56 protein-coding genes, 1 tRNA gene and 1 riboswitch (2 of these 58 only partly in view) are annotated in these 54,876 nt (G+C 71.9%); of the genes, 38 read left to right on the top strand and 19 right to left on the bottom strand.

Annotated features, from left to right (window positions below; translation table 11 throughout):
* Positions 1–137: the final stretch of a sulfite exporter TauE/SafE family protein gene (locus ACPZVR_RS11405; protein WP_436699702.1), read on the top strand. 703 nt of this gene lie to the left of the window's left edge; 137 of the gene's 840 nt are visible here — the last part of the coding sequence; the start codon falls outside the window, past its left edge; its stop codon occupies positions 135–137.
* 47 nt (positions 138–184) lie between these two features.
* Here ACPZVR_RS11405 and ACPZVR_RS11400 read toward each other — a convergent pair whose 3' ends face one another.
* Positions 185–580 carry a DUF4267 domain-containing protein gene (locus ACPZVR_RS11400; protein WP_436699701.1) on the bottom strand — a complete coding sequence of 132 codons (396 nt, stop codon included), beginning with the start codon at positions 578–580 and terminating at the stop codon, positions 185–187.
* Between the two features lie 91 nt (positions 581–671).
* Here ACPZVR_RS11400 and ACPZVR_RS11395 point away from each other — a divergent pair, with 91 nt between their 5' ends.
* Positions 672–1,166, top strand: a complete 495-nt coding sequence (locus ACPZVR_RS11395; protein WP_436699700.1) for a DUF4190 domain-containing protein — start codon at positions 672–674, stop codon at positions 1,164–1,166.
* A 32-nt stretch (positions 1,167–1,198) separates the two neighbouring features.
* Here ACPZVR_RS11395 and ACPZVR_RS11390 read toward each other — a convergent pair whose 3' ends face one another.
* Positions 1,199–2,161 (bottom strand): alpha/beta hydrolase, encoded by a 963-nt coding sequence (locus tag ACPZVR_RS11390; RefSeq protein WP_436699699.1) that lies wholly within the window; start codon positions 2,159–2,161, stop codon positions 1,199–1,201.
* Between the two features lie 44 nt (positions 2,162–2,205).
* Here ACPZVR_RS11390 and ACPZVR_RS11385 point away from each other — a divergent pair, with 44 nt between their 5' ends.
* The 4 genes from ACPZVR_RS11385 to ACPZVR_RS11370 all read left to right on the top strand — a co-directional run bounded on the left by ACPZVR_RS11385 (position 2,206) and on the right by ACPZVR_RS11370 (position 5,994).
* Positions 2,206–2,919, top strand: a complete 714-nt coding sequence (locus ACPZVR_RS11385; protein WP_436699698.1) for a PP2C family protein-serine/threonine phosphatase — start codon at positions 2,206–2,208, stop codon at positions 2,917–2,919.
* Between the two features lie 79 nt (positions 2,920–2,998).
* On the top strand, positions 2,999–4,144 hold the full coding sequence (locus ACPZVR_RS11380) for an LLM class flavin-dependent oxidoreductase (RefSeq protein WP_436699697.1): 1,146 nt from the start codon (positions 2,999–3,001) through the stop codon (positions 4,142–4,144).
* Complete coding sequence (locus ACPZVR_RS11375; protein ID WP_308089809.1) at positions 4,141–4,788, top strand: FMN reductase; 648 nt, start codon at positions 4,141–4,143, stop codon at positions 4,786–4,788. Before ACPZVR_RS11380 ends, ACPZVR_RS11375 begins: the two co-directional genes overlap by 4 nt.
* 54 nt (positions 4,789–4,842) lie before the next feature.
* On the top strand, positions 4,843–5,994 hold the full coding sequence (locus ACPZVR_RS11370) for an acyl-CoA dehydrogenase family protein (protein ID WP_436699696.1): 1,152 nt from the start codon (positions 4,843–4,845) through the stop codon (positions 5,992–5,994).
* 107 nt (positions 5,995–6,101) lie between these two features.
* Here ACPZVR_RS11370 and ACPZVR_RS11365 read toward each other — a convergent pair whose 3' ends face one another.
* Positions 6,102–6,629, bottom strand: coding sequence for a YbhB/YbcL family Raf kinase inhibitor-like protein (locus tag ACPZVR_RS11365; protein WP_436699695.1), 528 nt, complete (start codon positions 6,627–6,629; stop codon positions 6,102–6,104).
* Between the two features lie 74 nt (positions 6,630–6,703).
* Here ACPZVR_RS11365 and cobA point away from each other — a divergent pair, with 74 nt between their 5' ends.
* The 4 genes from cobA (at position 6,704) to ACPZVR_RS11345 (ending at position 10,460) form a co-directional block, all read left to right on the top strand.
* Complete coding sequence (cobA, locus tag ACPZVR_RS11360) at positions 6,704–7,927, top strand: uroporphyrinogen-III C-methyltransferase (RefSeq protein WP_436699928.1); 1,224 nt, start codon at positions 6,704–6,706, stop codon at positions 7,925–7,927.
* A gap of 10 nt (positions 7,928–7,937) precedes the next feature.
* Positions 7,938–8,753 carry a TrmH family RNA methyltransferase gene (locus tag ACPZVR_RS11355; RefSeq protein ID WP_436699694.1) on the top strand — a complete coding sequence of 272 codons (816 nt, stop codon included), beginning with the start codon at positions 7,938–7,940 and terminating at the stop codon, positions 8,751–8,753.
* A gap of 100 nt (positions 8,754–8,853) precedes the next feature.
* A complete protein-coding gene (locus ACPZVR_RS11350) occupies positions 8,854–9,969 on the top strand; it encodes an NAD(P)H-dependent amine dehydrogenase family protein (protein WP_436699693.1) in 1,116 nt (371 codons plus the stop codon).
* Entirely contained in the window at positions 9,969–10,460 is a 492-nt protein-coding gene (locus ACPZVR_RS11345) for a carboxymuconolactone decarboxylase family protein (RefSeq protein WP_436699692.1), read from the top strand. The genes ACPZVR_RS11350 and ACPZVR_RS11345 overlap by 1 nt, the downstream gene beginning before the upstream one ends.
* 57 nt (positions 10,461–10,517) lie before the next feature.
* On the opposite strand, the gene ACPZVR_RS11340 is transcribed toward ACPZVR_RS11345, so the two are convergent.
* Both ACPZVR_RS11340 and def read right to left on the bottom strand, forming a co-directional pair.
* The gene (locus ACPZVR_RS11340) at positions 10,518–11,438 is read right to left on the bottom strand and encodes an alpha/beta hydrolase (RefSeq protein ID WP_436699691.1); all 921 of its coding nucleotides are present in this window, start codon (positions 11,436–11,438) and stop codon (positions 10,518–10,520) included.
* 41 nt (positions 11,439–11,479) lie between these two features.
* Positions 11,480–12,073 carry a peptide deformylase gene (def, locus tag ACPZVR_RS11335; RefSeq protein WP_436699690.1) on the bottom strand — a complete coding sequence of 198 codons (594 nt, stop codon included), beginning with the start codon at positions 12,071–12,073 and terminating at the stop codon, positions 11,480–11,482.
* Positions 12,074–12,193: 120 nt separating this feature from the next.
* Here def and ACPZVR_RS11330 point away from each other — a divergent pair, with 120 nt between their 5' ends.
* Entirely contained in the window at positions 12,194–13,564 is a 1,371-nt protein-coding gene (locus ACPZVR_RS11330) for an acyl-CoA dehydrogenase family protein (RefSeq protein ID WP_436699689.1), read from the top strand.
* Positions 13,564–14,781, top strand: coding sequence for an acyl-CoA dehydrogenase family protein (locus ACPZVR_RS11325; RefSeq protein WP_436699688.1), 1,218 nt, complete (start codon positions 13,564–13,566; stop codon positions 14,779–14,781). The genes ACPZVR_RS11330 and ACPZVR_RS11325 overlap by 1 nt, the downstream gene beginning before the upstream one ends.
* Before the next feature lie 156 nt (positions 14,782–14,937).
* Here the strand turns inward: ACPZVR_RS11325 and ACPZVR_RS11320 are convergent, their stop codons facing one another.
* Entirely contained in the window at positions 14,938–15,963 is a 1,026-nt protein-coding gene (locus ACPZVR_RS11320) for a galactokinase (protein ID WP_436699687.1), read from the bottom strand.
* Positions 15,964–16,026: 63 nt separating this feature from the next.
* On the opposite strand from ACPZVR_RS11320, the gene ACPZVR_RS11315 reads away from it, so the two are divergent.
* On the top strand, positions 16,027–16,584 hold the full coding sequence (locus tag ACPZVR_RS11315; protein ID WP_436699686.1) for a nucleosidase: 558 nt from the start codon (positions 16,027–16,029) through the stop codon (positions 16,582–16,584).
* Positions 16,585–16,587: 3 nt separating this feature from the next.
* On the opposite strand, the gene ACPZVR_RS11310 is transcribed toward ACPZVR_RS11315, so the two are convergent.
* The 3 genes from ACPZVR_RS11310 to ACPZVR_RS11300 form a co-directional block, all read right to left on the bottom strand.
* Positions 16,588–17,181, bottom strand: coding sequence for a LysR substrate-binding domain-containing protein (locus tag ACPZVR_RS11310; RefSeq protein ID WP_436699685.1), 594 nt, complete (start codon positions 17,179–17,181; stop codon positions 16,588–16,590).
* A gap of 62 nt (positions 17,182–17,243) precedes the next feature.
* A complete protein-coding gene (locus tag ACPZVR_RS11305; RefSeq protein WP_436699684.1) occupies positions 17,244–17,519 on the bottom strand; it encodes a Fe-S cluster assembly protein HesB in 276 nt (91 codons plus the stop codon).
* A 22-nt stretch (positions 17,520–17,541) separates the two neighbouring features.
* The gene (locus ACPZVR_RS11300) at positions 17,542–17,979 is read right to left on the bottom strand and encodes a hypothetical protein (RefSeq protein ID WP_436699683.1); all 438 of its coding nucleotides are present in this window, start codon (positions 17,977–17,979) and stop codon (positions 17,542–17,544) included.
* A 119-nt stretch (positions 17,980–18,098) separates the two neighbouring features.
* On the opposite strand from ACPZVR_RS11300, the gene ACPZVR_RS11295 reads away from it, so the two are divergent.
* From ACPZVR_RS11295 to ACPZVR_RS11260, 8 genes are all read left to right on the top strand, one after another.
* A tRNA-Leu gene (locus tag ACPZVR_RS11295) sits at positions 18,099–18,184 on the top strand.
* 214 nt (positions 18,185–18,398) lie between these two features.
* On the top strand, positions 18,399–19,448 hold the full coding sequence (locus ACPZVR_RS11290) for a hypothetical protein (RefSeq protein ID WP_436699682.1): 1,050 nt from the start codon (positions 18,399–18,401) through the stop codon (positions 19,446–19,448).
* Between the two features lie 291 nt (positions 19,449–19,739).
* Entirely contained in the window at positions 19,740–21,431 is a 1,692-nt protein-coding gene (locus tag ACPZVR_RS11285; protein ID WP_436699681.1) for an ABC transporter substrate-binding protein, read from the top strand.
* Complete coding sequence (locus ACPZVR_RS11280; protein ID WP_436699680.1) at positions 21,418–22,347, top strand: ABC transporter permease; 930 nt, start codon at positions 21,418–21,420, stop codon at positions 22,345–22,347. Before ACPZVR_RS11285 ends, ACPZVR_RS11280 begins: the two co-directional genes overlap by 14 nt.
* A complete protein-coding gene (locus tag ACPZVR_RS11275) occupies positions 22,344–23,330 on the top strand; it encodes an ABC transporter permease (protein ID WP_436699679.1) in 987 nt (328 codons plus the stop codon). The genes ACPZVR_RS11280 and ACPZVR_RS11275 overlap by 4 nt, the downstream gene beginning before the upstream one ends.
* The gene (locus tag ACPZVR_RS11270) at positions 23,323–24,357 is read left to right on the top strand and encodes an ABC transporter ATP-binding protein (protein WP_436699678.1); all 1,035 of its coding nucleotides are present in this window, start codon (positions 23,323–23,325) and stop codon (positions 24,355–24,357) included. Before ACPZVR_RS11275 ends, ACPZVR_RS11270 begins: the two co-directional genes overlap by 8 nt.
* The gene (locus ACPZVR_RS11265) at positions 24,354–25,142 is read left to right on the top strand and encodes an ATP-binding cassette domain-containing protein (RefSeq protein WP_436699677.1); all 789 of its coding nucleotides are present in this window, start codon (positions 24,354–24,356) and stop codon (positions 25,140–25,142) included. The genes ACPZVR_RS11270 and ACPZVR_RS11265 overlap by 4 nt, the downstream gene beginning before the upstream one ends.
* 77 nt (positions 25,143–25,219) lie before the next feature.
* Positions 25,220–26,071: an alpha/beta fold hydrolase gene (locus ACPZVR_RS11260; protein ID WP_436699676.1), complete on the top strand. Its 852-nt coding sequence runs from the start codon at positions 25,220–25,222 to the stop codon at positions 26,069–26,071.
* Here the strand turns inward: ACPZVR_RS11260 and ACPZVR_RS11255 are convergent.
* The gene (locus ACPZVR_RS11255; protein ID WP_436699675.1) at positions 26,058–27,020 is read right to left on the bottom strand and encodes a LysR family transcriptional regulator; all 963 of its coding nucleotides are present in this window, start codon (positions 27,018–27,020) and stop codon (positions 26,058–26,060) included. The two genes, ACPZVR_RS11260 and ACPZVR_RS11255, sit on opposite strands and share 14 nt — an antisense overlap.
* A 105-nt stretch (positions 27,021–27,125) precedes the next feature.
* Between ACPZVR_RS11255 and ACPZVR_RS11250 the strand changes: the two genes are divergently transcribed.
* Complete coding sequence (locus ACPZVR_RS11250; protein ID WP_436699674.1) at positions 27,126–27,677, top strand: aminoacyl-tRNA deacylase; 552 nt, start codon at positions 27,126–27,128, stop codon at positions 27,675–27,677.
* 6 nt (positions 27,678–27,683) lie between these two features.
* On the opposite strand, the gene ACPZVR_RS11245 is transcribed toward ACPZVR_RS11250, so the two are convergent.
* The gene (locus tag ACPZVR_RS11245; RefSeq protein ID WP_436699673.1) at positions 27,684–28,379 is read right to left on the bottom strand and encodes a hypothetical protein; all 696 of its coding nucleotides are present in this window, start codon (positions 28,377–28,379) and stop codon (positions 27,684–27,686) included.
* 43 nt (positions 28,380–28,422) lie between these two features.
* Here ACPZVR_RS11245 and ACPZVR_RS11240 point away from each other — a divergent pair, with 43 nt between their 5' ends.
* Positions 28,423–29,748 (top strand): M20/M25/M40 family metallo-hydrolase, encoded by a 1,326-nt coding sequence (locus tag ACPZVR_RS11240; RefSeq protein WP_436699672.1) that lies wholly within the window; start codon positions 28,423–28,425, stop codon positions 29,746–29,748.
* 73 nt (positions 29,749–29,821) lie between these two features.
* Here ACPZVR_RS11240 and ACPZVR_RS11235 read toward each other — a convergent pair whose 3' ends face one another.
* Together ACPZVR_RS11235 and ACPZVR_RS11230 are read right to left on the bottom strand one after the other, a co-directional pair.
* Positions 29,822–30,055 carry a DUF5703 family protein gene (locus tag ACPZVR_RS11235; RefSeq protein ID WP_436699671.1) on the bottom strand — a complete coding sequence of 78 codons (234 nt, stop codon included), beginning with the start codon at positions 30,053–30,055 and terminating at the stop codon, positions 29,822–29,824.
* Positions 30,052–31,005, bottom strand: coding sequence for an aldo/keto reductase (locus ACPZVR_RS11230; RefSeq protein ID WP_436699670.1), 954 nt, complete (start codon positions 31,003–31,005; stop codon positions 30,052–30,054). The genes ACPZVR_RS11235 and ACPZVR_RS11230 overlap by 4 nt, the downstream gene beginning before the upstream one ends.
* A gap of 127 nt (positions 31,006–31,132) precedes the next feature.
* Between ACPZVR_RS11230 and ACPZVR_RS11225 the strand changes: the two genes are divergently transcribed.
* A complete protein-coding gene (locus ACPZVR_RS11225; RefSeq protein ID WP_436699669.1) occupies positions 31,133–31,975 on the top strand; it encodes an undecaprenyl-diphosphate phosphatase in 843 nt (280 codons plus the stop codon).
* Between the two features lie 115 nt (positions 31,976–32,090).
* Here ACPZVR_RS11225 and corA read toward each other — a convergent pair whose 3' ends face one another.
* Together corA and ACPZVR_RS11215 are read right to left on the bottom strand one after the other, a co-directional pair.
* On the bottom strand, positions 32,091–33,071 hold the full coding sequence (gene corA / locus ACPZVR_RS11220; protein ID WP_436699668.1) for a magnesium/cobalt transporter CorA: 981 nt from the start codon (positions 33,069–33,071) through the stop codon (positions 32,091–32,093).
* A 28-nt stretch (positions 33,072–33,099) separates the two neighbouring features.
* Entirely contained in the window at positions 33,100–34,323 is a 1,224-nt protein-coding gene (locus ACPZVR_RS11215; protein ID WP_436699667.1) for a glycoside hydrolase family 16 protein, read from the bottom strand.
* Positions 34,324–34,426: 103 nt separating this feature from the next.
* Between ACPZVR_RS11215 and ACPZVR_RS11210 the strand changes: the two genes are divergently transcribed.
* Genes ACPZVR_RS11210 through mshC form a run of 4 tightly spaced genes read left to right on the top strand, consistent with a single transcriptional unit; the run spans position 34,427 to position 37,708 of the window.
* Complete coding sequence (locus ACPZVR_RS11210) at positions 34,427–35,140, top strand: MSMEG_4193 family putative phosphomutase (RefSeq protein ID WP_436699666.1); 714 nt, start codon at positions 34,427–34,429, stop codon at positions 35,138–35,140.
* Between the two features lie 24 nt (positions 35,141–35,164).
* Complete coding sequence (locus tag ACPZVR_RS11205) at positions 35,165–35,719, top strand: DUF3090 domain-containing protein (protein ID WP_436699665.1); 555 nt, start codon at positions 35,165–35,167, stop codon at positions 35,717–35,719.
* Positions 35,720–35,736: 17 nt separating this feature from the next.
* Complete coding sequence (locus ACPZVR_RS11200) at positions 35,737–36,450, top strand: SCO1664 family protein (RefSeq protein ID WP_436699664.1); 714 nt, start codon at positions 35,737–35,739, stop codon at positions 36,448–36,450.
* A 22-nt stretch (positions 36,451–36,472) separates the two neighbouring features.
* Positions 36,473–37,708, top strand: a complete 1,236-nt coding sequence (mshC, locus tag ACPZVR_RS11195) for a cysteine--1-D-myo-inosityl 2-amino-2-deoxy-alpha-D-glucopyranoside ligase (RefSeq protein ID WP_436699663.1) — start codon at positions 36,473–36,475, stop codon at positions 37,706–37,708.
* Between the two features lie 106 nt (positions 37,709–37,814).
* On the opposite strand, the gene ACPZVR_RS11190 is transcribed toward mshC, so the two are convergent.
* On the bottom strand, positions 37,815–38,660 hold the full coding sequence (locus ACPZVR_RS11190) for a PAC2 family protein (RefSeq protein ID WP_436699662.1): 846 nt from the start codon (positions 38,658–38,660) through the stop codon (positions 37,815–37,817).
* 42 nt (positions 38,661–38,702) lie between these two features.
* Positions 38,703–38,786, top strand: a riboswitch (S-adenosyl-L-homocysteine riboswitch).
* 17 nt (positions 38,787–38,803) lie between these two features.
* Here ACPZVR_RS11190 and metH point away from each other — a divergent pair.
* Entirely contained in the window at positions 38,804–42,577 is a 3,774-nt protein-coding gene (metH, locus tag ACPZVR_RS11185) for a methionine synthase (protein WP_436699661.1), read from the top strand.
* A gap of 30 nt (positions 42,578–42,607) precedes the next feature.
* Here metH and ACPZVR_RS11180 read toward each other — a convergent pair whose 3' ends face one another.
* Complete coding sequence (locus tag ACPZVR_RS11180) at positions 42,608–43,279, bottom strand: LysE family translocator (RefSeq protein WP_436699660.1); 672 nt, start codon at positions 43,277–43,279, stop codon at positions 42,608–42,610.
* Between the two features lie 82 nt (positions 43,280–43,361).
* Between ACPZVR_RS11180 and ACPZVR_RS11175 the strand changes: the two genes are divergently transcribed.
* On the top strand, positions 43,362–44,816 hold the full coding sequence (locus ACPZVR_RS11175) for an aminotransferase-like domain-containing protein (protein ID WP_436699659.1): 1,455 nt from the start codon (positions 43,362–43,364) through the stop codon (positions 44,814–44,816).
* 9 nt (positions 44,817–44,825) lie between these two features.
* Positions 44,826–45,473, top strand: coding sequence for an HAD family hydrolase (locus tag ACPZVR_RS11170; RefSeq protein WP_436699658.1), 648 nt, complete (start codon positions 44,826–44,828; stop codon positions 45,471–45,473).
* On the opposite strand, the gene ACPZVR_RS11165 is transcribed toward ACPZVR_RS11170, so the two are convergent.
* Complete coding sequence (locus ACPZVR_RS11165; RefSeq protein ID WP_436699657.1) at positions 45,442–46,377, bottom strand: RecB family exonuclease; 936 nt, start codon at positions 46,375–46,377, stop codon at positions 45,442–45,444. The two genes, ACPZVR_RS11170 and ACPZVR_RS11165, sit on opposite strands and share 32 nt — an antisense overlap.
* Positions 46,378–46,462: 85 nt before the next feature.
* Here ACPZVR_RS11165 and ACPZVR_RS11160 point away from each other — a divergent pair, with 85 nt between their 5' ends.
* From ACPZVR_RS11160 to arc, 3 genes are all read left to right on the top strand, one after another.
* A complete protein-coding gene (locus tag ACPZVR_RS11160) occupies positions 46,463–47,593 on the top strand; it encodes a site-2 protease family protein (protein WP_436699656.1) in 1,131 nt (376 codons plus the stop codon).
* 27 nt (positions 47,594–47,620) lie between these two features.
* Positions 47,621–48,577, top strand: coding sequence for a tRNA (adenine-N1)-methyltransferase (locus tag ACPZVR_RS11155; RefSeq protein ID WP_436699655.1), 957 nt, complete (start codon positions 47,621–47,623; stop codon positions 48,575–48,577).
* Positions 48,578–48,705: 128 nt separating this feature from the next.
* Positions 48,706–50,469, top strand: a complete 1,764-nt coding sequence (gene arc, locus ACPZVR_RS11150) for a proteasome ATPase (protein WP_436699654.1) — start codon at positions 48,706–48,708, stop codon at positions 50,467–50,469.
* Positions 50,470–50,659: 190 nt separating this feature from the next.
* Here arc and ACPZVR_RS11145 read toward each other — a convergent pair whose 3' ends face one another.
* Positions 50,660–51,427: a DUF1206 domain-containing protein gene (locus ACPZVR_RS11145; protein WP_436699653.1), complete on the bottom strand. Its 768-nt coding sequence runs from the start codon at positions 51,425–51,427 to the stop codon at positions 50,660–50,662.
* 65 nt (positions 51,428–51,492) lie between these two features.
* Here ACPZVR_RS11145 and dop point away from each other — a divergent pair, with 65 nt between their 5' ends.
* The 4 genes in view from dop to prcA are tightly spaced (at most 17 nt apart) and all read left to right on the top strand, a layout consistent with a single transcriptional unit that may run on beyond the window.
* Complete coding sequence (dop, locus tag ACPZVR_RS11140) at positions 51,493–53,001, top strand: depupylase/deamidase Dop (RefSeq protein ID WP_436699652.1); 1,509 nt, start codon at positions 51,493–51,495, stop codon at positions 52,999–53,001.
* Between the two features lie 17 nt (positions 53,002–53,018).
* Positions 53,019–53,216 (top strand): ubiquitin-like protein Pup, encoded by a 198-nt coding sequence (locus ACPZVR_RS11135; protein ID WP_436699651.1) that lies wholly within the window; start codon positions 53,019–53,021, stop codon positions 53,214–53,216.
* 6 nt (positions 53,217–53,222) lie between these two features.
* Positions 53,223–54,086 carry a proteasome subunit beta gene (gene prcB, locus ACPZVR_RS11130; RefSeq protein ID WP_436699650.1) on the top strand — a complete coding sequence of 288 codons (864 nt, stop codon included), beginning with the start codon at positions 53,223–53,225 and terminating at the stop codon, positions 54,084–54,086.
* Positions 54,083–54,876: the 5' portion of a proteasome subunit alpha gene (prcA, locus tag ACPZVR_RS11125; protein ID WP_436699649.1), read on the top strand. Its footprint extends 19 nt past the window's final position; the window shows 794 of its 813 coding nt (coding positions 1–794); the start codon lies at positions 54,083–54,085; the stop codon falls past the right edge of the window. Before prcB ends, prcA begins: the two co-directional genes overlap by 4 nt.

Genomic DNA, 54,876 nt, shown 5'->3' with positions numbered 1-54,876 from the left:
TCGTGCTGCTCATCGCGCTCGGCGCGGTGTGCGGCGGCCTGCTCGGCGCGGCGGTCGGGCGCCGGTTGCCGCCGGTCGTCCTGCGTGCCGTGATCGTCGCGGTCGGCCTGGTCGCCGTCGTGACCCTGGTCGCCTGACCCTGGTCGCGTGAGCCTGGTCCGGCCGGGGACGCCGATGCTCCGGCTCAGGCGCCCTGCCTGCTCTGCCGCCGGCCGCGGACCAGCGCCAGCAGCCCGGAGCCGACCGCGCCCGCCGCGGCGCCGATGAGCATGCCGCTGGCGAGCTTCGTGACATTGCGCTGACCGAGCTCGATCACGCCGTTCGCCAGGTCGGCGCCGTCGACGGCGATGCCGACGACGGTCAGATTGCGCCGCAACGCACCGCGGGACACCAGCGTCACCGCGCCGAGCGCGATCTCGCGGGCGCCGAACATCCGGCCGAGGTAGTCGAGCTGGGGATTGCTGGCCGGGTCGAGGCCGAGCACGCGGGCGGTGGTCGACGGCGCGACCAGGGCGCCGGTGCCGATGGCGATACGCCCGAGGGAGAGGCCCGTGACGGGATCGATGTGGATGGCAACCATGCGCAGACCTTAGCCTCGATCCACGGATCGAGGCTCAGCCACGGATCGAGGCTTCGTGCTCGGCCCGGTGACCGCGTGGGATCCTTCTGCCATGACGACTCCGCCCTCCGGCAACGATCCGTACCAGCCGTACGGCCAGCCGTCCGATCCGTCCCCCTACGGCGGTCAGCCCCAGGGCCAGCCGCCGTACGGCCAGCCGTCCGATCCGTCCCCCTACGGCGGCCAACCCCAGGGACAGCCGTACGGCGCGCCCTACGGCCAGCCGACGCCGCCCTTCGGCTACGCCCCGCCGCCGGCGACCAACGGGCTCGCGATCGCCTCCCTCGTCGTCAGCCTGGTCTCGCTCGTCGTGTGCGCCGGCTTCACCGGCTTCGTCGGCGCGATCCTGGGACACGTCTCCAAGAGCCAGATCAGTCGGAGCAACGAGCAGGGCGCCGGCCTGGCGCTCGCCGGCATCATCGTCGGCTGGCTCGGCTTCGCGCTGTTCATCGCCCTGGTCGTCGGGTTCATCGCGCTCGGCGTCTGGGCCGAGAACTCGATCGACGACTGCTACACCCGCTCCGACGGCGTCTACCGCTGCGACTGACCTGCTCGCGTCCGGCGCTCGAGCCTGGATGCTCAGGCGCGGCGGACGTAGGTCGTCAGCCACCGGTCGATCTCGTCGTACGCGCGGGCCCGCGGCTCGGCCCGCGACAGCACCACGTCGTGCACCGCTCCGGGTACGGCGACGTACGTGACGTGCCGGCCGACCGCGACCGACCAACGCCGGATCTGCTCGACGTCCAAGACGATGTCGGTCGAGAAGACCTCCTCGTCCATGCCGGTGGGGTGGCCGGAGCGGTCGGAGGAGAGCACGAGCACCGGCGCCGGCACGTCGAGCCCGCGCTGCAGCCGGGCATGTCCCTGGCGCACCGCACGCAGCCAGCCCAGGCGCACCGGGAAGGAGTCGACCGGCTTCCAGGTGAGGTCGAAGTCCCACTCGCCCTGGTGGTCGCGGTGCAGGCTGCGCCCGTAGTAGCCACTCACGTCGCGGGGGAAGACCTGCAGCGGCCGGCGACGGCCGGCCTGGTCGAGCAGCCGGTTCGCGACGGGGGAGCGCATCCACGCCTTGCCCTGCAGGTCGAGCCACGGTGAGTTGAGCAGCAGCCCGGCGAGCTCCGGTGGCCGTCGGTCGTCGGCCCACAGCGCCACCACCAGACCGCCGGTGGAATGGCCGGACAGCACGACCCGCCGGTGACCGTCGCGGACGGTGATCCGCTCCCAGGCGGCGTCCAGCTCGGCGAAGTAGTCGGCGAGGTCCGCGACATAGGTCGCCGACTGGTGTGGCAGGAGCGAGCGACCGTACTTGCGCAGGTCGAGGCCGTACATGTCGTGGCCGCGCTCGAGCCACCACTCGCCGTACGCCGCGTGGAAGAAGTAGTCCGAGAAGCCGTGCACGTGCAGCGTCGCGTGCCCGGTCCGCTCGTCGGCGGTCCGGTGGACGAGCGTCGCGACGACCTCGCCCTCGAAGTCGTCGCCCAGCGGGATCGTCTCCGCCGTCCACGGCGCGCCCAGGATGTCGACGCTCGTCGTGTCGCTCACGTCATGAGTGTAGGGACGCCGGGTGCGAACCGTACGCTGTGCCGATGGATGACGCCGCAGCCTGGGCCCGGCTCCGCGAGAGGCTCCTGTCCCGGGGACGGATGCCGGCGCTCCCGACGGGCTGGCGGCACCAGTCGGCGATGATCGCCGCCGAGGGCTATGCGTACGGCGGGGACTTCATCGTCAGCGACCTCGACGTCGCGGCGGGACGACTGCGCACGGTCCTCGTCGACGTGTGCGGCAGCGGCGAGACGGCCGTGCCGGCCGCGCTCCAGTTCGCCGGCGCCCTGGAGAGCCTGATCCGGGTGGTGCCGTCCGACGAGCTGTTGCTCGACGCGAACGCCTACCTGCTGGGCCAGCCGTCGGGGGAGAGCATCGCGACGGCGGTCCAGCTCGACCTCGACCTGGTGTCCGGGGACTACCTGATCCGCAGTGCCGGTCACCCGCCGGCGCTCGTGTGGTCGCCGGCCACCCGGGAGTGGCGCATCGACAACGCGCGCGGCACGGCGCTCGGCGTCAGCGAGACGCTGGAGGTCAACGAGAGCTCCGGGACGCTCGCGGTCGGTGACGCCCTGCTGTTCTACACCGACGGCGTCGTGGAGTCGCGAGCCAGCGACATCGACGCCGGCATCGCCTGGTTGCGCGAGGCCGCCCGGGCGTCGTACCTCGCCGGGTGGGAGGGGGCCGCGCGGCGGATCATCGACGGCGTCGAGCGGGGCGACGACGACCGGGCGGTGCTGGTGCTGGCCCGCTGCTGACCTGCGCCGGACGAGGGAATATGGTTGACATGTCACCTGTTGGACGGGGTGACAGCACACCAGCACCCAGGAGCGGACCATGCAGATCGGCATCTTCACCGTCGGCGACGTCACCACCGACCCGACCACCGGGCGGACGCCGTCGGAGCACGAGCGGATCAAGGCGACCGTGGCGATCGCGAAGAAGGCCGAGGAGATCGGTCTCGACGTGTTCGCGACCGGGGAGCACCACAACCCGCCGTTCATCGCGTCCAACCCCACCGCGACGCTGGCCTATATCGGCGCCCAGACCGAGAACATCATCCTCTCGACCGCGACGACGCTGATCACGACCACCGACCCGGTGCTCATCGCCGAGGACTACGCGAAGATCCAGCACCTCACCGACGGGCGCGTCGACCTGATGATGGGCCGCGGCAACACGGGCCCGGTCTACCCCTGGTTCGGCAAGGACATCCGCCAGGGCATCAACCTCGCGGTGGAGAACTACGCGCTGCTGCGCCGGCTGTGGAGCGAGGACGTGGTCGACTGGGAGGGTCGCTTCCGGACCCCGCTGCAGGGCTACACCTCGACCCCGCGGCCGCTCGACGGCGTCGCGCCGTTCGTGTGGCACGGCTCGATCCGCAGCCCGGAGATCGCCGAGCAGGCGGCCTACTACGGCGACGGCTTCTTCCACAACCACATCTTCTGGCCGGCGTCCCACACCGAGCAGATGGTCCGCCTCTACCGCGAGCGGTTCGCGCACTACGGTCACGGCACCGCGGAGCAGGCGATCGTCGGTCTCGGCGGCCAGATCTTCATGCGTCCCAACAGCCAGGACGCGGTGCGCGAGTTCCGGCCCTACTTCGACAACGCGCCGGTCTACGGCCACGGCCCCTCGTTGGAGGAGTTCACCGAGCACACGCCGCTGACCGTAGGCTCACCCCAGCAGGTGCTGGAGCGCACCCTGTCGTTCCGCGAGTACGCCGGCCACTACCAGCGACAGCTGTTCCTCGTCGACCACGCGGGTCTGCCCCTCAAGACCGTCCTCGAGCAGCTTGACCTGCTCGGCGAGATCCTGCCGGACATGCGCAAGGGCTTCGCCGAGGGTCGCCCCGCGCACGTGCCCGACGCGCCCACCCACGCCTCGCTCGTCGCGGCGGCCGGCGGCGCGAAGGACGTGACCGTGCACGCCGAGGACACCATGACCGGCACCACCGACCGCGAGGAGGTCGACGCCCGATGACCGAGGTCGTCGTCGTCTCGGCGGGACTGTCCGTCCCGTCCTCGACCAAGCTGCTCGCCGACAAGCTCGGCGATGCCGTCGCCCGCGCGGTGGGCGCCCGCGGCCACGAGGCGCACGTCGAGCAGATCGAGCTGCGCCCGCTCGCCCACGCCCTGGCCGACCACCTGCTGACCGGGTTCCCGACGGGCGAGCTGGAGCGCGCGATCGAGGCCGTGCGGCACGCCGACGGCCTGGTCGTGGTCACGCCGGTCTTCTCCGCGTCGTACTCCGGGCTCTTCAAGACCTTCTTCGACGTCTTGGAGCCCGGCCTGCTCGACGGGAAGCCCGTGGTGGTCGCCGCCACGGCGGGCACGGCGCGGCACAGCCTCGTGCTGGACCACGCGCTGCGACCGCTGTTCGCCTACCTGCGCGCGGTCGTGCTGCCCACCGGGGTCTTCGCGGCCAGCGAGGACTTCGGCGCCACCGACGACGGCTCCCTCGACAAGCGGGTCGAGCGGGCGGCGGGTGAGCTCGCGGCCCAGCTCGGCAGCGCACCCGCGGCGCGGCCGGCAGCCCCCGCCCGGCGTACCGTCGCCGACGAGTTCGCGGCCCCGACGCCGTTCGAGCAGCTGCTCCGCGAGGCGAGCGGCGACGCCGTCCGCTGACCGTGACAGTGCTGGTGTCATGATGGGGGAGCCCGCCGTCGTGAGAGGAACACCATGCGCCGCACTGTCTTCGACGAGGACCACGAGTCCTTCCGCCAGACCATCCGCTCGTTCATCGAGGCCGAGGTGGTGCCGCACTACCAGGAGTGGTTCGAGCAGGGGATCGTCCCGCGCGACTTCTACCTGAAGCTCGGCGAGCTCGGCACGTTCGGCATCGAGGTGCCCGAGGAGTACGGCGGCGCGGGGATCGAGTCGTTCAAGTTCGCCGCCGTCCAGTACGAGGAGCTGTCCCGTGCCGGCGTCAGCTTCGGCGGCTCGAGCACGCACGTCGCGCTGTGCCTGCCGTACATCCTCAAGCTGGCCACCGAGGAGCAGAAGAAGCGCTGGCTGCCCGGGTTCGTCACCGGCGAGACGATGTTCGCGATCGCGATGACCGAGCCGGGCACCGGCTCGGACCTCGCCGGCATGACCACGACCGCCAAGCGCGACGGGGACGGCTATGTCCTCAACGGCGCCAAGACGTTCATCACCGGCGGCGTGCACGCCGACCGCGTGATCGTCTGCGCCCGGACCTCGCCGCCGCTGGAGAACAACCGCCGCTTCGGCATCTCGCTGTTCGTCGTCGACACGACGTCCGACGGCTACACGGTGGGTCGCAAGCTCGACAAGATCGGCCTGCGCACCTCCGACACCGCCGAGCTGTCCTTCTCCGACGTCCGGGTCCCGGCCGAGGACCTGCTCGGCGAGGAGAACGAGGGATTCAGCTACCTCGGTCAGAACCTGCCGCAGGAGCGTCTCGGCATCGCCTTCGGGGCCTACGCCCAGGCGGCCGCGGCGGTGCGCTTCACCCAGCAGTACGTCGAGGAGCGCAAGGTCTTCGGCCAGCCGGTGGCCCACTTCCAGAACACCAAGTTCGAGCTCGCCGCCTGCCAGGCGGAGGTCGACGCCGCCCAGGCCGTCGCCGACCGGGCCCTCGAGGCGCACGACCGCGGCGAGCTCACCGCGGTGGAGGCGGCCTCGGCCAAGCTGTTCTGCACCGAGGTCGCCTCCCGGGTGATCGACCGCTGCCTCCAGCTCCACGGGGGCTACGGCTACATGAACGAGTACCCCATCGCGCGGCTCTACGCCGACAACCGGGTCAACCGGATCTACGGCGGCACGTCCGAGGTGATGAAGCTGATCATCGCCAAGAGCATGGGACTGTGACGGGGGTGCAGGAATAGCCGGTCGACCGGTTGTTCTGTCACTTGACGGGCATTGCAACGCAGGTCAAGTGACAGTTTCGCCGGTCGACCGGCGATTCCTGCACCCGCTCAATGCCGATAGGTGCCGGTGAGGATCGCCCGGCCGAGGGTCTTGAAGGCCAGGTTGAACGACACGACCGCCGGGGAGGCGTCCGCGTCGACGCCGAGGGTCTCCTCGCCGACGGCGTGCACCACGAAGAAGTAGCGGTGCACCTGGTCGCCCTCGGGCGGCGCGGCGCCCATGAAGGACCGGGGACCGCCGTCGTTGCGGCACATGAAGGCATTGCCGGGGAGTGCGGCGTCGACCGCGCCGGCTCCGGCGGGGAGCGAGGTGGTGTCCGCGGGGAGGTCCACCAGCACCCAGTGCCAGAAGCCGCTCGGCGTCGGGGCGTCGGGGTCGAAGCAGGTGACGACATAGGACTTGGTGCCCTCGGGTGCCCCCGACCACGACAGCTGCGGCGAGGTGTTGCCGAGGGCCGCGACCTGGTCGTCCTTCAGCGGTCGGCCGTCGGTGACGTCGTCGCTCGTGAGGGAGAACGACGCGACGGTGGGGAGCAGGGCGTACGGGTCCGGGGCAACCGGGCGATCGAGACTCATGTCACCGAAGTTAGTCCGGGTGCTGGTCCGGTGGGCCAGGCGCCCCGCCGCATGCCGGGAGAATGTGCGTCGTGATGGACTTCCCGCCGTACCCCTCCGGTCTGCGCCTCGCCGGGCGCCGCGTGCTCGTCGTCGGCGGTGGGCACGTGGCCCAGCGCCGGGTGCCCCAGCTGATCGCGGTCGGCGCCGACGTCCACGTCGTCTCGCCGGAGGTCACTCCCGCCATCGAGGGCCTCGTCGGCTCGGGCGAGATCACGTGGCACGAGCGCGCGTTCATCGACACCGACCTCGAGGGTGCGTGGTACGTCATCGCGGTCACCGACGACCGGGCCGTCAACGACCACGTGTCCGAGCTGTGCGAGCGCCAACGGGTGTTCTGCGTGCGCTCCGACGACGCCACCCTCGGTACGGCGTGGACCCCGGCGGTCGGGCGCGAGGCGGGGATCACCGTCGCCGTGGTGGGCAACCGCGACCCGCGCCGCTCGGCCTCGGTCCGCGACGAGATCGTCGCGGGCCTGCGCGACGGCACGATCGCCGCTCCGCACCACCGCGACCGGACGCCCGGCGTCACCCTCGTGGGCGGCGGTCCCGGCGACCCGGAGCTGATCTCGATCGCCGGCCGCAAGGCCCTCATGGCCGCCGACGTGGTCGTCGCCGACCGGCTGGCCCCCCGCGAGCTGCTCGGCGACCTGTCGAGCGACGTGGAGCTGGTCGACGTGGCCAAGCTGCCGCGGGGCCGGTCGGCCCAGCAGGAGGAGATCAACCGGATCATCGTCGAGCGCGCGCTCGCGGGGAAGCGGGTCGTCCGGTTCAAGGGCGGCGACAACTTCGTCTTCGGACGCGGGTTCGAGGAGATCATCGCCTGCCGCGCCGCCGGCGTGCCGGTCACGGTGATCCCGGGCCTCACCTCGCCCGTGTCGGTGCCGGGCATCGCCGGCATCCCGGTGACCCATCGCGGCGTGACCCACGAGTTCACGGTCGTCTCGGGTCACCTGCCACCGGGCCACTCCGAGTCGCTGGTCGACTACGACGCGCTGGCGCGGATGCGCGGCACGGTCGTGGTGATGATGGGGGTCGAGAACGCGCCGCACATCGCCGCCGCCCTCGTGGCGGGCGGTCGTCCGGCGTCGACGCCGGTCGCCGTCGTCTGCGACGGCACCATGCCGACCCAGCGCACGGTGCTCGCCACCCTCGGCACCCTCCAGGACCGGCTGGTCGAGGAGGCGGTGAAGCCGCCCGCGATTATCGTGATCGGCGACGTCGTGGCCATCGCCCACCCCGACGCCTTCCCCGGCTGATCGGCTGACGATGGCCGAGCTCGTCGAGATCGCCGACCCCGCCGATCCGCGGCTGGCCGACTACCGCGACCTGCGCGACGTCGAGCTCCGCAAGCACCTCGAGGCCGAGCACGGCCTCTTCCTCGCCGAGGGCGAGAAGGTCGTCCGGCGGGCCGTGGAGGCCGGCTACGCGCCGCGCTCGTTCCTCATGGCCCCGCGCTGGCTCGACGGCCTGGCCGACGTCCTCGGCCGGTCCGACGCGCCCTGCTACGTCGTCTCCGAGGACCTCGCGGAGGAGGTCACCGGCTTCCACGTCCACCGCGGCGCCCTCGCCTCTCTCCAGCGCCGCCCCCTGCCCTCGGTCGACGAGGTGCTGGCGGACGCGCGGTCGGTCCTCGTCCTCGAGGACATCGTCGACCACACCAACGTCGGCGCCATCCTGCGCTCCGGCGCCGCCCTTGGCTTCGACGCCGTCCTGCTCGCCCCTCGCTGCGCGGACCCGCTCTACCGGCGGGCGGTGAAGGTCGCGATGGGCGCCGTCTTCGCCCTGCCCTGGACCCGGCTCCCGGACTGGTACGACGCCCTGCCCGACCTCAGCCGCCGCGGCTTCACCACCGTCGCACTCACGCTCGCCCCGGACGCCGTACCCATCGAGGAGGCGGTGGCCGGCCAGGACCGGGTGGCCCTCGTGCTCGGCTCCGAGGGCCACGGCCTGTCCGAGCGGTGGGAGCAGTCCGCCGACCGGCGGGCCGTCATCCCGATGGCCCGCAGCATCGAGCACGGCGTGGACTCGCTCAACGTGGCCGCCGCGACGGCGGTGGCCTGCTACGTGACCGCCCGACGCTGACCCGACGCCGACCCGACGCCGACCCGACCCTGAGCGGCGCGTGAAATCGGACACGCTGTCGCACTACCGCTCCGGCGCCCGGGGGCCTACCCTCCCGAGCATGGCGGATGAGAACACGTTCTACCCGACGGTCCCGGTCCTGGTCTGGGGCACCGGCAACATGGGCCGCGCGTCCATCCGGTCGGTCGCTGCGCACCCGGGCCTGCGCCTGGCGGCGGTCGTGGTCAACGACCCGGCCAAGGTGGGCCGCGACGCGGGCGACCTGGCCGACCTCGGCCGCGCGCTCGGCGTCGCGGCCACCGACGATGTCGAGGCGGCGCTCGCGACGCTGGACGGCGGGGGAGCGGTCGCGTACGCCGCGTCCGGGGAGCTGCGGCCCGACGACGCCGTCGTCGACATCGCTCGCGCCCTCGCCGCAGGCGCCGTCGTCGTGACGCCGTCCGTCTACGCGCTCTACGACCACCGCAGCGCGCCGGCAGAGCTGCGCGAGCCGCTCGAGAAGGCGTGCGCCGAGGGGGGCAGCGCGCTGTTCGTGAGCGGCATCGACCCGGGCTGGGGCAACGACCTGCTGCCCGCCCTGGTCAGCGGCCTGGCCTCCGAGATCGAGCAGGTCCGCTGCCAGGAGATCTTCGACTACTCGACCTACGACGCCGAGGACTCCGTCCGCTACATCGTCGGCATGGGCCAGCCGATGGACTACGAGCCGCCGATGGTGGCCGAGGGCATCCCGTCGATGGTCTGGGGCGGACAGGTCCGGCTCATCGCCCGGGCCCTGGGCGTGGAGGTCGAGGACCTGCGCGAGAGCGTCGAGCGCCGCGCCCTCGACGCCTCGGTCACCACGGCACTCGGCGACTTCGATGCCGGCACCCAGGGAGCCCTGCGCTTCGAGGTGCAGGGCATCGTCGCCGGCGAGCCGCGGATCGTCATCGAGCACGTCACCCGGATCTCCGCGTCCTGCGCCTACGACTGGCCGATGCCGCCCGACGGCGGCGACGGGGCGCACCGGGTGATCCTCGAGGGCCGCCCCCGGATCGAGATCAACGTCGAGGCGACCGACGAGGGCGGCAACCGTGCCGCGGGCGGCAACGCCACCGCGGCCAACCGCCTCGTCAACGCGATCCCGTGGCTGCGCACCGCCAGCCCCGGCCTGTACGACGGCCTCGACGTGCCGCTCGCGCCGTCGACGTACCTGCGCACGATCGCCGAGGAGGCCTGATGTTCCTCGAGATCCCCGAGGGCAAGGACCCCATCGGCTACGTCTGGGGCGAGCTGGTGCCGGGCATCGGTCCCGCCGCCGCGACGCTGGCGATGAGCGTCTACGAGCACAGCACCCTCGGCCTGCGCGAGTTCGAGGCCGCCCGACTCCGGATCGCGCAGATCAACGGCTGCCTGTTCTGCCAGGACTGGCGCACCGAGCGCGACGGCCAGAAGGTCGAGGAGACCTTCGACCGCGCGGTCGAGGAGTGGCGCTCGACGCGTGACCTCGACGAGCGCGCCCGCCTCGCCGCGGAGTACGCCGAGCGCTACGCCCTCGACCACCACGGCATCGACGACGGCTTCTGGCAGCGGATCCGCACGCACTACACCGACCGCGAGATCGTCGAGCTGTCGATGTGCCTGGGGTCGTGGCTCGCGTTCGGGCGGCTCAACCGGGTGCTCGGACTGGACGCGGCCTGCGTCCTGCCGAGCCACGCGGCCGGCGGCTGAGGCTGCTCAGCCTGGTGCCACGCTCAGCCTGGTGCCACGCTCAGGCGGGTGTCACGCTCAGGCGGGGCGTCGCAGGAGCTCGGCGAACCGGGCGATCGTCTCGTCAATCGCGCGCTGGCACGCCGCCGACCACGGGCCCATGTCGAAGAACCCGTGGATCAGGCCCGGATAGGTCACCTGGTGCACCTCGACGCCCGCGGCGGCGAGGGCGTCGGCATAGGCGACGCCCTCGTCGCGGAGCGGGTCGAACTCGGCGGTGACCACGACCGCCGGTGGCTGCCCGGCGAGCTCGCCGTGCAACGGGGAGATCTTCGGGTCGGCGAGGTCGGGCGCGGTGTCCGCGTAGTGGCCGATGAACCAGATCAGGGTCGGCTGGTCGAGGAAGTAGCCCGTGGCGTTCTCGTCGCGCGAGGGATAGGAGCCGAGCACGTCGGTCGCCGGGTAGACCAGCAGCTGGGCGGCGACGCCGGGCACGTGCTGCGCGGCGACCGCGGACAGGTTGCCGCCCGCGGAGTCGCCGGCGACGGCGAGCACGTCGCTGCCGCCGTACTCGGCGAGCCGGGAGCCTACGTCGCGCACCGCCGCGATCGCGTCGTCGGCGGCGGCCGGGAACTTGGCCTCGGGGGCGAGCCGGTAGTCGACCGCCACCACGACCGCGCCGGCACCGGCGCTGATCGCCCGCGCCATCGCGGCATGCGTGTCGAGGTCTCCGATCACGAATCCGCCCCCGTGGAGCAGGACGACGGTCGGCACCGGCCCGTCGGCGCGCGGCCGGTAGACGCGGGCGGCCAGCGGGCCCGCCGCACCCGCCACCGTGGCGTCCTCGACCGAGGCGACCTCGGCGAGCGTGCCGGGCGGACGGAAGTCCACGGTCAGCTTGCGAAACGAGTCCCGCGCCTCGGCGGGCGTCAGGGTGTGCAGCGGGGTTCCCGACTCGATCAGCTGGAGCAGGGGCGCGAGCTCGGCGTCGACGGACATGCGGGCAACCTAGCCCACCGGCCGGTCCCGGGCATCGGGACTCAGGTCGGCCAGGCCGGGGGGTAGTCCTCCGCGGCGGCGTCGTGCTGCTTGCGCAGCTTCTTCATCGCCTTCGCCGAGATCCGGTCGCCGAACACGGTTCCGAGCGTGTGGTCGGTCTCGTGCTGCAGGCACTTCGCGAGCAGCCCGTCGCCCTCGAACCGGACCCGGCTCCCGTCGAGTCCGGTGCCCTCCACCACCGCGTAGTCGGGACGGGCGCAGTCGACGAACGCGCCGGGATAGGACAGGCAGCCCTCGGGGCTGTCGTCGAGCCGTCGCGGCACGCCCTCGGGCTCCACGAGGGTGGGGTTGCAGACCACGCCGACCACGCGCCGGCCCTCGTCGTCGGGGCAGTCGAAGACGAACATCGCGACGTCCTCGCCGATCTGGCACGCGGCCAGCCCCACGCCGTCGGCGGCGTACATGGTGGCGACCATGTCGGCGGCGAGCGAGCGCAGGGCGTCGTCGTACACCTCCACCTTGGCCTGCGGCCGGTGCATGACCGGCGTTCCCCAGCGCGTCATCGGCCGCACCGTGCCGTTGCGGGGCAGGGGTCCGTACGGCGCGTGCGGGGTCTGGTCCTCCATGCCGCGCATCGTAGGGGCCGGGACGATCGACGGCCGATTCGCCCGCGACCTGACCGTGACCCGACCGGGATCCGACCGGAATGTGGCCCAGGTGTAGCGCTGTGTGTAACTCACGGTTACAGTTGCGCCATGTCCTTGATCAGCAACCTCAAGCCGGGCGGGAAGCACGGGGTCCCGAGCAGCGAGAGCCGGGATCCGATCGGCTACCTCGTCGCCGGTCTCAACCGGCTCGCCCAGACCGACCTGCTCGACCGGGTCCGCCTCCGCAAGCCCACCGAGCAGGCCGTGTTCTCCGTCACCCGGACCGGGTTCAAGACGATGACCACCGCGAGCCGCACCTTCGCCAAGGCGGGCAAGGGCGGGCAGCCCGGCGCCCGGCCGACCCACGCCTCCGCGAGCGGCGTCTTCGACCTCACGCCCGGCGAGGACGAGCAGATGCTCGTCGACGTCGTCAGCGAGTTCGCCGACGAGATCGTCCGGCCGGCCGCGGCCGAGGCCGACAAGGCCTGCGCCGCTCCCGACGACCTGCTCAAGGCCAGCCTCGACATCGGCCTGCCGATCCTCGGCCTGCCCGAGAGCCTCGGCGGAGTGTCCGAGGAGCGCTCCGCGATGGCCGGCACGCTGGTCGCCGAGGCGCTGGCGAAGGGCGACATGGGACTGGCCGTCGCGACCCTCGCGCCCGGCTCGGTCGCGACCGCGATCGGCCTGTGGGGCACCGACGCCCAGCAGCAGACCTACCTGCCGGCGTTCAGCGCCGAGGACGGCACCGTCCCCGCCGCCGCGCTGGCGCTCAACGAGCCGACCGTCCTGTTCGACGTCCTCGCCCCGGCGACCACCGCGAAGCGGACCGCCGACGGCTACGTCCTCAACGGCACGAAGAGCCTGGTCGCCCGCGGCGACCACGCCGAGCTCTTCGTCGTGGGGGCCGACCTCGCCGGCAAGCCGGTCCTGTTCCTCGTCGAGTCCTCGACCGAGGGCCTGTCGATCGAGGGCGACCCCGGCATGGGCGTGCGTGCGGCGTCGATGACCAAGCTGGTCCTCGAGGACGTCACGGTGCCCGCCGACGCCGTGCTCGGCGAGACCGACGGGACGACCTACGCCGAGTGCGTGCGCCTGTCGCGGCTCGCGTGGTGCGCACTCGCGGTCGGCACCGGCCAGGCCGTGCTCGACTACGTGACGCCCTACGTCAAGGGCCGGGAGGCCTTCGGCGAGCCGATCGCCCACCGCCAGTCGGTGGCGTTCATGGTCGCCAACATCGCGATCGAGCTCCAGGGCATGCGCCTGCTGACCTATCGCGCCGCCTCGCGTGCCGCGGCCGGCAAGGACTTCTCCCGCGAGGTGGCGCTGGCCCGCAAGGCGTGCACCGACAAGGGCATGCAGATCGGCCTCGACGGCGTCCAGCTGCTCGGGGGCCACGGGTTCGTCAAGGAGCACCCGGTCGAGCGGTGGTACCGCGACCTGCGTGCCATCGGCATCATGGAAGGAACGGTGCTCGTCTGATGGCGATCAACCTGGAAGTCCCGAAGAAGCACCGGGCGCTGGTCGACCAGGCCCACCAGGTCGCGATGAACATGCTGCGACCCATCTCCCGCAAGTACGACATCGCCGAGCACGAGTACCCCAAGGAGCTCGACATGCTCGCGGCGATGATCGACGGGCTCTCCGAGTCCGGCGCCAGCGAGGGCGCGGGCGCGACCGGCGTACGACGCGACGCGGGCGAGGAGGACAAGAGCAAGGTCAAGAACGGCGCCAACCTGGCCTCGGTGACCTCGGTCGCCGAGATGTGCTGGGGCGACACCGGGCTGCTGCTCTCGATGCCGCGCCAGGGCCTCGGCAACTCGGCGATCGCCTCGGTCGCCAACGACGAGCAGCTCGAGCGGTTCAAGGGCCGCTGGGCGTCGATGGCGATCACCGAGCCGTCGTTCGGCTCCGACTCCGCGGCGATCTCGACCACCGCCGTGCTCGACGGGGACGAGTACGTCATCAACGGCGAGAAGATCTTCGTCACCTCCGGTGAGCGCTCCGACTGCATCGTCGTGTGGGCGACCCTCGACAAGTCGCTGGGCCGGGCCGCGATCAAGTCGTTCGTGGTCGAGAAGGACACCCCCGGCGTCAAGGTCGAGCGGCTCGAGGAGAAGCTCGGCATCCGAGCCTCCGACACCGCCGTGATCACCTTCACCGACGCCCGCGTGCCCAAGGACAACCTCCTCGGCTCGCCGGAGATCAACGTCGAGCAGGGCTTCGCCGGCGCGATGGCGACCTTCGACAACACCCGACCGCTGGTCGCCGCGATGGCCGTGGGCTGCGCCCGCGCGTCGCTCGACCTCACCCGCGACCTGTTGAAGGAGGCCGGGATCGAGGTCGACTACGACCGGCCGGCGATCCTGCAGCACGCGGCCGCCGCCAAGTTCCTCCAGCTCGAGGCCGACTGGGAGGCCGGGCGCCTCCTCACCCTCCAGGCCGCGTGGATGGCCGACAACCGCAAGCCCAACTCGCTGGAGGCCTCGATGGCCAAGGCGAAGGCCGGTCGGGTGGGCTCCGACGTCACGCTCTCGTGCGTCGAGCTGTGCGCGTCGATCGGCTACAGCGAGGAGGAGCTCCTCGAGAAGTGGGCCCGCGACTCCAAGATCCTCGACATCTTCGAGGGCACCCAGCAGATCCAGCAGCTGATCGTCGCGCGCCGGATCCTGGGACTGTCGAGCGCCGAGCTCAAGTGAGCTGACCTGAGCTGACGGCTCGCCTTCGGGGCCCGTCCCCTGCCGGTGGTGGGGGACGGGTCTCGACGCTCTCCGGCGCTAGAACGTGTTGCAATTGGGCAAAGACCGCAGACTCCGGGCCCGAATTGCTGCGGTTTGGGACCAAACCGCAACATCTCACCCGCCCCCGCGGAGCACCTGCGCCCCCGGCCCCGGTGCGACGACATGGTGCCGCGGAGAGGCCCAGCGACGCTCGGCGTACGCCGCATCCACCGCCTCCCGTACGGCGCCGACCCGGTCCGCCGCGACCAGGGCGATCGTGCAGCCGCCGAACCCGCCGCCGGTCAGCCGCGCGCCGAGCGCCCCCGCGGCGAGCGCGGCGTCCACCGCGCGATCCAGCTGGGGCACGCTCACCTCGTAGTCGTCGCGCAGCGAGACGTGCGAGGCCGTCATCAGCTCCCCGAGGCGCGGCCAGTCACGATCACCGATCGCGTCGACCGCGGCGCGCACCCGTGCGTTCTCGGTCGCGACGTGCCGCCGCCGGCGCGGGTCGCCCGCGGCGCACTCGCGGCGGCGCTGGGCATAGCCGCCGTCACCGTCGGCGAGGGCGTGGCGCACCCGGCTGTCGGAGACCAGCAGGCTCAGCCCGTCCGCGGCGATTGGGAGCGGCACGGGGGTCGTCGCGGGGCAGCCGGGGTCCGCGAAGTCGATGAGCAGCGCGTGGCCGGGCGAGCAGAGCATCGCGGCGAGCTGGTCCATGCCGCCGGTGGGGGCGCCGACGTGGTCGGTCTCCGCGCGGCGGCAGGCCTCGGCCAGGACCCGGCGCCCGGACTCGTCTAGGGGTGCGCCGACCACGCCGGCGATCGCGGTCGCCACCGCGCACTCGAGCGCGGCGGAGCTGGAGAGGCCACCGCCGAGCGGCAGCGTGGAGACGAGGTCGATGTCGAGCCCGGGCACCTCCCAGCCGATCCGGCGCAGCTGCGCGACCACGCCGACGACATACTCCTGCCAGTGCCGGTCGCCCGCGACGGCCTCGCGGCTGGTCGTCCGGATCCGGCCGTCGGACCGTCGCCGCACGGTGGCGGTGGTCGCCAGGTCGATCGCGAAGGGCAGGCACAGGCCGCCGTTGTAGTCGGTGTGCTCGCCGATCAGGTTGACCCGGCCGGGTGCGCGGGCCACGACGGGCGCGGAGGGGGAGGTCACACCGGCATCCTGCCCGTTCGGGCGGGTGCGGACCGGGCTCCGTGGTCATCTAGGGTGACCGCCGTGCCCCGCCCGCTCATCGTCGCCGCCGCCCGCTCCGAGGTCGCCTACGTGCCGGCCGGGATCGACGTGGTCGTCACCGGCATCGGCAAGACCGCCGCCGCGACCGCGCTGACCCGCCACCTCGCGGGGCGCTGCGACCTCGCCGATCTCGTCGTCGTGAACCTCGGCACCGCGGGCGCGCTGCACGACGGTCTCGACGGCGAGCACGGCCTGTACGAGGTGGGCACCGTGCTCAACCACGACATCAACGGCGAGGCGATCCGGGCCCTCGGCTACGACCCGCGCGACCGGTTCGTGATCGGGGAGAGCCCGACTGTGCTGGCCAGCGGCGACGTCTTCGTCAACGACCCGCAGGTGCGCAGCCGCCTCGCCGAGCGCGCCCAGCTCGTCGACATGGAGGGGTACGCCGTCGCGTACGTCGCCCAGGAGTTCGGGGTGCCGCTGCGGATGGTCAAGCACGTCTCCGACAACGCCGACGAGGGTGCGATGGAGTGGGTCGCACTGGTCGACCGGAGTGCGCGGGTCCTGGGGGAGTGGGCGGCGACCCACCTCGGGTGAGGGTCAGCGACTGCTCGACGCCCGGCGACCACGGACCACGCCGACGAAGTCCTGGTGGACGGGGCTGTCGGCGTCGCGGAGCCAGACGAGCGCGACCGTGGTCGGCTCGAGGTCGACCACACGGTGCACGACGTCCTTGCGGTGGTACAGGCGCGCGACGGACATCGGCACGATGACGATCCCACTGCCCGAGGCCGCGACCTCGATCGCGTCCTTCACGGTCATCTCCGGGAAGGGCAGCTGCTCGACGGTCGGCGTCCAGCCGGAGGGATGCGGCAGCACGAGCTGCTCGTCGGCCAGGTCGGCCACGGGGATGGGGGAGTCGCCGTCGGCAGCCGCCACGAAGTGCTCCCGGCTCGCGACGACGACCGGCAGCTCGTCGTACAGACGCACGCAGTGCAGGGGCGCGGGCGTCTCGAGGTCGACGGGCAGCCGGACCAGCGACAGGTCCGCCGTGCCGTCGTCGAGGACCGCGCGCTGACGCGCCTCCTCCGTCGGGAGGAGGTCGAGCCGGATCCGCGGTTGGCGCTCGCGCCACACGCGGGCCCACTTGTCGGGAGTCACTCCGGGAACGAAGGCCACACGCAGCTCCTGCATGCGCCCAGGATCCCAGAGTGCTCCCGCCGGCGGCCCCAGGGACCGTGGGTCTGGGGCGCGTCCTAGCCCTGGGCGACCAGGCCGAACTGCAGGGTGCCGCTGTCGTCGATGCCGGCGTCGAGCACCATCGCGTCGAGCTGCTGGGCGGAGCCCTGGTCGAGATAGACCGTGGCGCCGTCCTGCTCGACGACCTGGTCGCCGGGTTCGGCCTGTTCGGCGGCCGAGACGGCGAAGCCGGCCTCGGCCTGGGTGATCCGCAGTCCCGCGGAGTCGGGGACGTCGGGTGCGTCGGTCATCTGCTTGACGATCGTGCAGGCGTTCTCGGTGAGGGTGAGCATGGCGTGCCTTCTCGGTTCGTGGTCAGAGACCTTTCCCACCGTTGCAGGTGGCCGCATCCGGTTCAAGGCGTCCGGCGTGTCGCCGGACCGCCCGGCGTGCTCCCAGCGCCGCGTACGTGCCGGTCAGTGCGGTGACCATCGCCATCGCTCGCGGGCTGCTGTCGCGCCGGACCAGGTGCCCGAGGCCGGTGACCGTGTCCGACAGGTCGACACCCAGCGAGAGCAGCTGCAGCCGGTCCCGGTCCCCACCCGTGGACAGCAGGTACGCCGCGCCCAACGCGATCGCCCGGCCGCCGTAGATCCGGGTCAGGTAGCCGAGCTCCGGCGTCGCGGTGATCCCGAACGCGCGCGCCGTCGTCGCGGGCCCGACGAGGGACGCGAGACCCAGGCCGATCCGGCCCCAGGCGAGGAGGTCGAGGCTGTCCGGGCGGTCGGCGCCGCCCCTGCGAGCTGGTTCCATGGACCGATGCTGCCCGGGTCCGGCGCCCGGCGGCCATGACCCGGGAGGTCAAGGTGGAGCCGGAAGGGGGTGCCGATGCGGTGTCCGGGCCCAGCCTTTGCTACGGTTTCTCCGCACTCGTCCGGGTGGCGGAATTGGCAGACGCGCTAGCTTGAGGTGCTAGTGCCCGTATTAGGGCGTGGGGGTTCAAGTCCCCCCTCGGACACAGATGAAGACCCCAGGGCCCACCCTGGGGTCTTCTGACATTTCCGGCCACCCGGGCCGAGCAGGTGGAGCCCGCGGCGCGTCGCCCGCTCCGAGCCGGACCCGTCGATGGCGGACGTCGAGGCGCCGTCGTACGACGGAGCGGGGACCGGGACCAGGGTCCCGACTTTCCCGCTTCCGGACCGCGGCGCTGCGGTGGCCGCTAGCGTCCGGCCGTGACCCCTTCCCGGCCCCGTGCCCTCGTCTCCCTCTCCCTCGCGACGCTGGCCACGGCGACGCTCGTCGGCGCCGGCGGTGCGGCCCAGGCGGCGGACCGCGCCCAGCAGGACGTGCGGGTGATCAGCGCGTGCTTCAGCGTGAAGACCGGGAAGATCCGCATCGTCAAGAACATCAAGCGGTGCCGTCCCGGCGAGGAGCACATCCGCTGGACGCGCGGCACCGACCGCAACCGCGGACCGCAGGGCCAGCCGGGTGCGGACGGTGCCGCGGGACCGGCCGGCCCGGCGGGCGCCGCCGGCACTCCGGGTGCGACGGGTGGCATCGGTCCGGCGGGCCCCGTCGGACCGACGGGGGCGACCGGCGCCACCGGAGCGGCCGGCACGGCGGGCACGGACGGCGGCATCGGCCCGGCCGGCCCCACGGGCGCGACCGGAGCCACCGGGCCGACCGGTCCCGCGGGCGCCGACGGAGCGACCGGTCCGGCCGGTCCCGCGGGTGCGACCGGGGCGACCGGCCCCGCCGGATCCGGGACCATGCTGTCGAGCAGCAGCGGCCAGCCCGCCGTCACGACCACCGTCCTGGGCGGCGTCGGCAACACCGTCACCGTGCTGCCGATCAACGGCACCGGAGCCGTCAGCGGCGTCCCGGTCGTCGGCAGCAAGATCGACGCGACCGGCAGCGGCGTCGCCGGGCTTGCCCAGCCGATCACCGGTGACCGCACGCTCACCGGCATCGACGGCCGCTTCACCAACAACGCCGCGATGTCGCTCGTCGGGTCCACCCTGAGCCTCGAGGTGGAGGTGTGGGCCTCGGCGGCGCTCGACAACGTCTTCACCCGGGTCCCGGGCGCGTCCTGCACCCTGGGGCCCGCCCTCACCGGGATCGTCCCGATCGGCACGGTCGGCGCCTGCAGCACGACCGGCCTCACCGTCCCGCTGACCGACCAGACGCAGGTCATCCTGGTCGTCCGCTCCACCGTCACGGCCGGCCTCGACGTGGCGTCGGCGCTGACGGGCTACTGGTCGGCGGGCCTCGCGCTGTCCTGACGTCGGCGCCGCACCCCGGCCTTCCGTCCCTCTCTCACTGTGCTGCCGACATGTAGCACAGATGCACGACGACGTCTTCCGATCGGCGCTGTCGGCCGCTATGGTGGCCCTCGCGCGCGCGAACACGTCTGATCTTTCAGATTTTCTGAAAGATCACGTGCAGAAGTCCTCGATGGACGCGTAGGCGCCGCCGCCCACAGACTCCCTTCCTGAGATCCAAGCCGCGGCCCCGATCGGATCGGGACCGCCTCACAGGAAGCGCGATCTATGGCGAAACGATCCCGGAGAGTGGTGCCCGTCGGGCTCGCCCTCGCCCTGGCCCTCGCGGTGGCCGGCTGCAATGCCAACTCGTCGTCCGACGACTCCACCGAGGGCAAGGGCAAGGGCAAGGCGACGACGGCGATGGAGTCGGTGCCCCAGGGCGGGACCCTGCACTACCTCTCGCGGAGGGCGACCGAGACCTTCGAGACCGCCAACGCGCAGATGGTCCCGACCAGCCGGCTGCGGTGGGTGCACCGCGGGCTGACCTCGTGGCAGACCTTCCCCGACAAGGACACGGTCCTGGTGCCGGACCTCGCGACCGACACCGGCACGACGGACGACGGCGGCCGGACCTGGACGTTCACGCTCCAGGAGGGCCTGAAGTTCTCCGACGGCACGCCGATCACCGCGCAGGACGTGAAGTACGGCATCGAACGGTCGTTCGCGCCGATGTTCCAGGGCGGCCTGGGCTACCACAAGACGCTGCTGGAGGGCGGGCCCGACTACGACGGGCCGTACGACGGCAAGGGGCTCGACTCCATCGAGGTGGTCGACGACCACAAGATCGTCTTCCACCTGAGCCGCCCGTTCGGCAACTGGCCGTGGATCGTCAGCATGCCCGCGTTCGCGCCGGTGCCGAAGGCGGCCGACACCGAGCCCGAGACCTACGGCGAGAACCCGGTCGCGAGCGGTCCGTACATGGTGACCAGCTTCAGCAAGGGCACCCAGGCCGTGCTCGAGCGCAACCCCAACTGGAGCGCCGACACCGACCAGGCGCGCCTCGCCGGCCCGGACAAGATCATCCTCGACATGGGCCTGAACAACGACACGATCGTCCAGCGCCTGATCGACGACAAGGGCGACGACCAGAGCGCGATCAGCAACGCGCTGATCTCCCCGTCGCAGTTCCAGCGCATCGAGTCCGACCCGTCGATCTCGGACCGGATGGCCAACGGGCCGTCGGGCTACTTCCGCTATCTCGCGATGAACGTCAAGCGCCCGGCGCTCTCCGACGTCCGGGTGCGCCAGGCGATCAACTACGCGATCAACAAGGCCGAGATCCAGAGCGTTTACGGCGGCCCGAAGTTCGGCGGCCAGCTCACCTCCTCGATCATGACCGAGGGGATCCCCGGCGCGACCGACTACGACCTCTACGACGGCGGCGACACGGGCGACGTCGAGAAGGCCGAGGAGCTGCTCGCCGAAGCCGGCGTGACGGACCTGAAGCTCACCCTCACCTACCCGACCGACGTCAGCGCGATCGAGGAGAAGGAGGCGCAGAGCATCAAGAACTCGCTGGCCCGGGCCGGCATCGAGGTCGCGCTCAAGGGCCTCGACGCGAACACCTGGTACGAGCTGATCTCGTCCGCCGACGGTGACTACGACATGACCACCAACGGGTGGGGTGCGGACTTCCCGAGCGGCATGAGCACCATCCAGCCGCTGTTCGCGTCCAGCGAGATCGGCGACGGCGGCGGCAACGCCTCGCAGTACTCCAACCCCGAGGTGGACGCCGCCATCGACGCCGCGATCTCGGAGCCGGATCTCGACAAGGCGGCCGAGATGTGGGCCGCGATCGACCGGCGGATCATGGAGGACGCTCCCATCGTGCCGATCCTCGTGCAGCGCACGCAGGCCCTGGCCGGGTCGAAGATCGTCAACTACTTCATGCCCGCCTACCCGCCGTTCGCGAACGAGCTGGTCGTCGGTGTCGATCGCTGAGACCCAGCAGGCGGAGGGCCGGCGTACGTCGGTCCTCCGCCGCTTCCTCCGCAGGAGGTCCGGTGTGGCGGGCCTGGTGATGCTCGTCGTACCGATGGTCGCGGGGCTGTGCGCCCCGCTGCTCGTGCGGCTCGAGGGGCAGGATCCCCACACCTTCCACACCGACCTGCTCGACCCCGACGGCGGCCGCCCGCTGGGCGCGTTCGGCGGTGTCAGCGCCGACCACTGGCTCGGGGTCGCCCCGGTCACGGGCGTGGACCTGTTCGCGCAGATCGTCTACGGCATCCGCTCGTCGCTGTTCATCGCGTTCGGCGCGAGCATCCTGTCGATCGTGGTCGCCGCCGTCCTCGGGACCGCGATGGGCTACTTCGGCGGGTGGGTCAACGCCGTCGCCGGCCGCCTCATCGACTTCATGTTCGGCTTCCCGGGCCTGATGTTCGTCATCGCGATCATGGCGATCGTGCCGCCTGAGCTGCCGCGCGGCCTGGTGCTCGTGCTGGTCCTCGCCTTCTTCGGGTGGACCGTCCCCGCACGGATCATCGGTGCGCAGGCGAGCGCGATCAACGCGCGCGCCTTCGTCGAGGCGGCACGAGCGACCGGCGCACCACCCACGCAGATCATCCGCAGGGAGATGCTGCCGCACCTGTTCGGCCTGGTCGTCGTCCTGTTCGCGATGTCGCTGCCGACCAATGTCAGCGTCGTCGCCGGCCTGTCGTTCCTGGGAGTCGGCCTGCGCGGCGACGTACCGGACCTCGGCAAGCTGCTCTCCGACTCCCTGCCGTGGATCTACAGCGGTGCGGACGTCTGGTACATGCTCTTCCCCGGCGCCGTGGTGTTCCTGATCGTCTTCGGCGCCACGCTCGCCGGCGACGCGCTCCGCGACGTCCTCGACGTGCGCACGGAGGATGCCGCATGATCGCCTACATCGCCCGCCGCATGGTCACCGCGGTGTTCATGCTCCTCGCGATCGCCTTCGTGACGATCGCCCTCTTCTTCGGCGCGTCCAAGGATCCGGCCCGCGCCATGTGCGGCAAGCCCTGCCCGGCCGAGACCAAGGCCAAGGTCAGCGCGTACATGCAGACCGACCAGAGCGTCGTGTGGCAGTACGGCGAGTTCGTGAAGGGACTCTTCGTCGGCCGCACCTACGGTGACGGCGCGCAACAGGTGGAATGCGCCGCGCCGTGCTTCGGCTACTCGTTCCCCAACCGCAGCGACGTCACCACCCTCATCGGCGAGCGGCTGCCGGTGACCTTGTCCCTCGCGCTCGGAGCCGCGGTGCTCTGCCTCGTGGTCGGGATCGGGCTCGGCGCCCTATCGGCGATCCGCAAGGGCGGCATCGTCGACCGCTTCTCGACCGGGTTCGCGATGTTCGGCCTCTCGGTGCCGACCTTCCTCGTCGGCCTGTTGGTCGTCCAGGTCTTCGGATTCATGCTCAACGTGCTGCCGTTCTCGGGATTCGTACCGTTCTCGGAGTCACCGGTGGAATGGGCGTGGCACCTGATCGGGCCGTGGATGGTGCTGTCCTTCATCCTCGCCGCGAGCTACGTCCGGGTGACCCGCACGCAGCTCCTCAACGAGCTGTCGGCCGAGCACCTGGTCGCGATGACGGCCCGCGGCGCGTCGCCTCGCCAGGTCAACCGTCACGCCGTGCGCGGTGTGATGGTGCCCGTCAGCGCGATGTTCGCCCTCGACGTCACCGCTCTGCTGGGTGGCTCGGTGATCGCGGAGAAGGTCTTCAGCCTCCACGGCCTCGGCGACCTGCTGCTGTCCGGCGTCAACGAGTCCGACCTCAGCATCGTGGTCGGGGTGACGCTCTTCTCGGCGTTCCTGATCATCGTCGGCAACCTGGTCGTCGACCTGCTCCTGCCGCTTCTCGACCCGAGGATCCGCCGTGCCTGACCCCGTGCTCCAGATCGAGGACCTGACCATCTCGTTCACCTCGGGCGCGACCTCCTTCGACGTCGTGCGCGACCTGTCGGTGGCGCTCGACGGAGGACGCACGCTGGCCGTCGTCGGCGAGTCGGGCTCGGGCAAGACGATCACCGGACGCGCGATCATGCGACTGCTCCCGCGCGGCGCGAGCGCCCGCGGGCGGATCGTCGTCGCCGGCCGGGACATGCTCGCCGCGGACGAGCGCGCGCTGCGCCGCGCCCGCGGGACGGATGTCGCGATGGTCTTCCAGGACTCGATGTCTGCGCTCAGCCCCTATCTCGACATCGGGGCGCACATCGCGCAGGCGGTCCGGCTCCACGACCCGGCGGTCGCCCGGCGCACGGCGCGGGCCCGCGCGGTGGAGATGCTCGAGAGGGTCGGCATCCCCGACCCCGCGGACGCCGTACGCCGCTTCCCGCACGAGTTCTCCGGCGGCATGCGGCAGCGCGCGGTGATCGCCATGGCGCTGGTGAACCGGCCGGCACTGCTCATCGCCGACGAGCCCACCACGGCGCTCGACGTCACCGTGCAGGCCCAGATCCTGGCCCTGCTGCGCGAGCTGCAGGACGAGTACGGCATGGCCATGCTGCTGATCAGCCACGACTTCGGGGTGGTGGCGAGCGCCGCCGACGATGTCCTCGTCCTCTACGCCGGTCGCGAGGCCGAGTACGGCCGCCTGCGCGACATCTTCGAGGAGCCGGCGCATCCCTACACCGCGGGACTGCGGGCCGCGACGCCACGGCTGGACGCCCGCCTCGACAACGGTGGCGAGCGCACCCGGCTGCGGGCCATCCCCGGCGCGCCGACCTCCCTGCGCGACGCGGGCCCGGGCTGCGCCTTCGCTCCGCGGTGCGGGCTGGCCGGCCAGGTCGGCGAGCGATGCCTGGTCGAGGTGCCGCTGCCGGCCCCGCGGCCGGCGAGCGCCGGGGACGGCGTGCACCGCGCCGCCTGCCATCTCGACCGGCTCCCCTCGCCGCAGGAGGTGGCCCGATGAGCACCCCGATTCTGGAGATGACCGACGTCAGCAAGCGGTTCCCCGGGGCCGGCGCCTTCGGTCGCGGCCGCCGGGGCCACCTCGCCGTGGACGGCGTGTCACTGCGGGTGGAGCGCGGTGAGGCGCTCGGTCTGGTGGGGGAGTCGGGCTCGGGCAAGTCGACCCTTGCTCGGATGGCCAACGGCCTGGTGGTGCCGACATCGGGCACCGTACGGACCGACGGTCACGACGTCGCGGCGCTGGGCCGACGCGGACTCCGCCGGCTGCGGCGCAACGTCGCGATGGTCTTCCAGGACCCGCTCGCCTCGCTCAACCCGCGCCAGACCGTGCGCCAGACCCTGGAGAACGTCTATCGCGCGCACGGCGAGACGACGACGACCGCCGACCTGGTTGCGCTGCTGGAGTCCGTCGGCCTCGGCCCCGACTACCTCGCCCGCTATCCGCACGAGGCGTCCGGCGGCCAGCTCCAGCGGGTAGCGGTCGCGCGGGCGCTCGCGCTCAAGCCGGACCTGATCATCGCCGACGAGCCGACCTCGGCCCTCGACGTCAGCGTGCGCGCCCAGATCCTCAACCTGCTCGCCGACCTCCAGCGCGACCGGGGGATCTCCTTCCTGCATGTCAGCCACGACCTCGCCGTGATCCGCCTCTACAGCGACCGGGTCGCCGTGATGCAGCGCGGTCGGATCGTGGAGACCGGGCCGTCGGAGGAGATCTTCAGCGCGCCGCAGCATCCCTGCACCCAGGCGCTGGTGGCGGCGACCCCGGAGGCCGAGTTGCCGGCCTGACCTTTCGCCCGAGCGCTGCACGACGTCGACGCGCCGTGCCACGATCAGCACATGACGCACCGATAGAAAGAAGACACGTGGGAACCGACCTGTTCGTCCGGACGTACGGGCGGGACGCAGCAGATGCGCCCGCCATTCTCATCCTGCACGGCGCCGTGGAGTCCGGCGAGTGCTACGGCGACGCCGTCGACCGCTGGGGCGGCGACTTCCACATCGTGGCGCCGGACGCCCGCGGCCACGGGAAGTCGCCCGGCCGCCGGCCCGAGCACGAGGGCGTGCCGTCGACCGATGTGATGGTGCAGGACGCGATCGACATCCTCACCGACCTGCTGGCGGCCACCGGCCGCAGGACCCTGGTCGTCGGTCACTCGATGGGAGCGCGGATCGCCGCGTTCGTCGCCGCCGACGCCCCGCACCTGGTGGCCGGCGTCGTCCTGGAGGACCCGCCGTGGTGGGTGCCGGAGGCCGGGCCGAACCCGTGGCTCAGCGTGCCGGCCGACCAGCGTGAGCGGGACCCCTTCGACGAGGTCGACACGTCCACGGTGGAGGAGCTGGTCGCGCTCCAGCGCGAGCTCAAGCCGCACTGGCCCGAGCAGGAGCTCCTCCCGCTCGCGGAGGCGATGAAGGCGGTCGACACCGACTACATGGACCAGCGGCTGCACGAGAAGCGCCGGATCTGGACGCCGACGGCACGCCAGATCACGGTCGGCCCCGCGGGCGTTCCGGCGCTGCTGGTCACCGGCACCGGCGACGTCATCGTCGACAAGCACTCGCGCGAGCGACTCACCGCCGTGGCGCCCGGCTTCGACGTGATCGTGATCGACGGCGCCGGACACTGCGTGCGACGGGACCGTCCCGAGGAGTACCACCGGCACGTCGACGCGTTCCTGCAGGAGAGCGCGCCGACCGTGGCGGTCACTCCACGCTGAACGTGTCCGACCGCGCGAGCGGGCCGTAGATCTCCGCGTCCGGCGCGGCGAGCGCGGCCCGCATCGCCTCCAGACCCGCCCGGACGACGGGGTGTCCCTGGTTGTCCCGGCGCGTCGTCATGATCACCTTGCGCAGCGGGGCGATCCCTCGGGTGGGCAGCACCGTCACCAGGTCGGCGTCGCGCGCGGACAGCGCCGACTCGGGGACCAGGCAGATCCCGGCCTCGGCCGCGACCAGCGCCACCGCCGCTCGGTAGTCGTCGGAGACATGGGTGATGGGCGGGTGGAAGCCCACCTCGGCGCACGCCTGCAGCACCATCGTGCGGCACGGGTTGCCCGGCGAGGGCATGATCCAGCCCTCCTCGCGCAGCTGCGTCAGCTCGATGCCCTCCTCGCCGGCCAGGGGGTGGGCGTGGGGGAGGACGGCCTTGAACCGCTCGATGTAGAGCGGGAACTTCGCGATGTCCGGCGAGTCCCGCTCGGGGTCGGACTCGTACTCCAGGCTCACGGTGACGTCGATGTCGCCGCGCATCAGCATCCGATGGCTCATGTGCGCCTCGGCGTCGACGACCGTGACGTCGACGCCCGGCGCCTGGCGCCGCAGCTCGACGATGGCCGGGGCGACGACCCAGCCGATCGCGGTCGGGAACGCGCCGATCCGGAGTTGACCCAGCACACCGCCGGCGTGCGCGGCCAGGTCGGCCTCCGCCAGCTTGAGTCTCGAGCTGATCTCCTCGGCGTGCTCGGCGAGGATCCGGCCGGCCGGCGTCAGCGCCAACTTGCGCCCCGTGCGGACGACGAGCGGGTGGCCGACCTCGCGCTCGAGCGCGGCGAGCTGCTGTGACACCGCCGACGGTGTCAGGTGCAGGGACGCCGCGGTCGCGGTGACCGAGTCCGACAGCACGAAGGCGCGCAGGACCAGGAGGCGTCGGGGGTCGATCGTGGGCACGCACGCTCCGTCGAGGTCGGCCGGACCGTCGGCGCGGCCGTGGGAGCCGTCGACGGGACCGGGTGAGTGCCGATGCTAGTAGGTCGCCGCCCCTAGATTGAGGGTGTGTCCGTCCCATCCGACCGTCCCGAACAGCCCGGCCCCGCCGACTCCACCGACCGCTCCACCGACCGCTCCACCGACCGCTCCACCGACCGCTCCGCCCGCGCGATCGCCGCCGCGGAGCGGCTCGGCCTCGGCTTCGAGGTCACCCGGCACGGCGCGGTCGGCTCGCTGGAGGAGGCGGCCGCCGCGCGTGGCCTCGCGCCCCGGCAGATCGTGAAGACCATGGTCGTGCGGGTCGCCGAGGGCGACCACCGCTTCGTCCTCGTGCCGGGTGACCGCGAGATCTCCTGGCCCCGGCTCCGCGCCCTGCTGGGCGTCAACCGGATCTCCATGCCGTCGGCGGAGGCCGCGCTCGAGGTCACGGGGTACGTGCGCGGCACGATCACGCCGTTGGGCGCGACGGCGGCACTGCCGGTCATCGCCGACAGCCGGGTCACGGGCACCGTGTCCATCGGCGGTGGCGCGTACGGCGTCGCGCTCACGGTCGACGGGGACGCCCTCGTCGCGGCGCTCGACGCCACCGTCGCCGACGTCACCGCCGCCTCGAAGTGAGCCGGGTCAGTCCGGCGGGTGCTCCTCGAGCACGGTGCCGGCCAGGTCGAAGTCGACATAGGCGCTCTGGTTGAACTCGTTGTCCACGCCCGCCGTGATCCACTCCGGCGTCGGATCGTCGGGGTCGGGCGCGCTGATGTACAGGCGGCATTCCTCGGCGTCCTCCAGCAGCGCCTCGGCGTGCTGGCAGAGCCCGTCGAGGACGGCGCTGTCGACCCTCGTGAGATCGAAGACCTCCTCGTCGCCCGTCGTCTTGGTGGGCTCGTCGAGCTCGCCGTCCCAGTAGTAGCTCAGCTCGCGCTCGTCGGCCGGGTCGTCCGGCTTGTACGGCACGTCGACCACCGCGTAGTCCGGATAGATCGACACGTTCCGGACCAGGGTGCTGCCGGTCTCCTCCCCGATGGCCGCGACCAGCGCATCGAACCCCTTGTCCGTCTGCGGCTCGTCCGCGGCGGGAGCGTCCTCGTTGCCCGCGACCGACAAGACGAACGGCACGCCGAGGGCGACCACGACCCCGCCCGCGGCGATCAGCATGCCCGCGGGATGGAACGGGCGCCTGCGCACCGTCCGCTCCTCGACGGTGCGGGGCGGGCGCGGCTGCTCGGGGGGCCGGTAGGGCGCGGGCGGGCGAGGCCGGGCCGGAGCCGCCTCGGGGTCCGGGGTGTCGTCGGGGGAGTACTGCTTCCAGTCCGGGGGTGCCACGGCAGCAACGCTAGTGCGTGCGGGTGCGTGCAACGATGACCCCATGGCCGACACCACCCACGACGTCGCGGGCGAGGTCGTGGACCTGTGCCGCGACCTGATCCGCATCGACACCTCCAACTACGGCGGCGGCGAGAGCACGGGGGAGCGGAAGGCCGCCGAGCACGTCGCCGGCCTGCTCGACGAGGTGGGCATCGCGGCAGAGGTGATCGAGACCGCTCCCGGACGCGCGAACGTCCTGGCCCGCTGGGGCGGCGGTGCGCGTGCGACCGCCGACCACGATCGGGGCGCGCTGCTGCTGCACGGCCACCTCGACGTCGTACCGGCCGCCGCGGAGGACTGGACGGTCCATCCGTTCAGTGGCGAGGTCCAGGACGGCTACGTCTGGGGCCGCGGCGCGGTCGACATGAAGGACTTCGACGCGATGCTGCTCTCGGTCGTCCGCGCCCGGCAGCGCGCCGGGAGGATCCCGGAGCGGGAGATCGTGCTCTGCTTCACCGCCGACGAGGAGGCCGGCGGGCACGACGGCGCCGAGCTGCTGGTCGCGAACCACGCCGAGTGGTTCGAGGGCTGCACCGAGGCGGTCGGTGAGGTCGGCGGCTTCAGCACGACCGTCCGCGGCCGCCGGATGTATCTCATCGAGGCCGCCGAGAAGGGCATGGCCTGGATGCGGCTCAGCGCCCGGGGCCGCGCCGGCCACGGCTCGATGCTCAACGACGACAACGCGGTGACCCGGCTCGCGGCCGCCGTGGCACGCATCGGCGCCCACGACTGGCCGGTCCGGCTCACGCCCACCATGCGCGCCCTGCTCGCGGCGGTCGGCGACCTGGCCGGGGTCGAGGCGACCCCGGAGAACGCCCCGGCGCTGGTCGAGGAGTTCGGCGGAGCCGCCCGGATGCTCGGCGCGGTGCTGCGGCACTCGACGAACCCGACGATGCTCGAGGCGGGCTACAAGGTCAACGTGATCCCCACCGACGCCACCGCCCACGTGGACGGCCGCTTCCTGCCCGGCTTCGAGGACGAGTTCTTCGCGACCCTGGCCGAGCTGACCGGCGAGGGCATCGACATCGACTACGTGTCGAACCAGCCACCCTGGGAGACGCCGTACGAGGGCGCGCTGGTCGACGCGATGACCCGCAGCCTGCTGGCGGAGGACCCGGACGCGCTGATCGCGCCCTACCTCATGAGCGGCGGCACGGACGCCAAGCACTTCACGAAGCTCGGCATGCGCTCCTTCGGCTTCACGCCGCTGCGGCTGCCCGACGACCTCGACTTCACCGCGCTCTTCCACGGGGTCGATGAGCGGGTGCCGATCGACGCGCTGGAGTTCGGTGCGCGCGTGATGGACCGCTTCCTCGACGTGGTCTGACCAGTTCGCGATTGGGCAGAGACTGCATGTCCGGGGCTTGAATTGTTGCGGTTTGGGACCAAACCGCAACGGTTCAGGCGGTCCGTACGGCCCGGATGATCTTGCGCCGCAGAACGACGCGCCGCCGGCCGTCCGGCCCGATCTGCACCCGGTCGAGCTCCCAGCCGCCGTGCTCGGCCCGCTCGACGAGGAGCTTGGCGACCATGTTGCGCGAGAACTCGCGGTCGAAGGTGACCCGCTCGAACTCCCACTCGACGCCGCGGCCCAGGCCGCGCATCACGCCGGGGCGGAGCAGGGAGACGTTCATGCGGCACCTCCGGAGACGTCGTCCAGGGCGGCTCGGATCTCGGGTGGCAGCTCCTTGGCCTCCGCGCCGAGCGATCCGGTGAGCTGCGCCGCGGTCCGGGCACCGACGACCGGCGCGGTGACGCCGGGGGAGTCACGGACCCAGACCAGGGCCACCTCCAACGGGGTCCAGCCCAGGCCGTCGGCCGCCCGGGCGACGGCCTCGACGATGCCGCGGCTGTGGTCGTCGAGGTAGGCGTCGACGAAGCCGGAGAAGACCGGGGAGGCGGCGCGCGAGTCCGCGGGGGTGCCGGTGCGGTACTTCCCCGTCAGCACGCCCCGTCCGAGCGGCGACCACGGGAACAGGCCGATGCCGAGCGCCTCGACCGCGGGCAGCACCTCGCGTTCGATCCGCCGGTTGACCAGGGAGTACTCCATCTGGGTCGACACGATCCGGGCCCGTCCGACCGCCGACTCCTGGAGCGTCACCGCGCGCGCCGTCTGCCACCCCGCGAAGTTGGAGATGCCGACGTACGTCGCCCGGCCCGTCGCCACCGCGTGGTCGAGCGCGCCCAGCGTCTCCTCCAGCGGCACGTCGTCGCCCCAGATGTGGACCTGCCACAGGTCGACGTGGTCGGTCCCGAGACGCTTCAGCGACGTGTCGAGCCCCCGCAGCATCGCGCCGCGCGAGGTGTCGGTCACCCGCTCGGAGCCGCGTCGCCAGATCCCGGCCTTGGTCGCCAGCACGACGTCGTCGCGGCGTACGACGTCACCGAGGAGCGAGCCGAGCAGTGCTTCGGAGCGGCCGTCGGTGTAGCCCGCGGCCGTGTCGACCATCGTCCCCCCGGCCTCGACGAAGGCCGTCAGCTGGTCCCGGGCCTCGTGCTCGTCGGTGTCCTTGCCCCACGTCATCGTGCCGAGGGCGAGGCGCGACACCTGGAGTCCGCTGGCGCCGACGTACCGCTGCTGCATGGGGCACAAGGTATCCGGCCGGCCGAGCGGGGAGCGCCGGGCACGCCGAAGAGCACCGATGACCGCCGGTGACCGCCGATGACCGCCGATGCGGCGCGTGACCGGCGACTCCCTAGGATGGCGCGTCGTGGCGGACTTCCTGCAGGCAGTGTTCCTCGGTGTGCTCCAGGGACTGACCGAGTTCCTCCCGATCTCCAGCAGCGCCCACCTGCGGATCTTCCCCGACCTGTTCGGGTGGGGCGACCCCGGCGCCGCCTTCACGGCGGTGATCCAGATCGGCACCGAGCTGGCCGTGCTCGTGTACTTCCGCAAGGACATCTGGCGGATCGCCCGGGCATGGGTCCTCTCGCTGTTCAAGCCGGAGTACCGCGGCGCCCTCGACGCCCGGATGGGCTGGTACATCATTGTCGGCTCCCTGCCCATCGTGGTGCTGGGTGTGCTCCTCAAGGACGTCATCGAGCGCGACTTCCGCAACCTGTGGATCATCGGCTGCACCCTGATCGTGCTCGGTCTCGTCCTCGGTCTCGCGGACCGGATCGGGCGCAACGAGAAGGCGATCAAGCAGATGCGCCTGCGCGACGCCGTCCTCATGGGCGGCGCCCAGGCGATGGCCCTCATCCCCGGCGTGTCCCGCTCCGGCGCGACCCTGTCGATGGGCCGCTTCCTCGGCTACGAGCGAGAGGCGGCCACCCGCTTCGCCTTCCTCCTCGCCATCCCCGCGGTCGTCGGCGCCGGCCTGTTCGAGCTCAAGGAGATCGGCGACGTCGGCACCGCCCATCCCGGCGAGGCCGACTACGGCTGGGGCCCCACCATCACCGCGACCGTCGTCTCCTTCATCGTCGGGTACGCCGCCATCGCGTGGCTGCTGCGCTGGGTGAGCACCCGGTCCTACACGCCGTTCGTCATCTACCGCGTGCTGCTCGGCACAGCCGTGCTGGTCCTGCTCGGTGCCGGCGTCCTCAGTTCCTGATGCTGGTCTGACCACTCGTCGATTGGGCAGAGACTGCACGCTGCGGAGCTGAATTGTTGCGGTTTGGGACCAAACCGCAACGTCCAGAGCCACCCGCGAGCGGGCCCGAGCGGCGTCAGAACCAGCCCGACCGCTTGAAGAACACCCACAGTCCCGCCACCGTCGCGGCCATCAGCGCGATCGCGAACGGGTACCCGAAGGTCCAGTCGAGCTCCGGCATGTGGGTGAAGTTCATGCCGTAGATCCCCGCGATCAGCGTCGGCACCACGACGAGCGCCGCGCCGGCAGAGATCTTCCGCATGTCGTCGTTCTGCTGCATCGCGATCCGGGAGACGTGGGCGTCGAAGGCGGACGACAGCAGGCCGTCGAGGTTGTCGATCTCCTCCGTTGCCTGGGCGAGGTGGTCGCTGACGTCGCGGAAGAAGGGAGCGGACTCCGCCTCGACGAGGTCGACGGTCCCGGTCGCGAAGCGGCGCATCGGCTCGCGCAGCGGCAGCACCGCTCGGCGTACCTCGGACAGCTCCCGCTTGAGGACGTAGATCCGGTCGCCGTCTTGGGTGCGGCGGTCGGAGAAGACGGATGCCTCCACCTCGTCGACGTCGATCTGCAGCTCGGCGACCACCGCGGTGTAGCCGTCGACCACGGCGTCGCAGACGGCATACACGACGGCGGACGGGCCGTGGTCGAGCACCGACTGCTTCCTCTCGAGATCGTGGCGGGCATCGCTGAGGGCCGAGCCGCGGCCGTGGCGGACGGTGATGACGAAGTCGGTGCCGATGAAGACGTTGATCTCGCCGGTCTCCACGGCATCGTCCTCGTCGACGTACCAGAGCGTCTTGAGGACGAGGAACAGACTGTTGTCGTAGGTCTCGAGCTTGGGTCGCTGGTGGGCGACGACCGCGTCCTCGACCGCCAGGGGATGGAGGTCGAAGGCGGCGGCGATCTCGCCGAGCTCGATGTGGCTGGGCTCGTAGAGGCCGACCCAGACGAAGTCGTGCTCGTTGCTCGCCGCGGCGCGCAGCGCGGCGTAGTCGTGCAGATGGCAGTCCACGGGGACGCGGACACCGTGCCGGTAGACGGCGCTGTCGACGATCACGGACTCACGCTAGTCGCACCGCGGCCGGTCATTGCCACACCCGGACGTAGTCGATCGACATCGTCGCCGGCAGCGGGGTGGCATCGGTCGCCTTGTTGCCCGACGCGCCCAGCAGCATCGTCAGGGCCACGATGTAGGGCTTGTGGAACGCCTCGTCCCCCGAGGTGTTGACCAGGCAGGACCTCCCGTTCACGAGGATCTCCAGCCGGGTCGGCGTCCACTCGAGCGTGTAGGTGTTGTAGCCGCCCCGGAGCGCCCGGCAGTTCCACGCGGTGTTGAGGCCGGGGACGGGACCGCCGTTGTCGTTGCGGGTGTAGTGCAGGAAGGGGATGGCCAGGTCGGGGTGCTGGGAGTAGGTCTCGGCGATGTCGATCTCGCCTGCTGCCGGCCAGAGGTCGAGCGGCTTCTGGTAGCGGTCGTCGGGCCACAGCCAGAACGTCTCCTGCAGCCCGGGTACGACGGTGCCGGTGTTGGCGTAGCGCGCCTCGAATCGCCCGTACTGCTGGCTGAACAGCCGGTGCGTCGACACCATCCCCGACGAGTACACGGTCGGCAGCAGCCCGTTGCGCAGGCAGAGGATCGGCCTGTCCTCGCGACGCAGCGTCAGGTGAAGGGCGCCGCCTGACACGGAGACGTTGTTCGGATGGTCGCGGTAGCAGGCATAGCGTCCGAGCTTGTCGCCGCTGCTGAACACCGTCTGCGGCGCCCATCGGGTGCGGTCCAGCTCCCCGCCGGAGAAGTCGTCCGCGAACGTGCACGACCAGTGGGTCCCGTCCGCGCGTCGCGGCCGCGGTCCGCAGGCGTCGGCGGGCCCGTCCGGCGGCGGTGCCTCGCCACCGGGCGGCGGAGCCGGCTCCCACACCTGTCCGGCGAGGAGGCGGGGGAGCTCCCGCGCCCGGCTCCGCCACCGGCCGGCCGTGACGCGGACCTCGCCGGACCGGGTCGCCCGGAGGCCGACCTTCGTGGCGAACCGGCCGTGCCGCACCCGCACCCGCGCGACCCGCTTCCACTTCCCGCCCCAGCGCGCCTGGATCGCGACGCGGCGCTGGAGCGCCCGGCCCGTGATCCGCGCTCGGCCGTCGGCGACCCGGACGACGTCGAGCGTCGGTCGCTTGCCCTGTCGCGCCGCCGGTGGCGGCTCCGGCCAGGGCTTCCCCGTCGCCGCCGGCAGCGGCGCGAGCACAGCGAGCAGGAGCATCACCAGCAGCACGCTGCCGCGAGGGGTCGGCGCACCGACGATCGATCTGTTCACACCGCGCTCCCGAGTGCGGGTCGAGGACATCCGATCAGTCCATCGTGGCAGATGCCCGTGCCTGAACGGGCTCGCGCCGCGCCACTGGCTAGGCTCCGGACCCATGGCCACCCTTCTGCTGGTCCGACACGGCCGGACCACCGCGAACGCCTCCGGCGTCCTCGCCGGCCGTACGCCCGGCGTCCGGCTCGACGATCTCGGCACTCAGCAGGCCGCGCGGGCGGCGGCCCGGATCGGGAGCGTCCCGGTGGCGGCGCTCGTCACCAGCCCGCAGGAGCGCTGCCGGCAGACCGCGCGGGCGGTCGCCGCCGGCCAGCGCGACGCCGGTCATCCCACCACCCGGGCGGTGACCGAGAAGGGGCTCGCCGAGTGCGACTACGGGGACTGGCAGGGCCGCCCGATCAAGGAGCTGCTCCGTGAGCCGCTGTGGAAGACGGTGCAGCGCCAGCCGTCCGCCGCCGTGTTCCCGGGAGGGGAGTCGATGGTCGCGATGCAGCACCGCGCCGTGGCCGCGGTCCGACGGCTCGACACGGCCATCACGCGCGACCACGGCCCGGACGCCGTGTGGGTGGCCGTGAGCCACGGCGACATCATCAAGTCGGTGCTGGCCGACGCGCTCGGCATGCATCTCGACCTGTTCCAGCGCATCAGCGTCGACCCCGCCTCGGTGTCGATCGTCCGCTACGCCCCCGATCGTCCCTACGTGCTGGCCAGCAACACCCACGACGGTGATCTGTCGTGGCTCGCGCCGAAGCCCGGCAGGCGGCGGTCGCGATCTCGCGGAGCGGTCGTCGGCGGTGGCGCCGGGCCGGCCTGACGGTACGTCGATAGGCTCGGGGGCATGCCGATCGTCCACGGATTCGACCCGCCCGAGCGCTTCGTCGCCGGCACCGTCGGCGAGCCCGGCAGCCGCACCTTCTTCCTCCAGGCGCGCGCCGGCTCCCGACTGGTCTCGGTCGCCCTGGAGAAGCAGCAGGTCGCGGCGCTCGCCGAGCGCATCGACGAGCTGCTCGACGAGGTGATCTCCGACGGGCGGGCGCGGGCGGTCGTCCCGGCGATCGCGCCGTTCGGTCTGACCGACGACCAGCCGTTGGAGCTGCCGATCGAGGAGGAGTTCCGCGCCGGCACGATGACCCTGTCGTGGGACCCCGACGACGAACGGGTCGTGGTCGAGGTCTTCCCCGTCGGCGAGGAGCCGGTCGAGCTCACCGACGGCGAGGACCCGGCCGAGCTGCTCCTGGTCCGGCTCGAGCCGGGGCAGGCCCGGGCCTTCGTCCGCCGCGCCGAGCACGTCGTGGGAGCCGGACGGCCCAGCTGTCCCTTCTGCGGGCAGCCGATCGACCCCGAGGGCCACCTGTGCGTGCGGGCCAACGGGTTCAAGCGCCGCGATCCATGATCCTCAAGGGCCGGATCATGCCGGCCTCGAACGCGACCTTCCTCGCCGAGCTCGACGGTCGCGAGGTCGTCTACAAGCCGGTGGCGGGGGAGCGGCCGCTCTGGGACTTCCCCGACGGCACCCTCGCCGACCGGGAGATCGGCGCCTACCTGGTCTCGGAGGCGACCGGCTGGAACCTCGTGCCGCGCACCTGGTGGGGCGAGGGACCGCACGGCCCCGGCATGGTCCAGGAGTGGCAGGAGGTCGATCCCGACGACGCCGCGGTGGTCCTGGTGCGCTCCGGCGAGACGCCCGCCGGCTGGCTCGAGGTCGTCGAGGGGCTCGACGAGCGCGACCACCCCGTCACGCTGGTCCACGAGGACTCCCGCGCCCTGCGCCGCATCGCGGTCTACGACGTCCTCGTCAACAACGCCGACCGCAAGGGCGGGCACGTCCTGGCCATGCCGGGAGGACACCGGTACGGCGTCGACCACGGCGTCGCCTTCCACCACGAGGCCAAGCTGCGCACCGTCCTGTGGGGCTGGGCCGGCACGCCGCTGACGGTCGAGGAGACCGAGGTGGTCGCCGCCGTGCTCTCCGCGTTGCGCGGCGATCTCGGCGAGCGGCTGACCGCGCATCTGGCCGAGCACGAGATCCGCGCCCTGGAGCGCCGTACCGAACGGCTGCTGGCGGCCGGTGAGCTTCCCGGCCCCTCCGGCAGCTGGCCGGCGATCCCCTGGCCGCCCTTCTAGAGCCAACCCCTAACATCGAGGCATGCGCGCATGGAACGCCCCGGGACTCCCGGTGCTCCCGGTCTCCGGCCCCCCGGTCGTCCTCCACGACACCGCCTCCGGCGGCAGGGTCGAGAGCCGGCCCGACGGTGCCGCACGCCTCTACGTCTGCGGCATCACGCCCTACGACGCCACGCACATCGGCCACGCGAACACCTATATCGCCTTCGACCTGCTCAACCGGGCCTGGCGCAACGCGGGCCACGACGTCCGCTACGTCCAGAACGTCACCGACGTCGACGACCCTCTGCTCGAGCGGGCTGGGAAGGTCGGCGTCGACTGGGTCGAGCTGGCCGAGCGCGAGACCGAGCTCTTCCGCACGGACATGGAGGCGCTGCGCGTCCTCCCGCCGGTGGAGTACGTCGGTGCCGTCGAGTCCATCCCGCTGGTCATCGAGCTCATCGAACGCCTGGAGGCGGCCGGCTCGGTCTACCGCGTGGAGCAGGATCTCTACTTCTCGGTGGCGGCGGACCCGGCGTTCGGCGAGGAGTCCAACTACGACCGGGAGACGATGCTCCGCCTCTTCGGAGAGCGCGGCGGTGACCCGGACCGTCCCGGCAAGAAGGACCCCCTCGACTGCGTGGTCTGGCGGGGCGAGCGCGACGGCGAGCCCTCCTGGGACAGCCCGTTCGGGCCGGGCCGACCCGGCTGGCACATCGAGTGCGCCGCGATCGCGCTGACCCACCTCGGCGGCGCGTTCGACGTCCAGGCCGGCGGCAGCGACCTCGTCTTCCCGCACCACGAGATGTGCGCCGGGCACGTCCAGGTCGCGACCGGCGAGGCGTTCGCCCGGGTCTACGCCCACGCGGGCATGGTGGCCTACGACGGCGAGAAGATGTCGAAGTCCCTGGGCAACCTGGTCTTCGTCTCCGCCCTGCGCAACAGCGACATCGACCCGATGGCGATCAGGCTCGCCCTGCTGCGGCACCATTACCGCACCGACTGGGAGTGGACGGACGCCCACCTGTGGCAGGCGGTGGACGACGTCGCCGACTGGCGCCGGGCCCTGGCGCTGGGTGCGGGCGCCCCCGCCGCGCCCGTGGTCGAGGAGATCCTCGCCGCCCTCGCCGACGACCTGGACGCGCCCCGCGCCACGGCCGCGGTGGACGCCTGGGTCGCCGCCACGCTCGGCACCGACGGGCTCGCCGACACGAGCGACCCCGAGGCGGCCGTCACCCTCCTGCCGGTCCTCGACGCCGCTCTCGGTCTCGCTCTCTAGCGGCCGGGACCTGCCTCGATTGGGCACAAACCGCAGCTGATCGGCCGGAATTGTTGCAGTTTGGGACCAAACCGCAACACTCTCAGCGACCGACCGACCGACCCGATCAGGACTCCTCGCCCCGACGCTTGAGGTACCGCTCGAACTCCCGGGCGATGGCCTCGCCGGACGCCTCCGGCAGGTCCGCGGTGTCGCGGGACTCCTCCAGCGAGCGGACGTACTCGGCGACGTCCTCGTCCTCCTCCGCCAGCTCGTCGACCCCGCGCTCCCACGCGCGGGCCTCGTCGGGCAGGTCGCCGAGCGGCACCGGGGTCTCCAGCAGGTCCTCGAGCCGGGTGAGCAGGGCGAGCGTGGCCTTCGGGCACGGCGGCTGGGCGACGTAGTGCGGCACCGCGGCCCAGTAGGACACCGCGGGGATGTCGACGCGGGCGCAGGCGTCCTGCAGCACGCCCACGATGCCGGTGGGACCCTCGTAGGTGGACTGCTCCAGTGCGAGCCGGTCCATCAGGTCGGCCTCGGTCGCGGATCCGGACACCGGGATCGGCCGGGTGTGCGGGCTGTCGGACAGCAGCGCGCCGATGGTCACGAACAGCTCGGCGCCGAGCTCGTCGATCGTCTCGAGGATCTCGCCGGTGAACTGACGCCAGCGCATGTTCGGCTCGATCCCGCGCACCAGGATGACGTCGCGGTCCAGGTCGGGGGGCGAGGCCACGGCGATGTGCGTGCTCGGCCAGGTCAGCTTGCGGAACCCGTTCTCGTCGATGCCGACCGTGGGGCGGTTGACCTGGAAGTCGTAGTAGTCCTCCGGGTCGATCGCCGCGACGACCTTGGCGTCCCAGACCTTCATCAGGTGGTCCACGACAGCGGTCGCCGACTCGGCGGCGTCGTTCCAGCCCTCGAACGCAGCGATCACCACGGGCCGGACCAGCTCGGGGATCGTCTCGATCTCCATCACTGTTCCAGCCTAGTCAGCCGAACGTGGGTAACATCAGCACCAGCCGAGAGGCGTTGCAACGGACGGCCCCGACCAGGGACCGTCCGCCACGCTCGGCCGAGACACCAAGGGCGCCTTCCACACTCTGGAAGGATGGGTTCATGGCTCAGGACAGGCCGCACGACGCCGCATGGCAGCCCGACGCGACCGACGAGCTCACGCAACTGCTGCAGGAGCGGATCGTCATCCTCGACGGCGCCATGGGCACCGCCATCCAGCGCGACCGACCCGACGAGGCCGGCTACCGCGGTGAGCGGTTCGCGAGCCGCGAGGAGTGGCCCGGCGACCTGATCGGCAACAACGACCTGCTGTCGATCACGCAGCCGGCGATCATCGGCGGCATCCATCGCGAGTACCTCGACGCGGGAGCCGACATCGTCGAGACCAACACGTTCAACTCCAACGCGGTCTCGCTCGCCGACTACGGCATGGAGTCGCTGGCCTACGAGCTCAACCTCGAGTCCGCCCGCCTCGCCCGGGGGATCGCCGACGAGGTCGCCGCGGCGACCGGGCGCAAGCGGTACGTCGCCGGCGCGCTCGGCCCCACCACGCGCACGGCGTCCATCAGCCCGGACGTCAACGACCCCGGCGCGCGCAACGTGTCCTACGAGCAGCTGGTCGAGGCCTATCTGGACGCGGCCCGCGGCCTGGTGGACGGCGGCTCGGACCTGCTGTTCATCGAGACCATCTTCGACACGCTGAACGCCAAGGCCGCGATCTTCGCCGTCGAGACGCTCTTCCAGGAGGCCGGCCGCCGCTGGCCGGTCGTCATCTCCGGCACGATCACCGACGCCTCCGGCCGCACCCTGTCCGGCCAGGTCACCGAGGCCTTCTGGGACTCGGTGCGCCACGCCCAGCCGCTGGCCGTGGGCCTCAACTGCGCCCTGGGCGCCAAGGAGATGCGCCCCTACGTCGCGGAGCTGTCCCGACTCGCCGACTCGTTCGTGTCGGCGTACCCCAACGCGGGTCTGCCCAACGCGTTCGGCGAGTACGACGAGGCGCCGGAGGACACCGCCGCGGTCCTGGCCGAGTTCGCCGAGGCGGGCTTCCTCAACATCGTCGGCGGCTGCTGCGGCACCACGCCGGCGCACATCGCCGAGATCGCCCGGCGGATGGAGGGGCGCGCGGTCCGCGAGCCGGCCACCGTCGAGCCGGCCATGCGCCTGTCGGGCCTGGAGCCGTTCACGATCACCGACGACAGCCTGTTCGTGAACGTCGGCGAGCGCACCAACATCACCGGCTCGGCCAGGTTCCGCAACCTGATCAAGGACGGCGACTACGACACCGCGCTGTCCGTCGCCGCCCAGCAGGTCGAGGCCGGCGCCCAGGTCATCGACATCAACATGGACGAGGGCATGATCGACGGCGTCGCGGCGATGGACCGGTTCGTCAAGCTGATCGCCAGCGAACCCGACATCAGCCGGGTACCGCTGATGATCGACTCCTCGAAGTGGGAGGTCATCGAGGCCGGCCTGCGCTGCGTCCAGGGCAAGCCGATCGTCAACTCGATCTCCATGAAGGAGGGCGAGGAGAAGTTCATCGAGCAGGCCAACCTCTGCAAGCGCTACGGCGCCGCGGCGGTGGTCATGGCCTTCGACGAGGACGGTCAGGCCGACAACCTCGAGCGTCGCAAGGCGATCTGCGAGCGCGCCTACCGGGTCCTGGTGGACAAGGTCGGCTTCCCGGCCGAGGACATCATCTTCGACCCCAACGTCTTCGCCGTGGCCACCGGCATCGAGGAGCACGCGACCTACGGCGTCGACTTCATCGAGGCGACCCGCTGGATCAAGCAGAACCTGCCGGGCGCGAAGGTCTCGGGCGGCATCTCCAACGTCTCCTTCAGCTTCCGCGGCAACAACCCGGTGCGCGAGGCGATCCACGCGGTATTCCTCTTCCACGCCATCGAGGCGGGTCTCGACATGGGCATCGTCAACGCCGGAGCGCTGGTGCCCTACGACACCATCGACCCCGAGCTGCGCGACGCCATCGAGGACGTCGTCCTCAACCGCACCGACGACTCGCTCGCGGCGACCGAGCGTCTGCTCGAGCTCGCCGAGGCGCATCGGGGGAGCGGTGAGAAGGTGGAGGCCGCCGCGGAGGAGTGGCGCTCGCTGCCGGTCGGCGAGCGGATCACGCATGCGCTGGTCAAGGGCCTCGACGGGTTCGTGGAGGCCGACACCGAGGAGCTGCGCCAGGAGATCGCCGCTCGCGGCGGCCGGCCGATCGAGGTGATCGAGGGCCCGCTCATGGACGGCATGAACGTCGTCGGCGACCTGTTCGGCGCGGGCAAGATGTTCCTCCCGCAGGTCGTGAAGTCGGCGCGGGTCATGAAGAAGGCCGTGGCCTACCTCATCCCGTTCATCGAGCAGGAGAAGGCGGCCAACCCCGAGCTCGCCAGCCAGAAGGACACCAACGGCACGATCGTGCTGGCCACGGTCAAGGGCGACGTCCACGACATCGGCAAGAACATCGTCGGCGTCGTGCTGTCGTGCAACAACTACGAGGTCATCGACCTCGGCGTGATGGTGCCGGCGCAGAAGATCCTCGACACGGCCAAGGAGGTCGGCGCCGACATCATCGGCCTGTCCGGACTGATCACGCCGAGCCTGGACGAGATGGTCGGCTTCGCCACCGAGATGCAGCGCCTGGGCCTCGAGATCCCGCTGCTCATCGGTGGGGCGACGACCTCGCGCGCCCACACGGCGGTGAAGATCGACCGGAAGTACGACGGCCCCGTGGTCTGGGTCAAGGACGCCTCCCGGTCCGTCCCGACCGCCGCCGCCCTGCTCGACGACAAGCAGCGTCCCGCGCTGCTCGAGGCGACCCAGGCCGACTACGACTCCCTGCGCGCCCGGCACTCCCAGAAGTCCGAGCGTCCACTGCTGTCCTTCGCCGAGGCGCAGGACAACAGGTCACCGATCTCGTGGGACGGCTACGCCCCGCCGCAGCCGCGCTCGCCCGGCGTGCACGTGCTCGCCGACTACGACCTCGCCGAGCTGCGCGACTACATCGACTGGCAGCCCTTCTTCAACGCGTGGGAGATGAAGGGCAAGTTCCCCGACATCCTCAACAGCCCGACGCACGGCGAGGCGGCGCGCAAGCTGTACGACGACGCGCAGGTCATGCTCGACAAGCTGGTCGCGGAGAAGTGGCTGCGGGCCAACGGCGTCTACGGACTGTTCCCCGCCGCCAGCACCGGCGAGGACGTCGTCGTCTACGCGGACGAGTCGCGCGGCGCCGTACGCGCCACGCTGCACCAGCTGCGCCAGCAGGGTCAGCATCGCGAGGGCGTGCCGAACCGCTCGCTCGCCGACTACGTCGCACCGATCGGCAGCGACCTGTCCGGAGGCGGCGACTGGGTCGGCGCCTTCGCGGTCACCGCCGGCCTCGGCACCGTCGAGCGGATCATGGCCTTCAAGGAGGAGCTCGACGACTACTCCGCGATCCTCCTCGAGGCGCTCGCCGACCGGCTCGCCGAGGCGTTCGCCGAGCGGCTGCACCAGCGGGTGCGCACCGAGTTCTGGGCGCACGTGCCGGAGGAGCAGCTGACCAACGAGGACCTCATCGCCGAGAAGTACACCGGCATCCGGCCCGCACCCGGCTACCCGGCCTGCCCGGACCACACCGAGAAGCGCACCATCTGGGAGCTCCTCGACGTCCAGGCCACCACCGGGATCGAGCTCACCGAGTCGATGGCGATGTGGCCGGGCGCATCGGTCTCCGGCATCTACTACAGCCACCCCGAGGCGCAGTACTTCGTCGTGGGCCGGCTGGGCCGCGACCAGATCGAGGACTACGCCGCCCGCAAGGGCTGGGACGTCGGCGAGGCGGAGCGGTGGCTGTCGCCGAACCTCGGCTACGACCCCGACGACTGAGTCGACGGGCACGGGCCCCTCACGACCGGGTCACGCCACTGACCCGGTCGTGACCGCGGCGGCCGCGATCGCGAGGTACACCCCCGCGACCGGGAGCCGTCGCAGACGCGGGTGCCGCACTGTCCGGGGGCGCTCCCGGGCACGCCGGCGCAGACGGCGGCCGAGCAGCCCGGCGGACACGGCGTACGCGAGGTCGACGAGCAGTGCCACGAGCACCGTGACGAGGCCCAGGGCGAGCACGTCGGCCTGCGCCGACGGGCCGGTCGCCCCGCGGGTGAGGAACTGGGGGAGGAAGGCCAGGAAGAAGAGCGCCACCTTCGGGTTCAGCAGGTTCATGAGCAGGCCGTCGACGTAGACCCGCACCAGCCGTGCCGACGGCTCCGCCGCCGCGGTGCCGTCGCCCTGCCGGCGACGGGCCAGCTCCCGGACAGCCAGGTAGACGAGATAGGCAGCGCCCAGGTAGCGGATCGCGTCGAAGGCCGCGGGACTGGCGGCGATCACGGCCGACAGGCCCAGGGCGGTGGCCACGGCGTACACGGCCGTGCCGGTCTCCACGCCGAGCACCGACACGATGCCCGCCCTGACGCCGTGGGCGATGCTGCGCGTGGTGATGTAGATGATGTTGGGACCGGGCATGCCGACCAGCACGACCGACGCGGCGGCGAAGGCGACCAGCTGGGCCGGGTCGAGGGCGAGACCCATGGGGAACTCCGTTCGGGTGGGCGGGGGTTCCCCTAGCGTGGTCGCCGACCGCACTGTCGGACCCGGGCCATTGGAGGCGCAAGTGGATCGTTTTCGCGACCCCGACGAGCTGGTGCGTCTGCTGGGCGACCGGATGTCGACGCGCGGCGCGCTCTACCGTCAGCTCGCCGCGGCGCTGGCGGACGCGATCAGCGCCGGTGAGCTCGTGGCCGGCGACCGGCTGCCCTCGGAGCGCGACCTCGCCCGCGCCCTGCACCTGAGCCGGGCGACCGTCGTCGCGGCGTACGACGAGCTGCGCGGCCGAGGGCTCGTCGAGAGCCGGCAGGGCAGCGGCAGCCGGGTGGCCACACCGGCCGACCGCGGCCCTGCGGCGGTGACGCGACGGCTCCGTCGCGGTCTGTCGGCGCAGACCGTGCGGCGGTTCGATGACGCGCCCGACGGCCTCATCTCGATGAGGTACGCCATCGAGCCGGGCGACCCTCGCATCGCCTCTGCTGTCGCGGACGTCGTCGAGGAGGACCTGCCGACGCTGCTGGACGAGATCGGCTACACCCCGCGCGGCCTGCCCGCGCTGCGGGTGGCGCTCGCGGAGCACCACACCCGGCTCGGGCTGCCGACGACGCCGGACGAGGTCCTCGTCACGACCGGGACGCAACAGGCCCTGTCGTTGGTCGCCCACCTGCTCCTCGACCGGGGAGCGACGGTCGCGGTCGAGTCGCCCAGCTGGCCGGGCTGCTTCGACACCTTCAGCGCGGCCGGCGCCACGATGGTCGGCGTCGCGCTGGACGAGGAGGGACCGCGCGTCGACCGACTGCGCGCCGCCCTGGCGGCCGGGCCCGTCGCGGCGCTGTTCGTCATGCCGACCTTCCACAACCCGACCGGGCTGCTGACGTCGGACGCCCGCCGTCGCGTGGTGGCCCGGTTGGCCGCCGAGCACGGCGTCCCCGTCGTCGAGGACCACGGCTACTCGACGCCGCTGGCCCGCCCCGGAGCGCTCCCGCCCCCGATCGCGGCCTACGCCCCGGCCACCGGTCGGGTCCTCACCCTCGGCTCCCTGTCGAAGTCACTGTGGGCCGGGCTGCGCCTCGGCTGGGTCCGCGCGAGCGCGGCCGACATCGACCGGCTCGGCTACCTCAAGGCCAACGCCGACATGGGCACCCCGCTGCTCGACCAGGCCGTCGCCACGCGACTGCTGCCCGTGCTCCCCACGCTCGCCGAGGACCGTACCGCGGTCGCCCTCGACCGCCTCGCGCACGCCACCGCCCTGCTCGGCGAGCACCTGCCCGCGTGGACCTGGCGGGTGCCCGACGGAGGTACCGCGCTCTGGATCCGGTTGCCCGGCTACGACGCCGGCGTGTTCGCCCGGGTCGCCCTGCGGCACGGCGTCGAGGTGACGCCCGGGCGGGAGACCGACCCCTCCGGCGCCTGGGACGACCACCTCCGCCTCCCGTTCACCTTCGAACCGGCCCTGATGACCGAGGCCGTGCGCCGCCTGGCGGCCGCCGCGGATGAGCTGGGGGAGCGCTCCGCGCCCTAGGCTGGGGGCGTGACCCTTCCCGCCGCCGTCCTGTGGGACATGGACGGCACCCTCGTCGACACCGAGCCCTACTGGATGGCCACCGAGGAGGCCATCGCCGAGGAGTACGGCGGCACCTGGACCCAGGCGGACGCCCTGCAGCTCGTCGGCAACGACCTGCTCGTGTCGGGGGAGTACATCAAGGCCAAACTGGGCCTGGCCCAGTCCGCGGAGGAGGTCGTCGAGATGCTCCTCGACGGCGTGGTCGCCCAGGTCCGGCACGCGGTGCCGTGGTGCCCGGGATCTCGTGAGCTGCTCCTCGCCCTCCACGAGGCCGGAGTGCCGTGTGCCCTGGTGACCATGTCCTACCAGCGCTTCGTCGCACCGATCCTCGAGCACCTGCCGCCGGAGACCTTCCGGGTGATCGTCACCGGCGACATGGTCGACAACGGCAAGCCGCACCCCGAGGCGTACCTCACCGCGGCGGCGGCGCTCGGCGTCGACCCCGCCGACTGCGTCGCCGTCGAGGACTCGCCGACCGGCGCCACCTCGGCCGAGGCCGCCGGCTGCCGGGTCCTCGTCGTCCCCAACCACGTGCCGGTGCCGCCGGGGCCGGGGCGGGTGTTCCGGGAGAGCCTCGAGGGGATCACGCCGGCGGAGCTGGGCGCGCTGCGCTGAGCGTCGCCTCGGCCTCGGGCTCCGCGTCAGCCTCCGGGCGGGGCTCCGGGTAGGGCGGCGGCGTGCCGCCGTAGGCCGGGCAGATCGCCTGGTGGGCGCACCAGGTGCAGCCGGCGCCCTTGCGGGCCTCGAACTCCTTGCGCAGCGTGGCGGCCCGGATCGCGTCCCAGACGGCCAGCACCTTGCGCTCCGTGGCCAGCAGGTCCCGCTCGTCGGGCTCGTAGCGCAGCACCTCGCTGTTGCCGAGGTAGACCAGCTGCAGCATCCGCGGCACGACGCCCCGCATCCGCCACAGCACGAGCGCGTAGAACTTCAGCTGGAACAGCGCCTTGCCCTCGAACATCTCGTGCGGGCTCGCCGACGTCTTGTAGTCCACCACGCGGATCGCGCCGTCGGGAGCCACGTCGACCCGGTCGATGACACCGCGCAGGAGCAGCTTCGCGTCGGTCAGCGTCTCGACGTACAGCTCCCGCTCGGCCGGCTCGAGCCGGGTCGGGTCCTCGAGGTCGAAGTAGCGCGCCAGCGTCTCGTGGCACGACGCCAGCCAGGCCGTGATCTCCGGACCGTCGACGGGGAACATCGAGGCCACCGCCGGCTCGATCTCCTGCAGCTCCTCCCACGCCGGGGCGAGCAGCCCGTCGGCGCGCTCAGGGGTCCGCTGGTCCGCCGGCAGGTCGAAGAGGCGTTCCAGCACGCGGTGGACCACCGTGCCCCGCACGGCGGCGGGGGAGGGCGGCTCCGGCAGCCGGTCGATGCTGCGGAACCGGAAGAGCAGCGGGCAGTTCAAGAAGTCGCCGACCCGCGACGGCGAGAGCGCACCCAGCACGTCGACGCCGTCGACGCGGGTGCCACCGCGCTCCGACGGGTCGGCCGGCTCGATGCCGGCGGCGGAGGTGATCGTCATAGGAGCGACCCTAGGCCAGCCCTCCGACAGCCGGCCGGAGACCACCGGCGCCGTCGCGCACCCGGATCCCGGATAGCCTCGACGTGTGTCCGGTCCTCATCGCCCCGCCTCCGAGCCAGCTCCGCTGCCCCGGGGGATGTTCCGGATCGGCCGGATCGCCGGCAGCGACGTGCTGGTGTCGAGCTCGTGGTTCCTCATCGCCGGGCTGATCGCGCTCATCATGGGTCCCCGGGTGGACCAGGTGCAGCCCGGGCTCGGCGGCTGGAAGTACGTCGTCGGCGTCGCCTTCGCGATCGCCCTCTACCTCGCGGTGCTCCTCCACGAGGCCTCGCACGCCGTGGTTGCCCGCCGGTTCGGGTTCCAGGTGCACTCGATCACCCTCCACTTCCTCGGCGGCGCGACCGCGATCGAGGGCGAGGCGCGGCGTCCGCGTCAGGAGTTCTGGATCGCCGTCGTCGGCCCGCTCACGTCCATCGCCGTGGGCGCGGTGGCACTCGCCGTGTGGTTCGTGACCCCGAGCGGCCTGCTGCTCCTCGTGATCGAGGGACTGGCGGGCGCCAACCTCATGATCGGCGTCCTCAACCTGGTCCCCGGCCTCCCGCTCGACGGCGGCCGGGTCCTCAAGGCGGGGGTCTGGGCACTCACCGGGCAGGCCCACACCGGCACGACGGTCGCCGCCTGGACCGGGCGCGGCGTCGCCGTCCTCGTCGGCGTCGTGGCGCTGTGGTGGTCCTTGGACGGCGCGGTGTTCAACCCCCTCGTCCTCCTCGTCGTCGCCCTCTTCCTGTGGACGGGTGCCAGCCAGGCGCTGGCCGTGGCCGGCATCACCCGGCAGTTCAGCGGGATCGTCGCCGGCGACCTGGCCCGCCGCGCCGTGGCGGTGCCCGACGACCTGCCCCTGGCGGAGGCGCTCCGGCGCGCCCGGGAGGCGGCAGCGGGCAGCATCATCACGACGACCGCCGACGGCCGCCCCGTCGGCGTGGTCGACGAGAGCGCCGCACGCGCCGTCCCCGTCGAGCGGACCCCGTGGGTCGCCGTGGCGACCGTGGCGCGCGCGCTCGAGCCCGGGCTGACCCTGCCGATGCGGATCAGCGGCACCGCCCTGCTCGACACCCTCCGGTCCACGCCGGCCTCGGAGTACGTCCTGCTCGACGACGAGGGCCACGTCCACGGCGTGCTCTCCGCGAGCGACCTGATCCGGGCCGTACGACGCTGAGCCGGGCGGTCCCGGTAGATTGCGCCGGTGACCGATGCGCCCCTCAGCCACACCGGCGACGACGTACCCCCTGCCGCCTGGTCGGGCGTCCACCGCGGCCCGTTGCGGGCCGGCGAGTGGGTTCGGCTGGTCGACGGCAAGGGCCGCAAGCACAACTTCGAGCTCGTCGCGGGCAAGCGGTTCTTCTCCAACAAGGGCCACCTCGAGCACGACGAGCTGATCGGGCGCGAGGAGGGCTTCACGGTCACCTCGTCGGCCGGCGGCGAGTACCTCGTGTTCCGGCCGCTGCTCTCCGAGTTCGTCGTCTCGATGCCCCGCGGCGCCGCGGTCGTCTATCCGAAGGACTCCGCCCAGATCGTCGCGATGGCCGACATCTTCCCCGGCGCCCACGTCGTCGAGGCCGGCGTCGGCTCCGGTGCCCTCACCTGCTCGCTGCTGCGCGCCGTCGGGCCGCACGGCCGCGTGTCGTCGTACGAGCGGCGCGAGGAGTTCGCCGACGTCGCCCGACGCAATGTCACCCAGTTCTTCGGCGGCGAGCACCCCGCGTGGTCGCTGACGCTCGGGGACCTGGCCGAGGAGCTGCCCGCCTCCGGCGAGCGCTGCGACCGGATCATCCTCGACATGCTCGCCCCCTGGGACTGCCTCGACGCCGCCGCCGACGCGCTGCTCCCGGGCGGCATCGTGTGCGCGTACGTCGCCACCACCACCCAGCTCTCGAAGTTCGTCGAGGCCGTGCGGGTGCACGGCGGGTTCACCGAGCCCACGCCCTGGGAGTCGCTCGTCCGCGACTGGCATGTGGAGGGACTCGCCGTCCGGCCGGGCCACAAGATGATCGGCCACACAGCCTTCCTCGTCACCGCCCGCCGGATGGCCCCCGGCCAGCGCGCGCCGCTCAAGAAGCGTCGTCCCGCCCCCGGCGCGTACGGCCCCGACTACACCGGCCCCCGGCCCCCCGGCGTCCCGGACACGCCCGCCGACGACTGAGCCCGAGTGTTGCGGTTTGGTCCCAAACCGCAGCAATTCCGGGTCGAGACCTGCGGTTTGTGACCAAACGGCATCAATCACTTCCCTGTAACTCTCCCGCGAGTAGGGTCGGAAGCAGGAGGTGTGCCATGACGAGCATGGGAGAAGGCACGACCGGCGGACACCGTTCCCCGAGTCGCGAGGAGCTCGAGGACCAGGTGCGTTACCTCGAGGAGGAGGTGCACGACCTGCGCCGACGCCTGGTCGACACGCCGACCGGCGCGGCGCGCTCGCTCGAGGCCCGGCTGGCCGAGGCCCAGCGGTCGCTCGCCGCGGTGACCGCACAGAACGAGCGCCTCGCCGGCACCCTGCGCGACGCCCGGGACCAGATCCTCAAGCTGAAGGAGGAGGTCGACCGCCTGGCCCAGCCGCCGGCCGGCTTCGGCACCTTCCTCCAGCGCAACGAGGACGACACCGTCGACGTCTTCACCGGCGGCCGCAAGCTCCGGGTCACCGTCAGCCCCGCTGTGGAGCTCGACACGCTGCGTCGCGGCCAGGAGGTCATGCTCAACGAGGCGCTCAACGTGGTCGCGGCCCTCGACTACGAGACGGTCGGCGAGGTCGTCATGTTCAAGGAGCTGCTCGCGGACGGCGAGCGGGTCCTGGTGATCGCCAACGCCGACGAGGAGCGCGTGGTCCGGCTCGCCGACCCGCTCCTCGGCGCGACCCTGCGGGCCGGCGACTCGCTGCTGCTCGACTCCCGCGCGGGCTACGTCTACGAGCGGGTGCCGAAGTCCGAGGTCGAGGAGCTCGTCCTCGAAGAGGTCCCCGACATCACCTACGAGACGATCGGCGGCCTCGGCAACCAGATCGAGATGATCCAGGATGCCGTCGAGCTGCCCTATCTCTACCCGGAGCTCTTCGCCGAGCACGAGCTGAAGCCGCCCAAGGGCATCCTGCTCTACGGGCCGCCGGGTTGCGGCAAGACCCTGATCGCCAAGGCCGTGGCCAACTCGCTGGCGAAGAAGGTGGCGGCGAAGACCGGCCAGGAGGGGAAGTCGTACTTCCTCAACATCAAGGGACCCGAGCTTCTCAACAAGTACGTCGGCGAGACCGAGCGGCACATCCGGCTGGTCTTCCAGCGCGCCCGCGAGAAGGCGAGCACCGGTACGCCGGTCATCGTGTTCTTCGACGAGATGGACTCGCTGTTCCGCACCCGCGGCTCGGGCGTGTCCTCGGACGTGGAGAACACCATCGTCCCGCAGCTGCTCAGCGAGATCGACGGCGTCGAGCTGCTGGAGAACGTGCTGGTCATCGGCGCCTCCAACCGCGAGGACATGATCGACCCCGCGATCCTGCGTCCGGGCCGGCTGGACGTGAAGATCAAGATCGAGCGTCCGGACGCGGAGTCGGCCCGCGACATCTTCAGCAAGTACCTCACCCAGAGCCTGCCGCTCCATGTCGACGACCTCAGGGAGTTCGGCGACGACCGCCAGGCGACCGTGGCCGGGATGATCCGGGCGACCGTGGAGCGGATGTACTCCGAGACCGAGGAGAACCGCTTCCTCGAGGTCACCTACGCCAACGGCGACAAGGAGGTCCTGTACTTCAAGGACTTCAACTCGGGCGCGATGATCCAGAACATCGTCGACCGGGCCAAGAAGATGGCCATCAAGGACTTCCTCGAGCACGACCAGAAGGGCCTGCGCGTCTCGCACCTGCTCCAGGCCTGCGTCGACGAGTTCAAGGAGAACGAGGACCTGCCCAACACGACCAATCCCGACGACTGGGCCAGGATCTCCGGCAAGAAGGGCGAGCGGATCGTGTTCATCCGTACCCTCATCACCGGCAAGCAGGGCACCGAGCCGGGCCGCTCGATCGACACGGTCAGCGACACGGGTCAGTACCTCTGACACCCGCTTGGCCCCCTCGCTAGGGTGGGTCACGTTCCCGACCGTCCCTCGTCCGACAGGAGCCCTCCGTGGTCAAGAAGCTCATCATCGTCGCCCTCGTCGCGCTCGGCGTCACCGCCGCCGTCAAGGTCGCCAAGGGTCGCTGACCCTCGTCTCGACGGGCCCCGCACCACCCGGTGCGGGGCCCGCGTCATCCTTCGCGCAGGTACCAGGCCCGGGCGAACTGGTAGCCGCCGTAGCAGCCGAGCCCGACGGCGACCGCCAGGATGACCCAGGGACCGTACGGCTCGTCGCGGAACCTGACGATCGCCTGGTCCAGTCCACCTGACTTGCCCGGGTCGTGGGTGACGCCGGCCCACGCGAAGAGCCCGCCGATCACGGTGAAGGCCACGCCGCGGCTGAGGTAGCCGGCTCTCGCCAGCACGGTGATCACGGTGCCGGTGGCGCCGGTCCGCCCGTCCACCTCGAGGTCCTCACGCCAGCGGTCTCCGAGCCCCTTGACCGCGCTCGCCGCACCGACACCCATGATGACGACGCCGAGCGCCACGACGATCGCCGGGCCGACCGGCAGGTCGAGCAGCCAGACCGTCACACCCTGGGGTGCCCGGCGTCCGCCGCCCCCGTCGCCGAGCGCGGAGCGGACCGCCAGCACGGCGAGGACGCCCAGTACGACGCTGCGTCCCCCGCACGCGGCGCGCGCGGGCCACTCGTCCGAGCCGCGGACGGCGCGGACCGCCTGCTCGACCGCCAGCCCGGCGAGGCCGAGGGCGACCAACCAGAGCGCGACCCGACCGACGGGCTCCTGCGCGAGCTGCTGGAACGCGCCCTGACCCGACGGGGTGCCGTGCCGGTCGCCGAGCGCGAGCGACGCGGCGAGCCAGGCCACGAGGCCGTAGACGAGTCCGTAGGCGACCCGCCCGGCCCGGGCGAGCCGGTCGAGCACCGGGGGATCGGACATGCTGCGGCGGTACCCGGTCGCGGCGTGCCGATGCCGGGGCGACGCGGTACCCGTAGGCTGGACGCATGAGCGTGCGCCGCGTGATGGGCACCGAGGTGGAGTACGGGATCTCGGTCCAGGGCCAGCCGACCGCCAACCCGATGGTGGCGTCGTCCCAGGTCGTCAACGCCTACGCCACGGCCACCGTCCGCGCCCGCCGGGCGCGCTGGGACTTCGAGGAGGAGTCGCCGCTGCGCGACGCCCGCGGCTTCGACATGTCACGCCAGATCGCGGACCCGAGCCAGCTCACCGACGAGGACCTGGGCCTCGCCAACGTCATCTTGACCAACGGCGCGCGCCTCTACGTCGACCACGCCCACCCGGAGTACTCCACCCCGGAGGTCGTCACCCCGCTCGACGTCGTGCGCTGGGACAAGGCCGGGGAGCAGGTCATGCTCGACGCCGCCCGGCGCGCCCAGCAGCTTCCCGGCAACCCGGCGATCGTGCTCTACAAGAACAACACCGACAACAAAGGCGCCTCGTACGGCGCGCACGAGAACTACCTCATGCGCCGCTCGACCCCGTTCGCGGACATCGTCCGGCACCTCACCCCGTTCTTCGTGAGCCGGCAGGTGTTCTGCGGCGCCGGCCGGGTCGGCAAGGGCCAGGACGGGCGCGACCACGGCTTCCAGATCAGCCAGCGCGCGGACTTCTTCGAGGTCGAGGTCGGGCTGGAGACCACGCTCAAGCGTCCGATCATCAACACCCGCGACGAGCCGCACGCCGACCCGGAGAAGTACCGCCGGCTGCACGTCATCATCGGCGACGCCAACCTCGCCGAGATCGCGACGTACCTCAAGGTCGGCACCACCTCACTCGTGCTCGCGATGATCGAGGACCGGTTCATCGGGCGCGACCTGAGCGTCGACACGCCGGTCGCGGCGCTGCGGGCCGTGTCCCACGACCCGACCCTGCGCCAGACCGTCACCATGGCCGACGGGCGCAGGCTGACCGGCATCCAGCTGCAGCTGGAGTACCTCGACCTGGCGAAGAAGTACGTCGAGGACCGCTACGGCGCCGACGCCGACGCCCAGACCGCCGACGTACTGGCCCGATGGGAGGACGTCCTCGCGCGGCTCGAGTCCGACCCGATGTCACTGTCCGACCAGCTCGACTGGGTCGCGAAGCTGAAGCTGATCGAGCAGTACCGATCGCGCGACGACCTCGACTGGGACGACGCCAAGCTGCAGCTGATCGACTATCAGTACTCCGACATCCGGCCCGAGAAGGGGCTCTACCACCGGCTGGTCGGCGCGGGGCGGATCCAGCGGCTGCTCACCGACGACGACGTCGACCGGGCCATGACCAACCCACCGGAGGAGACCCGCGCGTACTTCCGCGGCCGGTGCCTGGAGAAGTACGCCGCCGACATCGCGGCCGCGTCGTGGGACTCGGTGATCTTCGACCTCCCCGGACGCGAGTCGCTCCAACGGGTCCCGACCATCGACCCGCTGCGCGGGAGCAGGGCGCACGTCGGCGAGCTGATCGACCGGTGCGCGACGGCGGACGAGTTGGTCCGCGCGCTCAGCAGGTGAGTGGCTAGGCTGGAGTCATGGCCCAGGAGCAGAAGCAGCCGCGCAGGTCCGAGGAGACCGAGGAGACGACCGAGGTCGCTCCCGAGTCCGACGTGACCGAGCGCAAGGAGGCCCTCGACGACGACGTCGACGCGATCCTCGACGAGATCGACGACGTCCTCGAGACCAACGCCGAGGACTTCGTGAAGTCGTTCATCCAGAAGGGCGGCGAGTAGTCCCCGATGAGCGACGCGCGCATCCCGGGTGCTTTCCTGCGCCCTGGCACCTCCTCGTTCAGTGACTTCCTGGCCGAGAACGCCCCTGATCTGCTGCCCGCCCGCCGTTCGCTGCCCGCCGGCGGGCCCGGCGGCGCGGCCGAGATCGCGCCCCACGGCACCACGATCGTCGCGGTGACCTTCCCCGGCGGTCTGGTGATGGCGGGCGACCGCCGCGCCACGATGGGCAACGTGATCGCCCAGCGTGACATCCAGAAGGTCTTCCCGGCCGACGAGTACTCCGTCGTCGGCATCGCCGGCACCGCCGGGCTCGCGGTCGAGATGGTGCGCCTGTTCCAGGTCGAGCTCGAGCACTACGAGAAGATCGAGGGCTCGATCCTCTCCCTGGACGGCAAGGCCAACCGCCTCTCGGCGCTGATCCGCGCCAACCTCGGCATGGCGATGCAGGGCCTGGCCGTCGTCCCGATGTTCGCCGGCTACGACCTCGACAGCGGCACCGGCCGGATCTTCGGCTACGACGTCACGGGCGGTCGCCACGAGGAGCGCTCGTTCTTCACCGTCGGGTCCGGGTCGCTGTTCGCGCGCGGCGCGCTGAAGAAGCTGTGGCGCGAGGACCTGTCGTCCGACGACGCCGTCCGGGTGTGCCTCCAGGCGCTCTACGACGCCGCCGACGACGACTCCGCCACCGGCGGGCCCGACCTGACCCGTCGGATCTTCCCCGTCGTGTGGGTCGTGACCGCCGACGGCGCCGTCCAGTTGGACGAGGCCGCGATCGGCGCGCTCGCCGACCAGGTGGTCGGTGCCCGGATGGACCGCCCCGACGGACCGCTCGCACCCCTGCCCGGCGGGGGAGAGGAGACGCAGGCATGAGCACCCCGTTCTACGTCTCGCCCGAGCAGCTGATGAAGGACCGGGCGGACTTCGCCCGCAAGGGCATCGCCCGTGGCCGGTCGCTCGCCGCGGTGCAGTACGCCGACGGCGTCCTCCTCGTCACCGAGAACCCGTCCCAGGCGCTCCACAAGGTCTCCGAGCTCTACGACCGCCTCGCCTTCGCCGCGGTCGGCCGCTACAACGAGTTCGAGAACCTGCGCATCGCCGGTGTCCGGCTCGCCGACATGCGCGGCTACGCCTACGACCGGCGCGACGTCACCGGCCGCGGCCTCGCGAACGCCTACGCCCAGACCCTCGGCACCATCTTCTCCTCGGGCGGCGAGAAGCCGTACGAGGTCGAGATCTTCGTCGCCGAGGTCGGCGCCACCGCCGCCGACGACCAGATCTACCGCCTGACCTACGAGGGCCGGGTGGCTGACGAGCACGGCTTCGCGGTGATGGGCGGCGACGCGGACACCGTGTCGGCGTACCTGAAGGAGCACTACACCGACGGCGCCTCCCTCGACAGGGCGCTACAGGTGGCGGTCGCCGCGCTCGGGCATTCCTCCGACGGCGGCCAGGTGCAGGATCGGGTGATCCCGGTCGAGGACCTCGAGGTCGCCGTACTCGACCGGACCCGCATCCAGCCGCGGAAGTTCCGTCGCATCCTCCCGGCCCGCCTCGCCGAGCTGCTCGGCGACCGCGGCCCGGCCCAGACGGCCCCCGAGGTGCACACCTCCGAGACGCCCGCGACCGGAGACACCGACGCGGGGGGTGGCGACGAGCCGCC

Origin of the sequence: Nocardioides segetis (assembly GCF_051390595.1) — a bacterium.
GTDB lineage: Bacteria > Actinomycetota > Actinomycetes > Propionibacteriales > Nocardioidaceae > Nocardioides.
The sequence above is the reverse complement of the archived record's forward strand: the minus strand, read 5'-3'. Positions and strand labels throughout refer to the sequence as shown.

What these genes read in the sequence shown, in the direction of transcription:
- ACPZVR_RS11350 (WP_436699693.1), top strand. Translation starts at nt 8,854, where the DNA reads ATGGCGGATGAGAACACGTTCTACCCGACGGTCCCGGTCCTGGTCTGG.
- arc (WP_436699654.1), top strand. Translation starts at nt 48,706, where the DNA reads ATGACGAGCATGGGAGAAGGCACGACCGGCGGACACCGTTCCCCGAGT.
- ACPZVR_RS11380 (WP_436699697.1), top strand. Translation starts at nt 2,999, where the DNA reads ATGCAGATCGGCATCTTCACCGTCGGCGACGTCACCACCGACCCGACC.
- ACPZVR_RS11345 (WP_436699692.1), top strand. Translation starts at nt 9,969, where the DNA reads ATGTTCCTCGAGATCCCCGAGGGCAAGGACCCCATCGGCTACGTCTGG.
- ACPZVR_RS11230 (WP_436699670.1), bottom strand. Translation starts at nt 31,005, where the DNA reads ATGCAGCAGCGGTACGTCGGCGCCAGCGGACTCCAGGTGTCGCGCCTC.
- ACPZVR_RS11400 (WP_436699701.1), bottom strand. Translation starts at nt 580, where the DNA reads ATGGTTGCCATCCACATCGATCCCGTCACGGGCCTCTCCCTCGGGCGT.
- ACPZVR_RS11145 (WP_436699653.1), bottom strand. Translation starts at nt 51,427, where the DNA reads ATGTCCGATCCCCCGGTGCTCGACCGGCTCGCCCGGGCCGGGCGGGTC.
- dop (WP_436699652.1), top strand. Translation starts at nt 51,493, where the DNA reads ATGAGCGTGCGCCGCGTGATGGGCACCGAGGTGGAGTACGGGATCTCG.
- ACPZVR_RS11395 (WP_436699700.1), top strand. Translation starts at nt 672, where the DNA reads ATGACGACTCCGCCCTCCGGCAACGATCCGTACCAGCCGTACGGCCAG.
- def (WP_436699690.1), bottom strand. Translation starts at nt 12,073, where the DNA reads ATGCGCGGCATGGAGGACCAGACCCCGCACGCGCCGTACGGACCCCTG.
- ACPZVR_RS11210 (WP_436699666.1), top strand. Translation starts at nt 34,427, where the DNA reads ATGGCCACCCTTCTGCTGGTCCGACACGGCCGGACCACCGCGAACGCC.
- cobA (WP_436699928.1), top strand. Translation starts at nt 6,704, where the DNA reads ATGGACTTCCCGCCGTACCCCTCCGGTCTGCGCCTCGCCGGGCGCCGC.
- ACPZVR_RS11180 (WP_436699660.1), bottom strand. Translation starts at nt 43,279, where the DNA reads ATGGGTCTCGCCCTCGACCCGGCCCAGCTGGTCGCCTTCGCCGCCGCG.
- ACPZVR_RS11200 (WP_436699664.1), top strand. Translation starts at nt 35,737, where the DNA reads ATGCCGGCCTCGAACGCGACCTTCCTCGCCGAGCTCGACGGTCGCGAG.
- ACPZVR_RS11240 (WP_436699672.1), top strand. Translation starts at nt 28,423, where the DNA reads ATGGCCGACACCACCCACGACGTCGCGGGCGAGGTCGTGGACCTGTGC.
- ACPZVR_RS11165 (WP_436699657.1), bottom strand. Translation starts at nt 46,377, where the DNA reads ATGACGATCACCTCCGCCGCCGGCATCGAGCCGGCCGACCCGTCGGAG.
- ACPZVR_RS11325 (WP_436699688.1), top strand. Translation starts at nt 13,564, where the DNA reads ATGGCGATCAACCTGGAAGTCCCGAAGAAGCACCGGGCGCTGGTCGAC.
- ACPZVR_RS11205 (WP_436699665.1), top strand. Translation starts at nt 35,165, where the DNA reads ATGCCGATCGTCCACGGATTCGACCCGCCCGAGCGCTTCGTCGCCGGC.
- ACPZVR_RS11375 (WP_308089809.1), top strand. Translation starts at nt 4,141, where the DNA reads ATGACCGAGGTCGTCGTCGTCTCGGCGGGACTGTCCGTCCCGTCCTCG.
- ACPZVR_RS11275 (WP_436699679.1), top strand. Translation starts at nt 22,344, where the DNA reads ATGATCGCCTACATCGCCCGCCGCATGGTCACCGCGGTGTTCATGCTC.
- ACPZVR_RS11365 (WP_436699695.1), bottom strand. Translation starts at nt 6,629, where the DNA reads ATGAGTCTCGATCGCCCGGTTGCCCCGGACCCGTACGCCCTGCTCCCC.
- ACPZVR_RS11135 (WP_436699651.1), top strand. Translation starts at nt 53,019, where the DNA reads ATGGCCCAGGAGCAGAAGCAGCCGCGCAGGTCCGAGGAGACCGAGGAG.
- ACPZVR_RS11190 (WP_436699662.1), bottom strand. Translation starts at nt 38,660, where the DNA reads ATGGAGATCGAGACGATCCCCGAGCTGGTCCGGCCCGTGGTGATCGCT.
- ACPZVR_RS11355 (WP_436699694.1), top strand. Translation starts at nt 7,938, where the DNA reads ATGGCCGAGCTCGTCGAGATCGCCGACCCCGCCGATCCGCGGCTGGCC.
- ACPZVR_RS11310 (WP_436699685.1), bottom strand. Translation starts at nt 17,181, where the DNA reads ATGCAGGAGCTGCGTGTGGCCTTCGTTCCCGGAGTGACTCCCGACAAG.
- ACPZVR_RS11300 (WP_436699683.1), bottom strand. Translation starts at nt 17,979, where the DNA reads ATGGAACCAGCTCGCAGGGGCGGCGCCGACCGCCCGGACAGCCTCGAC.
- ACPZVR_RS11370 (WP_436699696.1), top strand. Translation starts at nt 4,843, where the DNA reads ATGCGCCGCACTGTCTTCGACGAGGACCACGAGTCCTTCCGCCAGACC.
- ACPZVR_RS11235 (WP_436699671.1), bottom strand. Translation starts at nt 30,055, where the DNA reads ATGAACGTCTCCCTGCTCCGCCCCGGCGTGATGCGCGGCCTGGGCCGC.
- mshC (WP_436699663.1), top strand. Translation starts at nt 36,473, where the DNA reads ATGCGCGCATGGAACGCCCCGGGACTCCCGGTGCTCCCGGTCTCCGGC.
- ACPZVR_RS11340 (WP_436699691.1), bottom strand. Translation starts at nt 11,438, where the DNA reads ATGTCCGTCGACGCCGAGCTCGCGCCCCTGCTCCAGCTGATCGAGTCG.
- ACPZVR_RS11305 (WP_436699684.1), bottom strand. Translation starts at nt 17,519, where the DNA reads ATGCTCACCCTCACCGAGAACGCCTGCACGATCGTCAAGCAGATGACC.
- prcB (WP_436699650.1), top strand. Translation starts at nt 53,223, where the DNA reads ATGAGCGACGCGCGCATCCCGGGTGCTTTCCTGCGCCCTGGCACCTCC.
- ACPZVR_RS11385 (WP_436699698.1), top strand. Translation starts at nt 2,206, where the DNA reads ATGGATGACGCCGCAGCCTGGGCCCGGCTCCGCGAGAGGCTCCTGTCC.
- ACPZVR_RS11330 (WP_436699689.1), top strand. Translation starts at nt 12,194, where the DNA reads ATGTCCTTGATCAGCAACCTCAAGCCGGGCGGGAAGCACGGGGTCCCG.
- ACPZVR_RS11265 (WP_436699677.1), top strand. Translation starts at nt 24,354, where the DNA reads ATGAGCACCCCGATTCTGGAGATGACCGACGTCAGCAAGCGGTTCCCC.
- metH (WP_436699661.1), top strand. Translation starts at nt 38,804, where the DNA reads ATGGCTCAGGACAGGCCGCACGACGCCGCATGGCAGCCCGACGCGACC.